Genomic DNA, 55,253 nt, shown 5'->3' with positions numbered 1-55,253 from the left:
CAGCAGCATTGCCCACTGGGAGTTGAAAAACAGTGCGTTGAATACGAAGGAGTTTTTGATATGTCCAAAGAATTACTCGGAGTTTCTGCTCTAGGGTTGATGGTAATCGGTGAGTTTTGTGCGATCTACAGTGAGGTAGTTACCGCCAGGCTGGCTCAGGCAGGCGATGGTTCGTGGCAAGGGTTCATCATGCCGGTGGTGGTGATGTGCTTTGCCGGCCTTTGTCTGTTGGGGGCTTACTGGCTGGGGTATCTGGCGGTCGGTGACATTTGGGTGGTCACGGTGGTGTCCATCACATCGTTATTGCTGCTGGAGCCTGTGGTGATTTGGGCACTGTTCCATGAAGTCCCCGGGCGGGGTGCGTTGATCGGCTTTTGCCTGGGCGCCTTGGGCATGCTCGCCACGGTCTTGCTGTAGCTGCACGTTCTGGCCCGGCATTGGGATGTCGGGCCAGTTTGCCGGTTTATCACGGGCAATACCTTCCACTACCGCGCCTGCGGTTGGGTGTTAAGGCAGTGATACTCAGCTCAGCAAAACAGCTGCGCCACCGAAAGCAGGCAAATCACCTGAACAACCATTTGTGCTCGAATTGGATGTTTCATTGCCGTCTCCCTCAATTACAGCTGCTGATGGGTATGCCGTCGGTGATGGAGACAACCGCGTCAGCCCCTCAAAGGTTGAACTGCCACCCTGGATCGCCGACAACACACGCAACTGTTACAAACAGTATAGACCCTGGAAAATATTCGTGGCGGCTGCGCCTTTTCACCGCCCCGGCGGCTTCTGCTTACAACTATCTCCCCACCGCCATTGCACTTTTCTGGATTTCTCCGCTCTATCCTTGTCCCAGCCCCGCCGATCCCCGCGTGGGCAGATGAGCCAGATCGGGTGCCGATGGATCGCACGTTTCCTTGTTTCAACCTTCGACGGATGCGCCAGCCCTTGTTGCTGGCGGCCGTGTTAATGCTCTGTGCCAGCGGTTGCAGCCAGCAGCAGGGGCGCGATATCGCCAAGCAGTTCAGCAATGGCAAGCCCGATGAGTTCTTCCAGACCAGTGTGGATCGCATGGCGACGCTGGGCATGCGTGGCAACCTGCAAAGCCTGTATTTGCTGATGAATAAACTCTACCTGCGCAATCCCAGCCAATGGCGCCAGTCGGGTTATCCGGATGCGGTTACGGCGGCGCGGGAGATTCGCCAGGCCATCGAGCAACGGCGCGCGCTACCCGCCCTTGGGGAGCGTCGTGATTTGGTGGCGCTGAGCTATTCCTTGAGCCCGGAATTCAAGGGCGATCGGGTTGGCGCGTTTATCTATGCGATCGGCAGCATGATCGTCACCGCCCACGGCGGGCGCACCGAGTTCTACATCACCGACTCGATCAACCCGCAGTTCGTCAGCAATGCCGCGCGCAATATCGAGAAGGCCACCTGGCTGTTAAGCAAACGCCAGGATGCGAATGGCGTGCTGCTGCTGTTTTCCAATGAGATATCGGAGGAGGGCAGCAACCTGAGTTTTGCGGTGGAGTTCGGCAAGATTGTCGCGCGCCTCGACCTGCTGACCCAGATGCTCGACGAGCGCTACCGCCGCATTGGCCTGAACTATGCGCAGAGCTTGTTGCTGATGAATTTCCTGCCAGTGCAGTGACCCATGTACGGGCACGCAACACCGTCAGTCATCCCCTGAACGCTTGTTTATCCCTGATGATGGGTGCGGTGTTTCCCTTTCCTCTGTAGGAAGTGGCCTATCTTGCCTCCCCGTGCTTGAAACACCCTGCGGTCATCAATAGCCTCGGATTTTTCCGAAAGAGAGAGGCCTCCAGCATGGGTAAGCAAAAAACGGTTTGGCCTACTGATCGCGAAATACGTTTGCGCTTTATCCTCTTTGCCGTGATCGATGCGGCGAGTGCCCAGGGCGTTTCCGCCGACGTGTTGCTGCCGGCACACAAGCTGCTGCGCGAATCACCGACCGAGGCGCAGTTGCTCGAGGTACTGGGTGAGATACTGGACGCTGATGAAATGTATGGTTTTCGGCTCCCGCCTGGGTCGGAAGCGGAAGAGTTGATGCACACGTTAAGGAAACCTGAGCACTAGTTGCGCCCTGTTAGATCGTTTATTTCCATAAGATTGGTCGAGATTCCAGGATCGAATATCCATAGTGTCGTTTTACATCGTTCAACAATCAGGATGAATGCCATAACGACGAAATCCTCATCATCACATCCGGCGCAGCTGTTTTCTTCAGCTAAGCTCTCCCCCGAACATCCATTCCTGCTGCTCTGCTGCCGTCTTGCGCCGCCCTCCGGCGTCTCTAGAATCGGCCCCAGAACTTACTCATTTCCTGTCGATTACGGAGTTTCGAAGATGATGAATGCCATGCAGATGCCGATGAACACCTCCATGCCCATGATGCCGATGATGGGCATGCCGATGATGATGGCCACCATGAAGTGCGAAATGGCTGCGGACGCCATGATGTGCACCATGAAGCCAGCTGCCGGTATGGACATGGCTCAGTTCAAGACCAACGCCGAAATGATGGCGATGATGATGAACTGCGGCATGCCGATGATGATGCAGTGCGCCAACATGTCGATGATGTGCATGTCGGCCGACGCCATGGCCATGATGACCGGCATGAACATGATGCCGATGATGGGCATGCCAATGCCGATGATGAAGTGCGTGATGGAATGCACCCTGATGGGCGACAGCATGATGTGCAAAATGATGCCGATGCCAGGCATGAGCATGGCCATGATGGAAAACTGCTGCATGCTCATGAACAAAATGATGAACGACTGCGCCATGCCGATGATGATGAGCTGCAACGGCATGCCGATGATGTGCTGCACCTGCTGATAGGTCCCGCACTCAAAAAAACGCCCCGATTATTCGGGGCGTTTTGCGTTTCAATCCAGGCGTTCGGGGTAGGTAATTACCAGGAACGCCACGGCCTCGCTGTCTGCCGGGTTGCGGTAGCGGTGGGGCTGGTCGGCATAGAACAGGATCGAGTCGCCGGTTGAAAGCAAATAGCGCGCGTCGTTGACGCTGACTTCCAGCACGCCTTGGGCCACCACCAGGTTTTCCTGGATGCCGGGACCATGGCCTTCGGAAACTTCCTCGCCCAATGCGCGCAGGCGGATCTCGTAGAACTCGGACTGGCGCGCGGTATCGTAGGGAAACAATGCCCGGCTGATAAACGCGCCATCGGCACTCACCAGGCGCTTGCTCTGTTGCGCCGGCAGCACTTCCACCCCTTCGAAGGCGCGGTCCTCCAGGAACGCCGCTACGGACACCTTCAAGCCCTTGGCAATCTTGCACAGCACCTTGATTGACGGCACGCTGCGCCCGGATTCGATCTGCGCCAGCATTGCCCGGCTCACGCCACAGGCACGTGCCAACCCATCCAGGGACAAGTGGCGTTTGCTGCGCAGGCGTTGCAGGTTGTGGGCGACGCACAGGCTGATCACGTCGTCGTCAGTGCTGGGTTTGGGCAGGGGTTCAGGCGGTTCGGGAAGCACGTGCAGGAAATTCATCGGCCTTACGCCCGGCGAGTATCGCTGGACGCAGCAGCCTGGGCAGTAAACACCGCCAGCCCGGCACGCGCGGCGTACATCGCCCACATCAACTCGGCCGCTGCACGCGCCTGGCGGCGTTTACGGAGGAGCGTGAAGTCGATGATCGTGGCGGATGTCTGCATGGGGGCGGTCTCATGGTACGTGGTTGACTCAGTGGCTCCACAGTAATGCTTGGGGGTTATTTCTTTAAATACTGAGTTTGCATGTGTTAATTCGATTTCGGACTTAGAAAAGAATCAACGTCCGACGCTGTTGTGGGAAAGGTCTGGTCCGTTAATAAGGAGTGACCTGGCGGGCGTGCCTGTCTTCCCACCACGTGCCCCCCGAATTCCAAGGACCCGCCCCATGCTGCTGCGCCAACCTCCGTTCCTTCTTGCCGCCCTGACGTTAAGCTCGCTGGTGCACGCCGAAGACCTGCAATTGGCCCCGGTCGAAGTCACCAGCAGCGAAGCCAGCGCCGGTGAAGTGGCCCAGGCGCAGCTCAGGAGCGTGCCCGGCGGCACCCATTACATCGACATGGACAACGTGCAGCAGGGCAGGGTGAGCACCAACGAAGACGTGTTCAAGTACCAGGCCGGGGTGTATGCCAAGGCGGCGAATAATGAAGGGGTAAAACTCTCGATTCGCGGCTCGGGCCTGAACCGCAGCCCCGGTGCCCATGCCTCCGGCCTGTACGAAATGTTCGACGGCCTGCCACTCACCGGCCCCGGCGGTACGCCCTATGAACTCAAAGACCCGTTGTGGCAAAGCCGGGTGGAAGTGCTGCGCGGCGCCAATGGTTTCGATCAGGGCGCGTTGGCCCTGGGTGGCGCAGTCAACTACGTGACACGCACCGGTTACGACGCTCCCAAGCTGCAATTGCGTTACGAAGCGGGCAGCAAAGGCTATGCCCAGCGCGAGATCAGTTCGGGCCAGGTGGTGGGGGATGCCGACTACTACATCAGCCTTACCGACTCCGAGTCCGACGGTTACCAGCGCCAGAGCGACGGCACTGGCAAGGGCATGGCGGCCAACTTCGGCTACCGCTTCAACCCGGACCTGGAAACCCGTTTCTATTTCCGCTACCGCGAAACCACCAACGACACCCCCGGCAAGCTCACCCGTGCCCAGATCAGCCATGACCCACGCGCGGCCAACAGCCTCAACGCCGCCCGCGACTCCAAGCGCCTGCAGCCAGGTTCCACCTGGATCGCCAACAAGACCACCCTGCAGCTGGATGACAATGCCCGGGTCGAAGTCGGCCTGGCCTACCACGATTACCCGATGGACCTGCGCGAAGGCACCAACCGCCTGAAAGTCGCCTACACCGACATCAGTAGCACCCTCAACTACATCCGCCAGGACACGCTGTTCGGCCACGACAGCAAGACCACGCTCGGCCTGCGCACCACCCAGGCGATGCCCAACAACGGCGCTTCGGAGTATGTACGCACGCCTTCCGGTAACACTGCCGGCTACACGCCTGGCACCAAGACCCGTGACTACAGCTACCTGGGCTCCGACACCGTGCTGCATATCGGCAACGACCTGGAACTGGTGCCTGACCTGTGGCTGACCACCGGCCTGGCGGCGATCTATACCCGTCGCGAAACCCAGGTCACTTATCCCGAAGGCCAGGCACCGCTCAGCCAACACGACTGGGACTACGCGCCGCGCGTCGGCCTGCGTTACGACTTCACCCCGCAATTGCAGGTGTACGGCAACCTGAGCCGCTCGGTGGAGCCGCCGCACGCCTGGTCGATGATCTGGGGCTCCAACAAATACTTCCCCACAGGCAGTGGACCGGCCACCGGTTTGCAGCGCGAAGGCGTGAGCCTGAAAAACCAGACCGCCACCACCCTGGAGATCGGTGGCCGTGGCGAAGCCTGGCTCGGCCAGTGGGACCTGGCGCTGTACCGCTCCGAAGTGCGCCACGAACTGCTCACCGTGGAAACCCAGGCACAGACCTCCACCAGCAATGCCATCGTCGCCGAGTCCAACGCCAGCCCCACCGTGCACCAAGGCGTTGAGCTGAGCCTGCTCAGCCCGTTGTGGGACGGTGGCCGCAAAGGCCAGGTTGCCCTGCGCCAGGCCTACACCTTCAGTGACTTCCACTACCGTGACGATGACCGCTTCGGCGACAACACCTTGCCCGGCATTCCCAAGCACTATTACCAGGCCCAAGTGCGCTACAGCCACCCGACAGGCTTCTACACCAGCCTCAATACCGAGTATTCCTCCAGGGTGGCGGTGGACTACGCCAATTCCTACTACGCCGCGTCCTACACCATTCTCGGCGCTACCTTCGGCTACGACGCACCCAAGCAAGACTGGCAAGCCTGGGTCGACCTGCGCAACCTGACCAACCGGCGCTACGCCAATACCGTCACGCCGGGTTACGACGACAAGGGGCTGGACGTCGCGCGCTCCACGCCGGCGGATGGCCGTGGCATCTACACCGGCGTGTCCTGGAGCTGGCGCTAAAGGAACGTAATTTTTAAAACACCTCCGTTCCACTGTAGGAGCCCGGCTTGCCGGCGACAGCGATCTTAAGGGCGCCATCGCCGGCAAGCCGGGCTCCTACAGTGGGCAGCATCCGACATAGGAGCGACACTTGCTCCTACACCGTTTTACTGGCATTGTTTGCGCAATTGGTAACATTTCCCATTTGAGATCTTTTTGCGCATGCATGACATTCCGGCCGCGCTGGGCGACTCCGTCCGGCAGCAGACCCTCACGGCGATGTACAGCGAGCACCAGGGCTGGTTGCACGGCTGGCTGCGCAAGAAACTCGGATGCTCCCAGCATGCCGCCGACCTGGCCCATGACGCGTTCATCCGCGTGCTGATGCTGGCCGAGCCGCAGTCGATCAAGGAACCTCGTGCTTTCCTGGCCACCACGGCAGGGCGGCTGTTGATCGACGGCGCCCGTCGTCGCCGTATCGAAAAAGCCTACATGGAAGCCCTGGCGATCCAGTGCGAAGACGCCGGCATGCCCGACCCCGCCGCGATTCACGTGGCGCTGCAAGCGCTCGAACGCATTGCCGAGATGCTCGCCGGCCTGCCGGCCAAGGCCCGCGAAGCGTTCCTGCTGAGTCGCCTCGATGGCCTGACCTACAGCGAGATCGCCACGCGCCTGGACGTGTCGTCCAGCACCGTCAAAAACTACATCTCCAGCGCCTTGGTGCATTGCTACCACAGCCTGCACCCGGCCGACCCGCTGGCATGAGTTCCGAACAGATCATCCAGCAGGCGGCGCAGTGGCTCACGCGCCTGCACGACGAAGCCGTCACCGACGCCGATCGCCAGGCTTTCAACGCCTGGCGCCAGGCCGACCCGCGCCATGAAGTGGCTATCGAGCGCATGAGTGCGCTGTGGGGTAGCCTCGATGCGTTGCCCGCCAAGCCCGCGCGCATTGCCCTGAACCGTGCCTTCACCCCGCGACGTCCACGTGGCACGCAGGTGGTGGGCTTGCTCGGTGTGGTCCTGTGCGGTTGGCTGGGCCTGCAACACCTGCCCCTCTGGATGGCTGACCAGCGCACCGGCATTGGTGAGCGCCGGCAGATCGCCCTCGAAGACGGCAGCCAGTTGCAGCTCAACAGCAACTCGGCGGTGGACGTGAAGTTCGACGGCCATCAACGGGTGATCGAACTGCTGCAGGGCGAGCTCTGGGTAGACGTGGCCAAGGATACGCAACGGCCTTTCGTGGTGCGTACCGACCAGGGCACCGCCACTGCGCTGGGCACGCGTTACCTGGTCAAGCGCGCGGTAGACGGCACCACGGTGGTGACGGTGATCGAGTCCACGGTAGCGGTCAAAGGCGAGACCCTCGATGGGGTCAAGGTCAAGGCCGGCCAGCGCTCGGTCCTCGACCATGGCCGCGCGCAGCCGCCGCAAGCGGTCAACGATGGCGACCCCGACGCCTGGACCCGTGGCCTGCTCAAGGTCAACGACCAACCCCTGAGCGAGGTCCTGCAAACCCTCGCCAGCTATCGCCACGGCATGCTGCGCTTCGATCCACAGGCCCTGCAGAACCTGCGGGTGTCCGGCGTGTTCAAGCTCGACGACACGGCAGCGGCGCTGTCGTCATTGGCGGATAACCTGCCGATCCAGGTGGAGTACTTCACCGACCTGCTGGTGGTGGTCAAGCCGCGCTAGGGCTGGCGCAGGCGCTTGTACAGGGTATTGCGGCTCACCCCCAGTTCGCGCGCCAGGTGGGAAATATTCCCACCGACGGCCTTCAGGCGCTGGTTGAGGTCGATGCTCTCATCCAGGTACTCACTGATGGGCTGCGGTGGTTCCACTTTCAAGTCGACAAAAAAATCATCCGGCAGGTGCTCCGGGCGGATCGGCTGTTCTTCGGCCATCGCCAGCGCCACCTGCAACACGCTGCTCACCTGGCGCAGGTTCCCCGGCCACGGGTGCTGCTCGAACAGCGCCAGCACGTCAGCGCTCAGGCCTGCCCACTGGGTTGGCTCGCGGTGTTGCTGCCACAGTTGCTGGAACAGCGCCTGCTTGTCGGTGCGCTCGCGTAGGGGCGGCAGTTCCAGGGTCAGGCCGCCGATGCGGTAATACAAATCTTCACGAAAACGTCCGGCCTGCACCAGTTCGCGCAGTGCGCGGTTGGTGGCCGAGATGATGCGCAAGTCCACCGGGAACAACTCGCTGCTGCCCACTGGTTGTACGCAACGTTCCTGCAGCACACGGAGCAAGCGGGCCTGGGTGGGCAGTGGCATGTCACCGATCTCGTCGAGAAACAGCGTGCCCTTGTCGGCCTTGCGGATCAGGCCAATGCTGCCTTTTTGATTGGCGCCGGTGAAGGCGCCTTTTTCATAGCCGAACAGTTCCGACTCCACCAGATCGGCCGGAATCGCCGCGCAGTTCACCGCGATAAACGCCTTCTGGCTGCGCGAACTGGCCTGGTGCAAGGCTTTGACGAACACTTCCTTGCCCACGCCGGTTTCGCCGTGGATCAGCAGCGGAATATCTTTTTCCAGCAACCGCTCGGCCTGGCGCACGGCTTTCTCTACGCGCATATCGCCAAAATGCAACGTCTTGAGGCCAATGGAGGCAGGCTTTGGCGGCGTCGGTTCAGTAAACACACGCGCCTGCACCGGCATTTGCCTGGGTCGCTTCAACAAGCACTGGAAGCGGTTACGCCCTGCGGCTTGCAGGGAAAAGGGCAGGCCTTCCGGTTGGTTCAACAGCTCCAGCAGCGACACTTTGAACAGGCTGTCGATCATCACCCGCGACAGGCTGATGCCCAGCAGGTTGTCGGCACGTCGGTTGGCCGACAGCACCTGGCCGCTTTCATCAAAGATCAGCAGGCCGGCCCATTGGCTATCCAGGTTACTGAGACCGGTATTGAAGGTCAGTTGGAAGTGTTCGCCGCGAAACAGGTTGAGGATCAGCCGGTTCTCCACGGTCTGGCTCATCATCTTGACCATGCCCAGGGTGTGGGAGGGCGGCAGGTAGCTGTCGCTGGACACGTCCAGCACCGCGATGATCTCGCGCTGGGCATCGAAGATCGGCGCCGCCGAGCCAGTCATGAAGCGGTTGGCCTTGAGGAAGTGTTCATCGTGTTCGATATGCACCGCCTGGGCGCAGGCCAGCGCGGTGCCGATGGCATTGGTGCCGCTGGAGCGCTCCATCCAGCTGGCGCCGGGGTTGAAGCCCCGGGCCAGCTTGGGTTCGATAAAACGCTGGGTGCCCCAACTGGTCAGCACCTGGCCCTGGTTGTCGGCCAGCATGATCAGGCAGTTGGAATTACTGAGGATGTTTTCGTAGTAGGGCAGCACTTCCTGGTGCGTGGTCTGTACCAGCGAGTGCTGGCTCTCCAGCAATTGGCTGATGCCCTCGGCGGGAAGCTGGTCGAAGCTGGGCGTACTCTGGTGGTCCAGGCCGAAGGCGCGGCAACGGCGCCAGGATTCCTGGATAAGGGTGTCGTGAGCCAGTGGTTCGGCCATGGTGCGACCTTCGTTTTTATTGTTATTGGGCTTGCACAATCTACCTGACGAAACCGGATCAAAATGTGGGAGCGGGCTTGCTCGCGAAAGCAGTGTGTCAGTCAATACATAGGTCGACTGGTCCAACGCATTCGCGAGCAAGCCCGCTCCCACATTTGCCCTGTATCGGTCATGAGAGTGTTGTTCAGGACTGTTCATTGTCAAGGGCCTGAGTGTTCAGTTGTTCAGCTTGTGATGTTCATTTCTGTTCACACCTGAACACCCCGTTTAGCCCATTTCCTTGCACATCAAGCACTTGCCGTTTTGGCACGAAACTCGCTCTGACAGCTGGCCAGATTCATTCCAATAATAAAAAGGTCGTGTCATGTCATTGACCCTGGAACATGTCTCCCGCGTTGTCGAAGGCCAGACCTGGATCGACGACGCCAACCTGCGCTTCGAAGCCGGTTCCTTCAACGTCTTGCTCGGCCGTACGTTGTCCGGCAAGACCAGCCTGATGCGCCTGATGGCCGGGCTGGACAAGCCCGACAGCGGTCGCATCCTGATGAACGGCGTGGATGTCACGCAAAAGCCGGTGCGCCTGCGCAACGTGTCGATGGTCTATCAGCAGTTCATCAACTACCCGACCATGACCGTGTTCGAGAACATCGCCTCGCCGTTGCGCCAGGCCGGTGTGTCCAACGAGCTGATCCAGAGCAAGGTGCTGGAAACCGCCCGGATGCTGCGCATCGAGAAATTCCTCCAGCGTCACCCGCTGGAACTCTCCGGTGGCCAGCAGCAACGCACGGCGATGGCCCGCGCGCTGGTCAAGGACGCCGAGCTGATCCTGTTCGACGAGCCGCTGGTGAACCTGGACTACAAACTGCGCGAAGAGCTGCGTCAGGAAATGCGCGAGCTGTTTGCCGCGCGCCACACCATCGCCATCTACGCCACCACCGAACCCAACGAAGCCCTGGCCTTGGGCGGCACCACCACCATCCTGCACGAAGGCCGGGTGATCCAGAGCGGCAAGGCCGCCGAGGTCTATCACCAGCCGCAGACCGTGCTGGCCGCCGAGCTGTTTTCCGAGCCGCCGATCAACCTGATGCCGGGGCGTATCAGCGGCAATGAAGTGAGCTTCGCCAATTTCGTGCACTTCCCGCTCAACGTCGACCTGCGCCCCATCGGCGAAGGCGAGTTCCGTTTCGGCGTACGTCCCAGCCATATCAGCCTGGTGCCGAGCAACGACGACGACCTGGAGCTGGCGGTGACCGTGGAGGTCGCCGAGATCAGCGGTTCGGAAACCTTCTTGCACGTGCGCAGTGAACACTTCCTGTTGGTGCTGCACCTGCCGGGGGTGCACGAATACGACGTCGACGCGCCGATCCGCGTGTACATCCCCACCCATAAACTGTTTGTGTTCGATGGCCAGGGCCGTTTGGTCCAGGCCCCCGGGCGCCGTGTCGCGAGGGTTGCCTGATGGCCGAGATCCATTTGCAGAGCCTGGCGCATAGCTACAGCCCTACGCCGAGCGGCCCCGAGGACTACGCCATTCGGGAAATGAACCACGTGTGGGAGCAGGGCGGGGCCTACGCCTTGCTCGGGCCGTCGGGCTGCGGCAAGTCGACCTTGCTCAATATCATCTCCGGCCTGCTCAGCCCGTCCGAAGGCCAGGTGCTGTTTGACAGCAAAGTGGTCAACGACCTCACCCCGGAAAAACGCAACATCGCCCAGGTGTTCCAGTTCCCGGTGGTGTACGACACCATGACGGTGTTCGACAACCTGGCGTTCCCGCTGCGCAACCAGGGCATGGCCGAGGCGAAGATCCACAGCAAAGTGCAGGAAATTGCCGAGGTCCTTGACCTGCAAAACCTGCTGACCAAAAAGGCCCGCAACCTTACCGCCGACGAAAAACAGAAAGTCTCCATGGGCCGTGGCCTGGTGCGCGACGACGTGTCGGCGATCCTCTTCGATGAGCCGCTGACGGTGATCGACCCGCACCTCAAGTGGAAACTGCGGCGCAAGCTCAAGCAGATCCATGAGCAGTTCAACATCACCATGGTCTATGTCACCCACGACCAGCTGGAGGCCTCGACCTTCGCCGACAAGATTGCGGTGATGTACGGCGGGCAAATCGTACAGTTCGGCACGCCGCGCGACCTGTTCGAACGGCCGAGCCACACCTTTGTCGGCTATTTCATCGGCAGCCCTGGGATGAACCTGATCGAGGTGCAGGCCGAGGCGGGCGGGGTGCGGTTTGCCGACACCCACCTGCCCTTGCCAGAGGCCTTGCAGCAACGCATTGCCAACACCGAGTACAAAAAGTTGCAGGTTGGTATCCGTCCGGAATTCATCCATGTGTGGGACGAGTACAACCCTGACGCCCTGCAGGCCGATGTCACTCATCTCGAAGACCTCGGCACCTACAAGATCATTACCCTCAACCTCGACGGCGCGCTGCTCAAGGTGCGCCTGGCCGAAGACAAACCGGTGCCCGAGGGCAAGGCCTCCATCAGCTTTCCCGCGCAATGGCTGATGGTGTATGCCGACGACTACCTGCTGGAGGTGCAGCCATGAACAAGGTGCAGAACAACAAGGCCTGGTGGCTGGTATTGCCGGTGTTCCTGCTGGTGGCGTTCAGTGCGGTGATCCCGATGATGACCGTGGTCAACTACTCGGTGCAGGACATCTTCGACCAGTCCAGCCGCTACTTCGTCGGCGCCGACTGGTACAAGCAGGTGCTGCTCGACCCGCGCCTGCATGATTCGCTGCTGCGTCAGTTCATCTACTCGGCCTGCGTGTTGCTGATCGAGATCCCGCTGGGCATCGCGATCGCCCTGACCATGCCGACCAAGGGCCGCTGGTCGTCGCTGGTGCTGATCATCCTCGCCATCCCGCTGCTGATCCCGTGGAACGTGGTGGGCACCATCTGGCAGATTTTTGGCCGCGCCGACATCGGCCTGCTGGGCTACAGCCTCAATGCGTTGGGCATCAGCTACAACTACGCGGCCAACACCATGGACGCCTGGGTCACAGTGCTGGTGATGGACGTGTGGCATTGGACGTCGCTGGTGGCGCTGCTGTGCTACTCAGGCCTAAGGGCGATTCCGGATGTGTACTACCAGGCCGCGCGGATCGATCGTGCTTCGGCCTGGGCGGTGTTCCGGCATATCCAGTTGCCGAAGATGAAGAGCGTGCTGCTGATCGCGGTGATGCTGCGGTTCATGGACAGCTTCATGATCTACACCGAACCTTTCGTCCTGACGGGCGGCGGGCCGGGTAACGCCACCACGTTCTTGAGTCAGACCCTGACCCAGATGGCCGTAGGCCAATTCGACCTGGGCCCGGCGGCGGCGTTTTCGCTGGTGTACTTCCTGATCATCTTGTTGGTGTCCTGGCTGTTCTACACCGCCATGACCCACTCCGACGCCAACCGCTGAGGCCGCCAACATGAACAAGAGAAAGCTGATACCGCTACTGATCTACATCCTGTTCCTGCTGGTGCCGATCTACTGGCTGCTGAACATGTCCTTCAAGAGCAACACCGAAATCCTCGGCGGGCTGACGCTGTTTCCGCAGGACTTCACCCTGGCCAACTACAAGGTGATCTTCACCGACCCGAGCTGGTACACCGGCTACCTCAACTCGCTGTACTACGTGAGCCTGAACACAGTGATCTCCCTGAGCGTGGCGCTGCCGGCGGCCTATGCGTTCTCGCGCTACCGTTTCCTGGGTGACAAGCACCTGTTCTTCTGGCTGCTGACCAACCGCATGGCGCCACCGGCGGTGTTTCTGCTGCCGTTCTTCCAGCTGTATTCGTCCATCGGCCTGTTCGACACGCACATCGCCGTGGCCCTGGCGCACTGCCTGTTCAACGTGCCGTTGGCGGTGTGGATCCTCGAAGGCTTCATGTCCGGGGTGCCCAAGGAAATCGACGAAACCGCCTACATCGACGGCTACTCGTTTCCCAAGTTCTTCGTGAAGATTTTTATCCCGTTGATCGGCTCCGGCATCGGTGTGACGGCGTTTTTCTGCTTCATGTTTTCCTGGGTCGAGTTGTTGCTCGCGCGCACCCTGACCTCGGTCAACGCCAAGCCCATTGCAGCGGTGATGACGCGCACAGTGTCGGCGTCGGGTATCGATTGGGGTGTGCTGGCGGCGGCGGGGGTGTTGACTATCCTTCCCGGCATGCTGGTGATCTGGTTTGTTCGCAACCACGTGGCCAAGGGCTTTGCCCTCGGCCGGGTCTGAGGAGTCGATGATGGAATGGATGGCCTGGACCACCCCCACCGCGCTGTTCTTTGGTGCCATAGCCCTGATCCTCGCGGGCATGACCACCTGGGAACTGCGCTCGCCGAGCATCCCCCGGCGTGGTTTTTTACCGATCAGCACCACCCGTGGTGATCGCTTGTTTATCGGTCTTCTCGGCAGCGCCTACCTGCATTTGCTGGTCATCGGCGTTACCGACTGGAGCATCTGGGTGGCGTCCGCGCTCTCCCTGGTATGGCTGTTGAGTGTGATGCGTTGGGGCTGATGCCCTTGTGAATAAACAACCTGGAGGTCTCTATGTTGAATAAGAACAATAAGCTGCGACATAGCATTTCATTGGCCGCCGTACTGGCCCTGAGCGGTTTGAGCGCCTCGGCCTGGGCCGATGCGTACGAAGATGCCGCGAAAAAATGGATCGGCAGCGAGTTCAAACCGTCCACCCTCACGGTCGAACAGCAGCTTGCCGAACTCAAGTGGTTCATCAAGGCTGCCGAACCCTTTCGTGGGATGAAGATCAACGTGGTGTCGGAAACCCTCACCACCCACGAATACGAGTCCAAGGTGCTGGCCAAGGCCTTCAGTGAAATCACCGGGATCAAGCTCACCCATGACTTGCTGCAAGAAGGCGACGTGGTGGAGAAGCTGCAAACCCAGATGCAGTCCGACAAGAATATCTACGATGGCTGGGTCAACGACTCGGACCTGATCGGTACGCACTTTCGCTACGGCAAGACCGAATCCATCACGGACTTGATGGCCAATGAAGGCAAGGATTTCACCTCGCCGACCCTGGATATCAAGGACTTCATCGGCATTTCCTTCACCACCGCGCCTGACGGCAAGATCTACCAACTGCCTGACCAACAGTTCGCCAACCTCTACTGGTTCCGCGCCGACTGGTTCGAGCGCCCAGAGCTGAAAGCCAAGTTCAAGGAAAAATACGGCTACGAACTCGGCGTGCCGGTGAACTGGTCGGCCTATGAAGACATCGCCAAGTTCTTCAGCGAAGACGTCAAGGAAATCGACGGCAAGCGCGTGTACGGGCACATGGACTACGGCAAGAAAGACCCGTCCCTGGGCTGGCGCTTCACCGATGCCTGGTTCTCCATGGCCGGTGGTGGCGACAAGGGCCTGCCGAACGGCTTGCCGGTGGACGAGTGGGGCATTCGCGTCGAGGACTGCCACCCGGTCGGCTCCAGCGTCACCCGTGGCGGCGACACCAACGGCCCGGCCGCCGTGTACGCCACCCAGAAATACGTGGACTGGATGAAAGCCTACGCGCCACCGGAAGCGGCGGGCATGACCTTCTCCGAATCCGGCCCGGTGCCGTCCCAAGGCAACATCGCCCAGCAGATCTTCTGGTACACCGCGTTTACGGCCGACATGGTCAAGCCGGGCCTGCCCGTGGTGAATGCCGACGGCACGCCGAAATGGCGCATGGCGCCGTCGCCTGTCGGACCTTACTGGGAAAAGGGCATGAAGAAGGGCTATCAGGACGTAGGCTCCTGGACCTTCCTCAAGTCCACGCCCGAGAAACAGAAACTCGCGGCCTGGCTCTACGCGCAGTTCGTGACCTCGAAAACCGTGTCGCTGAAGAAAACCATCGTCGGCCTGACGCCGATTCGTGAGTCCGACATCAACTCCCAGGCCATGACCGACATGGCACCGAAGCTGGGTGGCCTGGTGGAGTTCTACCGCAGCCCGGCCCGCACCGAGTGGTCGCCGACCGGCACCAACGTGCCGGACTACCCACGCCTGGCGCAACTGTGGTGGAGCAACATCGCCGCCGCCGCCAGCGGCGAGAAAACCCCGCAACAGGCGCTCGACAACCTGGCCAAGGAACAGGACGCGATCATGACACGCCTGGAGCGCTCCAAAGTGCAACCGGTGTGCGGTCCGAAAATGAACCCCGAGCGTGATGCGCAATACTGGTTCGACCAGCCGGGCGCACCTAAACCGAAACTGGCCAACGAGAAGCCCAAAGGCGAAACCGTGAACTACAACGACCTGCTCAAGCAGTGGGAGGCTGCACGCAAGTAAACACCCCTGTCATTACTGATTGTGGTGAGCGGGCTTGCCCCGCTCACCACTTGTGTTCTTTCAGCCCATCCGCACCGGCGAAAAACCAAACGCGGCAACCGCCGATCCGCACATTCCCAACCCTGATTGAATTTTCCGCACACCCCGATGCTCTTCACTTTAGAAGCGTGTGGTTCTGAGCGCTCTTGCGGGGCCTCCTTGTCGGGAGGCCTGGTTGTATCGGACTTTGCGGAAACTGCCATCATGACGCTTCTCACAGCGCTGTCGGGCCAGCCGGCCTCTCTCACTCATTCGGTTTGCGGCCAGTACCACGGGCTTTACCAGCAGCTCTATGGTGAAGGCCAGGGCGCGCACGAGGCTGCGCGGGATTTCCTGCAGGCGCAGTTGGCGCAGGTGCAAGACGCGCCCAGCGAGCTGCCGCCGGTGCCCGAGCAACTGCCCGGCTGGATCGAACAGCGTTGCACCGAGGTGGCCCAGGCCTATGCCGATTACCTGGAGCAGCGCCAGCAAGGCCAGCCACGTCGCTACTTCCAGAACAAGGCCCATGCGCTGTACTTCTTGCAGCGCGTGGCCCCGACCAAACAGGTCGACGGCGCCTGGCTCAATGGCCTGTTGCGCCATTGGCAAGACCCGCGCTTCGACGGCCTGCTCACCACCTACCTCGAAGAGCTGGGCGACGGTGAGGCGGCCCAGAACCATGTGGTGATCTACCGCAAGTTGCTCAGCGAACACGATGCCGACAGCAACGCGGGCCTGGAAGACGCACACTACCTGCAAGGTGCGCTGCAGATGGCCCTGGGGCTGTGCGCTGAAGACTTCTTGCCGGAGATCATCGGCTATAACCTCGGCTATGAGCAGCTACCCCTGCACCTGTTGATCACGGCCTTTGAGTTGAGCGAACTGGGCATCGACCCCTATTACTTCACCCTGCACGTGACCATCGACAACGCCAGCAGCGGCCATGCGTGCAAGGCGGCGCAGTCGGTGCTGAACCTGTTGCCGCTGGGCGAGGGCAGGGCGGACTTCTATCGCCGGGTGGCCGAGGGTTATCGCCTCAACGACCTGGGGCCGGGGACAACGGCCGTCATCAACGGCTTTAACCTGCAGGACGAAGTGGTTGCCATGCTTGAGCGCAAGCGCACCTTCGGCCAGCACATGCATTCGGACTATTGCCGCTTCGAAGGCAAGACCGTCAACCAATGGCTGGGCCAGCCGGGGCAGATCGGCGCCTTTCTCCAGGCCCTGGAAGACAAGGGTTGGATCAAGCGCGATCAGGACCCGGCCGAAAGCCGCTTCTGGCAATTGATCGAAGGCGCGGGCGCGGCGATGTTCGGCGTGTTCAGCGGCTATGAAAAGCAGGTGCTGCACGACTGGATCGCTGGCGATTGGACCAGCGACCAACGCGTGCCGCCCGTACGGCCCGGACGCGGCAGCCGGTTCTCCCGCGAGCAGCATCGCCCGGCGGATCCCGACACCCAGGCGCTGGTGGAATCGCTGTGGAAGCTGTCCGATGAGGAGCAGCTCAACGCTCTGATCCCGTGGCTGTCGGCGCGACGCCATTGCACGCCCGCCGGGTTGTACGCGACCCGCCGCTTTATTCAACTGCGCGCGCGTTTGCGCTAAGGAATACCCCATGTCTGCACAACAACTTGCCGACCGCGCCCTGTTGAACCTGGGCCGGGGGTTGAAGGAGAGCGGCTACCGTTTCATCACCCCAACGCCCTTGACCCATGAGCGTGTCTATCAACGCCTGGCCGCGCCGCTGGCGACGGACCTGCGCGACGTGTTCGGCTGGTCGATGCCGTTTGACCACACGCTGTTGCCCGAAGCCTTCCGTGAGGAATTGCAGCAAGCCGATGTCATCGAAAAGCACGATTCGTTATGGCGCAGTGCGGTGCGATGGTCGAGCCTGGACGATCTGCTGTTTGCACATTCCGCGTACCCCACCACCCAGTCCGATGCAGTGTTTTTCGGGCCGGACAGCTACCGCTTTGCCCAGGTAATCGAAGCCCATCTGCAACAGCGCTTCGAACCGGTCAAGCGCGCCGTGGACATCGGCTGCGGCGCCGGCGTCGGTGCGTTGGTGATCGCCCGCGCGCGCCACGATGCACAGGTGCTCGCGGTGGATATCAACCCGCGCGCCCTGCGCATGACCGCAGTGAACGCCGAGCTGGCCGGGCTGGCCAATATCAGTGCCTACCACAGCGACGTGCTGGCGAGCGTGGAGGGTGAGTTCGACCTGATTGTCGCCAACCCGCCGTACATGAATGATGACCGCCAGCGTGCCTATCGCCATGGTGGCGGGGCATTGGGTGAGCAGTTGTCGGTGCGTATCGCCGGCGAGTCCCTGGGGCGCCTGGCCCTCGGCGGCAGCCTGGTGCTGTACACCGGTGTGGCGATTGTCGCTGGCGAGGACCCGTTCCTGGCGGCGGTCAAGCCATTGCTTGGCAGCGATGCCTTTGGCTGGACCTACCGCGAACTGGACCCCGACGTATTTGGCGAAGAGTTGGCCAAGCCCGGCTACGAACGTGTGGAGCGGATTGCCGTGGTTGCGCTCACCGTCACCCGTTTGCGCTGACGGCCATGCTCACCTTTGGTATCGAAGAAGAATATTTCATTACCGATCTGCATACCCGCAGCCTGGTCAGCCAACCCTCGGCGGCGGTGCTGGCGGCCTGTCGGCAGGCGATCGGCCAAGGCTTTGCGTATGAGATGTTCCAGGGCCAGATCGAGGTGGCTTCCCCCGTGTTCAAGGCCAGCAACGAAGCCACTGATTACCTGGCCACCGTGCGCCACAACCTGGGCCGATCCCTGGCTGATTTCGGCCTGGGGGTGGTGTGTGCCGGCAGCCATCCCCTGGCGGCGTGGCGTGAGCAACGGTCAACGGAGCGTGCGCATTTCCAGCAGTTGTTCGACGACATCCAATACGTGGCGCGCCGCAGTGTGCTCTGCGGGTTGCATGTGCATGTCGAGGTGCCTGCCAGTGTCGACCGCATCGCGGTGATGAACCAAGTCTCACCGTGGCTGCCGTTATTGCTGCTGCTCAGTTGCTCGTCGCCCTTCTGGGACGGCGCGCCCACGGGTTTCATGAGCTATCGCCAAGCGGCCTGTGATGAGTGGCCGCGCATGGGCGTGCCAGAACACTTCACGGATTGGGCGGCGTACTTGCGCTACCTGGCCTTGTTGCAGCGCGTCGGTGCGATCAAGGCCGATGGCAATGGGTGGTGGGGTATTCGCCCGGCGGCGCGTTATCCGACCCTGGAACTGCGCATGACCGACGCCTGCCCCCGACTGGCGGACGCCTTGGCCCTGGCGACGTTGTTTCGGGTGATGGTCACCCACGCCTGCGCCTTGGAGAACCCCGGTGCCGAGTTCACCGCCGAGGCGCGCTGGCTGCTCAAGGAGAACCGCTGGCAGGCCAAGCGCTACGGCGCGGCGGGCACCTTTGCGCTGGATGACCAGGGCACAATGGGCACTGCTGAACAGTGGTTGCGGCAGGCGGAACACACCTTCGCGACCACCGCCGAGACCATGGGCGAGGCAGCGTTATTCGGCGATTTGCGCCGGTTGCTGGCGTGCGGCAACAGTGCCGTCGATCAGCTGCACTGCCACGCCACCGCTCAGGCGTCGGGCGCCGATGAGCAAGCCTGTCTGCGGCAAGTCGTCGACCGCCTGCTGGCCCAGAGTTGCGGTGGAGACTGATGCCAGCGCCTACATGAGGTGTGATCAGGCGGCGGTTTGGGGTTGCAGGTGCAGCTCGCCGTCCACGTCCTTCACCAGGCCGCTGGCCAGAAACAGAGGCGCCAGGCGCTTGTGCAACTGCGGCTCGACAAACTCTTTCACGGTATCCAGCGTCAACAGGCCACTGCTTGGCAGCTCGGCCTTGGTGTACGACAGCCAGGCTTTCTTCAACGCTTGCAACACATCGCTGCCTGCCGTGGAGGCGAAGCGGCGTTGGCTGGGTTTACCGTCGAAGCTGAAGGTGTGCTGAAACTCATAGCCTGCCTCATCACCTTGGCTGGCCGTGCAGCGAATGCAGCTGCACGGGCCGTCGCCGAACGCGCTGCGCAAATAAGCGTTGAGGTCCACCACGGGCTTGAGTGACAGGCGCTTATCGACCTCGAACAGGTCCCCGGTCATTTTTTCGTCAGTGTTCAACGGCCATTTCCTCGCAGTGTTCGGTAGCTTTTCAAAGCGCGGCACAATAACAGCCGGGCGCCCATTTGTGGGTTATTTGCATAACAATAGAACCCGATATTCTTTTCCCGTCTTAAAAATCGTGGCTACCCTCGCTCACCTTCTCAAAAGCGCGGCAGACCCCATGACCTCCAAGCGTTCCTCCCTGACTCTCCTGGCTGCTTCCCTGGCTGCCGCAAGTGCCTTGCTCAGCCCCGGTGCCCAGGCCGAGGGCAAGATCAGCATCGCCCAGCAATTCGGCATCGGCTACCTGATCCTAGACGTGGTGCGCGACCAGAATCTGATCGAAAAGCACGGCAAGGAACAGGGCCTGGATATCAAGGTGGAGTGGAACAGCATTTCCGGCGCCACCGCCATGAATGAATCGCTGCTGGCCGGCGCCCTCGACGTGGTCTCCGCAGGTGTGCCGCCGATGCTGACCCTGTGGGACCGCACCAAGGGCAAGCAGAACGTCAAGGCCATTGCCTCCCTCGGTTCGATGCCCAACTACCTGCTGACCAACAACCCCAACGTCAAGACCCTCAAGGACTTCACCGAGAAAGACCGCATCGCCGTGCCCGCCGCCGGTGTGGGTTTCCAGTCGCGCACCCTGCAGATCGAGACCGCCAAGCAGTTCGGTGATGCCAACTACAAGAAATTTGACGATATCTCCATCAGCCTGGCCCACCCCGATGCCACCGCGGCACTGATTGCCGGGGGCTCGGAAATCAACGCGCATTTCTCCAGCCCGCCATTCCAGTACCAGGAATTGCTCAATCCGAACGTGCACAAGGTGCTCAGTTCCTACGACATCCTCGGAGGCCAGGCCACGTTCAACGTGCTGTACACGACGCAGAAATTCCACGACGAGAACCCCAAGACCTACCAAGCGTTTTACGACGCCCTGGCCGAAGCCGAGAAGATCATCAAGGCCGACAAACCCGCCGCCGCCAAGGCGTATATCCGCGTAGAACAGTCGAAGCTGCCGTTGGACCTGGTGGAGAAAATCGTCCAGGACCCGGAGATCGACTTCACCATCGTGCCGCAGCGTACCTACATCTACGCCGAGAAATTGCAGGCACTGGGCGTGCTGAAAAACAAGGCCGCGAGCTGGAAAGACTACTTCTTCGAAGAAGCCCACGGCGGCAACGGCAGCTGACCCCACCCCGCACTTGTAGGCGCCGGCTTGCCGGCTCCTACATAATGGGGCAGGTTTCAGCGGAAGAATTCGCCGGGCGTGGCGTCGAACTGTTGGCGAAACGCGTTGATAAACGCCGAGGTCGATTCATACCCACAGCCCAGCGCCACATCGGTCACCCGTTCGCCTTGCTCCAGGGCGGGCAGGGCGGTCAGCAGGCGCAAGCGCTGGCGCCATGCCCGGAACGTCAGCCCGGTGTCACTCAAGAACAACCGACTGAGGGTCTTCTCACTCACCCCCAGCTTCTGGCTCCATTGCCCCAAGGTGGTTTGCTGCTCCGGGTGCAGGTTCAGGCTGCGGTAGATCTGCCGCAAGCGCGGGTCCAACGGCAATGGCAGCATCAGGTCCACCTGTGGCGCTGCGGCCAGTTGGTCCAGCACCACTTGGGCCAAGCGCCCATCCGGCCCGTCCTCGGCATATTCCACCGGCAGTTCGCTGAAGCTGCGGATCAGCTCGCGCAGCAAACTGCTCACTTCCAACACATGACAGCGCTCGGCCGCCCAGGTGGTGACGCTGCAATCCAGGTAGAGGCTGCGCATTTCCGTGTGGGGCGAACTGAACACCCGGTGCGGCATACCCGCCGGGATCCACACCGCGCGCTGGGGCGGCGCCACGAAGCGGCCGACGCTGGTCTGGATCTCCAACACCCCGGAGATCGCGTAGGACAATTGCACCCACGGGTGGCTGTGCCGACGGGTCAATGCGCGGTTGGGCAAGGATTCGGTGCGCCCATACACCGGCCGTGGCAGGCTGGAAAGCCCGGGCACGCTGCGGCGCACGGTGTTGGCATGTCCTTTAGGCGGCATTTACTGGCTCATTGGCGTTAGTCGGTAACAAGCCGTTACGTTAGAGTCGCGACGACGCTCTTGGCAACCCCCGGAAGATCCTGCTTATGACTCGCCCCCGTTTTCTGCCCGACAACTTCACCCTGACGCTGATCGCCACGGTGATCCTCGCTTCCCTGCTGCCCGCCAGCGGCCAGACTGCCGTGGCCTTCGGTTGGGTCACCAACCTGGCGATTGCGCTGCTGTTCTTCCTGCACGGCGCCAAGCTGTCGCGCCAGGCCATCGTCGCCGGCGCCGGCCACTGGCGCCTGCACCTGCTGGTGTTCAGCCTGACCTTTGTGCTGTTCCCGCTGCTGGGCCTGGCGCTCAAGCCGGTGCTGTCGCCGTTGATCGGCAAAGACCTGTACATGGGCATGCTGTACCTCTGCGCCTTGCCGGCCACGGTGCAATCGGCGATTGCCTTCACCTCCCTGGCGCGGGGCAATATCCCCGCAGCGATTTGCAGCGCGGCGGCGTCCAGCCTGTTTGGTATTTTCCTCACGCCGCTGCTGGTGACCCTGCTGCTCAACGTGCACGGCGAGGGCGGCTCGACCGTCGACGCAATCCTGAAAATCAGCGTGCAGTTGCTGCTGCCCTTCATCGCCGGGCAGATCGCCCGTCGCTGGATCGGCGAGTGGGTGGGGCGCAATAAATCCTGGCTGAAATTCGTCGATCAGGGCTCGATCCTGCTGGTGGTCTACGGCGCGTTCAGCGAAGCGGTCAACGAAGGCATCTGGCACCAGATCCCATTGTGGGAACTCGGCGGCCTGGTGGTGGCCTGCTGCGTGTTGCTCGCCCTGGTGCTGGTGGCGTCCAGCGTGCTGGGCAAGGCCTTTGGCTTTAACCAGGAAGACCGCATCACCATCCTGTTCTGCGGCTCGAAAAAGAGCCTGGCCACCGGGGTGCCGATGGCCCAGGTGCTGTTCGCCGGGGCGACCATGGGCGTGCTGATCCTGCCATTGATGCTGTTTCACCAGATCCAGTTGATGGTCTGCGCGGCGTTGGCCCAGCGTTACGCCAAGCGGCCGGAAAGCATTCCCGAGATGATGGGGCAGGTGGACCCGTAATTTTTCTTACGAACGGCGACGAATAACCTCAAGTTAACGTCTGACCAGACGACTTACTTCTTAACAGCCCAAGAAGGAGTGTCGTCATGAACGTTAAACGTTTGTCACTGGTTACCGGCTTTCTTGCGTTATGGACGGGGGCTTGCCTGGCAGCCTCCTCAGGCGTCATCCAGTTTCACGGCAGCATCGTCGAGCCGGGTTGCAACGCGGGCGCGTCGGGCGGTTCGACGCTGGAGTTGAAGGGTTGCCCGCAGGCGCTGCGCGGCAGCCAGCTTGACGTGCAGCCTGTGCGCAGCGTCCAGGCACTGGGCACGTCGACGGCCCACGTCAAGTGGGTGGCCGACAGCAGCAACGGGCGCTATTACGACCAACGGTATGTGCTGGTGGATGCCCTCGACAAACCGATTCAATCGGGGGCCTACGTGGTGACTGTCACCGCGCCGTGACAACACTGAGGTTGTTTTGAGCGGGATGAGCGTCAACAGCCGGGCCAGAAACCTATAGAATGCTCGGCGGCGGCGCTCGTCCTGAGTGGCCGCTTGATCACCGTTCCCGCTTGATCAACGTCAGAGTACCGCGCCGTTCAATGAGTATTTCAGCCGCAACCCCCCAAGCCAATTGGCAACCGGTCATCGCCCTCGCGTTGGCCGCCTTTGTGTTCAATACCACCGAATTCGTGCCCGTCGGGCTGCTCAGCGCCATCGGCGCCAGCTTCGACATGCCTGTTGCCAACGTCGGGCTGATGCTCACCATCTACGCCTGGATCGTGTCCCTGACTTCGCTGCCGGTGATGCTGCTGACCCGCAACGTCGAACGGCGCAAGCTGCTGATCGTGCTGTTCTGCATGTTTATCGTCAGCCACATCCTCTCCAGTGTCGCCACCAGCTTCGGCCTGTTGATGGTCAGCCGTATCGGCATTGCCTTATCCCATGCGCTGTTCTGGTCGATCACCGCGTCCCTCGCCGTGCGCCTGGCGCCGGCAGGCAAACAAGTGCAAGCCCTCGGCCTGCTGGCCACCGGCACCTCCCTGGCGATGGTGCTCGGCATTCCCCTGGGCCGCCTGCTGGGCGAAGCCATGGGCTGGCGCACCACGTTCCTGGTCATCGGCGCCTTCGCTGCCGCGCTGGTGTTCTGGCTGGCGCGCACCTTGCCGCTGTTGCCGAGCCAGAACTCCGGCTCGCTGCGCAGCCTACCGCTGCTGTTCAAGCGCCCGGCGCTGGTAGCGTTGTACGTGCTCACGGCCATGACCGTGACCGCACAATTCACCGCCTACAGCTACATCGAACCGTTCGTCGAAGGCGTGGCCGGCATGAGCGGCAGTGCGGTGACCCTGATCCTGCTGGTGTTCGGCGGTGCAGGCATCATCGGCTCGTTGCTGTTCAGCCTGGTGCACCGGTTCAACCCGCACCTGTTCGTGGTCGGCGCAGTGTTCCTGCTGGCGGCGTGCCTGGCGTTGCTACTGCCATTGAGCGGCGCCGAATCCTACCTGGTGGTGCTGAGCATTTTCTGGGGCATGGCGATCATGGGCTTCGGCCTGGCCATGCAGTCCAAGGTGCTGGTGCTGGCACCGGATGCCACGGACGTGGCCATGGCGATGTTCTCCGGCATCTACAACATCGGCATCGGCGGCGGCGCCCTTATGGGCAGTTGGGTTGGCAGCCGCTTCGGCTTCGCCTGGATAGGCGCGGCGGGTGGTTTGCTGGCGGCGCTGGCAGTGATTGGGTACTGCCTGGCGATTCGCAAATATGGCCAGGGCGTGGCGCGCGACTGAGCAGCGTTGGATCTGCTTTGTGTTCCAGGCATCAACTGTTCAACGGCCAGACAAGTCTTACAGGCCATTCTGATACCCATTGCTACCGTCGCCCAGGACCGCCCACGCCCTGTGGTGACGGCACTTGAACAGCAATGGAGTCGATTGTGCAAAAGCGTTTGACCGCCGAGTTTATCGGTACGTTCTGGCTGACCTTCGGCGGCTGTGGCAGCGCCATTCTGGCGGCGGCATTTCCCGGCCTGGGCATTGGTTTCGTGGGGGTCGCGCTGGCGTTTGGTCTCACGGTGTTGACCATGGCCTATGCAGTGGGGGGCATTTCCGGCGGCCACTTCAACCCGGCGGTGACCATTGGCTTATGGGCGGGGCGCCGCGTGCCTGGCACTGATGTGCTGCCGTATATCGTCGCGCAGGTTGCCGGCGCGATTGCCGCCGCGGCTGCATTGTACTTGATCGCCAATGGGCAGCCCGATTTCGCCGTGGGTGGCTTTGCCGCCAATGGCTATGGCCCGCTCAGCCCCGGTCTCTTCGACATCAAGGCCGCATTGCTGGCCGAACTGATCGCCACGTTTTTCTTTGTCTTCATCATCATGCGCGTGACCGCGCCGGGCGCTGTCCCGGGGTTTGCGCCGATCGCGATTGGCCTGGCGCTGACCCTTATTCACCTGGTGCTGATACCGGTAACCAATACGTCGGTGAACCCTGCCCGCAGTACCGGGCCGGCGCTGTTTGCCGGCGCTGAGTACATTGCGCAGCTGTGGGTGTTCTGGCTGGCGCCAATCGTGGGCGGGGTGATGGGGGCGATAGCCGCACGCTCTATGGATGAGTGCAGCAAAAAAACGCCCGCCTAAACAGCTTTGGCGGGCGCTCGGGAGTGACCGGGGCAGCAAGGAGTGGGCTGGCCGGCGCAGGGGGGGCGGGTGTCAGGCCACCGGCCAGGCTGGCGGTGTGCACCACGTAACCCGGCAGGCCGCGTTCTGCCATGGCCTTGGTGGCGGCCCAGAACACGGTCTGGGCGCCGGTCAGGTCGAGCAGGCCCATCTGGGGGTAGGCCAGGAACACCTGGGTGCGCGGCTGGCTGAGCGGCAGGGCAGGGCTCATAGTGCTGCGAGGACCGCCTCGAGTTTTTCCTGGTCGCGGGCAAACTGGCGAATGCCTTCAGCCAGTTTCTCGGTGGCCATCGCGTCCTCGTTGGAGCCCCAGCGAAACTGCGCTTCGTTGAGAGTCTGGCGCGACTCGCCGACCGCCCCAGGGTGTAATTGACGTTCCAGCACGCCCTGGTCTTCATCGAGCTTTTGCAGCAACTCGGGGCTGATGGTCAGGCGATCGCAGCCTGCCAGTTGTTCGATCTGGCTGAGGGTACGGAAGCTGGCGCCCATGACCACGGTTTTGATGGCATTGGCCTTGTAGTAGTTGTAGATCCGCGTCACGGACTGCACGCCCGGGTCATCGCCACCGGTGTAGTCCAGGCCGGTGTGCTTGCGGTACCAGTCATAGATGCGGCCCACGAACGGCGAAATCAGGAACACCCCGGCGTCGGCGCAGGCGGCGGCCTGGACGAACGAGAACAACAGGGTCAGGTTGGTCTGGATCCCGGCCTTTTCCAAGCGCTCGGCGGTGCGGATGCCTTCCCAGGTGGAGGCCAGTTTGATCAGCACGCGGTCGCGACCCACGCCGGCCTGGTCGTACAGCGCGATCAACTGGTTGGCCTTGGCCCACAGCGCCTCTTCGTCGAAGGACAGGCGCGCATCGACCTCGGTGGAGATGCGCCCCGGAATCACGTTAAGAATGCCGCAACCCACCGACACCGCAAAGCGATCACAGGCCAGGTCGACATCGCCCTTGGACAGGCTCACCGCACCGCGCAGCAACTCGGCATACTCCGGGATGGCCGCGGCCTTGAGCAGCAGCGAAGGGTTGGTGGTGGCATCCACCGGGCGCAGGCGGCTGATGGCTTCCAGGTCGCCGGTGTCGCAGACCACGGTGGTGAATTGCTTGAGTTGTTCGAGCTTGGACGTCATGAGCGGCGGTCTCCAAAAAAGGTTATTGGTTGAGGGCCTGTGCGGTGTCCAGGTCGGTGATCAGGATGTCCAGGTAGCCGCCCTTGAGCGCGCCACGAATGGCCTGGACCTTGTTCAACCCACCGGCCAGGCCGAGCACACGGTGGATGGCGCGCAGCTTGGGCAGCGCCACCGACACGACGAATTCTTCGTCTTCCTCCAGCACCGGCTTGCCTTGGGCATCGAAGTAGCGCAGGCAGATATCGCCCACCGCGCCGCGTTCGGCAAGCAGGCGCAGCATGTCTTCGGTGTAGTAGTTGCCGCTGTTGCGCAGCAGTTGCGAGGGCTCCAGGTCGCCGATGCCGACAATCGCCAGGGTGATGCTGTCAAAGCGCTGCAGCACTTCCTTGACCTCTTCCATCTGCACGATGCGCTGCTTGCTCTCCACCGATTGCTCGATGCTTTGCGAGGGCAGCAAAAACGCCGGGCAGTTGAGCAGGGTCGCCAGGCGCTGGGTGAGCAAGGTGGCTTCAAATGCTCCCTTGTGGCCGACGCCACCCAACAGTTGTACCACTTCCTGGGCAGCCTGTTTGCCGGGTTGCGCGTGCAAGTGGCCAACCATGGCGCGAATGGTGCTGCTCCACGACGAAATACCGATATGGTCCTGGGGCGACAGGCTGGTTTCCAGGTAGTGGGCGGCAGCCGAACCGATGGCCTGCTTGATGCTCTCGTCATTGCCGGGCTCGGTGGCTTCCACCACGATGACCCGGCGCACGCCGTAGCGGCGTTGCAATTGGGTTTCCAGCTCCAGGTGCAGGCCTTGCAGGCGCATCACGGTGATCTTTACCACGCCGTCCTGCAGCGCCCGGCGCAGGGCGCGGCTGATAAAGGATTGGGACAGGTCCAGTTGCGCGGAAATCTCGGACTGCTTGAGCCCTTCTTCGTAATAGAGGCTCGCGATCTTGGTGATCAGGCGCTGTTCTTCGATCTGGCTCATGAAGGCCTCAGGGCTCTTTATAGTAAAAGGCATGACTCAATGGCCGTGAGGATACCAAACCCTTACGACATGATCAGGCCGCCGTCGATATTGATCGCCTGGCCGGTCAGGTAGGCCGCATCGTCCGACGCGAGAAACGCCACCAGGCCCGCGACATCCGAGGGTTTGCCGGCGCGGCGCAGGGGGATGTTCTTGACCCATTCGGCCATCAATTCACCCTTGCCGTAGCGTTTCTCGTCGGTGCTGAGGATCTCGCCCCACACCCGGTCGTTGTAGTCCCACATCTCGCTTTCGATAATGCCGGGGCAGAACGCGTTCACCGTGATGTTATGCCGCGCCAATTCCAGCGCCAGGCTTTGGGTGATGCCGATCACGCCCATTTTGCTCGCGGCGTAGTGGGGCGTGTAGATGAACCCCTGGCGGCCCTGGCCGGAAGAGGTGTTGATCAGCCGGCCGCTGCCTTGCTTGACCATGTACTTGGCCGCTTCCCGGCAGCCGAGCCACACGCCGGTGGTGTTGACCTGCAGCACCTTGTCGAAATCGGCGCGAGGCATTTTGTCGTAGTGGTCGATGGTGATGATGCCGGCGTTCTGCACCGACACGTCGATGCTGCCGAACCGTGCGTGGCCTTCGCGGTAGAGCTTTTCGATATCGTCTTCACGGGTGACGTCGATGGCCAGGGCCAGGGTGTCGACGTGGTATTCCTGGGCCAGTTGGTTGGCGGTGAAGGTCACGCGTTCCAGGTCATTGGAAGCCAGTACCAGGTGGGCGCCTTCCTGGGCGAAGCGCTCGGCAATGCCGGCGCCGATACCCCGGCAGGCGCCGGTAATCACGACAGTTTTACCGCTGAATCGTTGCGACATGACAAGGGCTCCCAGGGTTACCAGCAGACAAAGCCGCCATCGACCAGCAGGTCGACACCGGTGCAGAAGGACGAGGCCTGGCTGACCAGGAAAATCGCCGGGCCGACCATTTCTTCCACGCTGGCCATGCGGCCCATGGGCGTGGTCTGTTCAAAGATCTTCACCTGGTCGGCGACTTCCGGGCGCGAGTTCATCGGCGTGGCGGTGTAGCCCGGGCTGATGCAATTGACCCGCAAGCCCTTGTCGGCCCATTCCATCGCCAGGCTTTTACTTAGGTGAATCACGCCGGCCTTGGAGGTGTTGTAGTGCGCTTGGAGCAAGCCTCGGTTGACGATGCTGCCGGACATCGAGGCGATATTGACGATGGCGCCCTTGCCGCGGGGCAACATCACGGCGGCCTGGGCCTGGCAGCTGAGGAAGATGCCGGTGAGGTTGATGTCCAGGGTGGTTTGCCAGCGTTGCAGTTCGAGGTCTTCGGCGGCCTGGGCATTGGCGATGCCGGCGCAGTTGACGGCGACGCTCAATGCGCCGAGTTCGGCTTCGGTGCGCGCTACCGCTGCATCCAGCGCGGCGCGTTCGGTGACCGTGCCGCTCAGGGCCAAGGCCTTGCGGCCGAGGGCCTGGATACGTTCGACGGTGCTGGCGATGCCGGGGCTGCCCGGTAGATCGAAACAGGCCACATCCGCGCCGGCCTCGGCCAGCCCGACGGCAATCGCCTGGCCAATGCCGCTGCCTGCGCCGGTGACAAAGGCGACTTGGCCCTGAAGACTAAAAAGTTGCATGAACGACTCCCAATAGTGAACACACCACAGATCAAAACTGTGGGAGCGGGCTTGCTCGCGAAAGCAGTGGGTCAGCTAATGAATGTGTTGACTGATACACCGCTTTCGCGAGCAAGCCCGCTCCCACATGGGTTCTTCGTTGTTTATGAGGGCAGGGCACTTACGCAGTGGCCATTTCCATCACCGACACCGGGGTAGCCTCGCCCCGCGCCAGGATCCCCATCTGCCGGCCCCGGCTCATCACCATCACCCGATGGGACAACCCCAGCACCTCATCGAGGTCCGAGCTCACCACAATCACGGCCATGCCCTTGGCCGCCAGGTCCGCGATCACTTCATAGATCGCCGCCCGTGCGCCCACGTCGATGCCGCGTGTCGGCTCGTCAAGGATGAACACCTTGGGATTGCGCGCCAGCCACTTGGCAATGATCACCTTCTGCTGGTTACCACCAGACAAACTCGAAATTCGCGACTGCGGCGCACCCTTCACCCCCAACCGCGCCACCGCCGTGCGGGCGAATTCGCGCAGCGGGGCAGGGAACACCCAGCCACGTTTATCCAACAGGTCGGTGTTGCCGTAGATCAGGTTGTCTTCGATGCGGTGCTCCACCACCACGCCTTGCTGCTTGCGGTCCTCGGGCACCAGCACCACACCGGCCTGGATCGCCTCGTGGGGCGAGCGCAGGTGGCGCACCTCACCGTCCAGCACCATGTGGCCTTGGATATCACGCGCCGCGCCGGCAATGGTGCGCACCAGTTCGGTCCGCCCGGCGCCGACCACACCGGCAATGCCAAACACTTCGCCGGCGCGCACGTCGAAGTCGATGCCGTGCAAGGCGAACTCACGGCAAGTAAGGTCCTTGACCTGCAACATCACGCGCTCCTGTGGCGCTTGCAGGGCTGGGAAAATCCGCTCCAGGCTGCGCCCGACCATCTGCTCCACCAACTCGCGCACCGGCACCTGGGCGGTGGCGTGCAAAGCGATCTGGCGACCGTCGCGCAGCACCAGCACGCGGTCGGCGATGCGCGCGATTTCTTCCAGGCGATGGCTGATATAGATAAACGACACGCCCTCGGCCTTGAGCCGTTCCACCTGTTTGAACAACAACTCGGTTTCTTCCCCGCCCAATGCGGCGGTGGGTTCATCGAGAATCAACAGGCTGGCCTTGAGGGTCAGCGCCTTGGCGATTTCAACCAATTGCTGGGCCGCCACGCTCAGGCCTTCGACCTTGCGCGACGCCGGCACCTTGAGCCCCAGGCGCTCCAGCTGGATCTGCGCCTGGGCCTCCATGTATTCGCGGTCCACCCGCCCATGACGCATGGGCAGGCGGCCGACGAAGATATTCTCGGCGATCGACAATTGCGGCAGCAGGCGGATTTCCTGGTGGATCAGGCCGATCCCGGCGCTCAGTGCCGCACCGGGCGAGGCCGGTGCGTAAGGCGCGCCGAGCCAGGTCATGCTGCCCCCGGCTTCAGGCTGTACCAGCCCGGCGATGATCGACGACAAGGTTGACTTGCCCGCACCGTTCTCGCCGAGCAGGGCCAGTACTTCGCCGGGGCGAATGTCCACGTTGACCTGCGACAGTACCTGCACCGGCCCGTAGGCCTTGCTGATATTGCGCAGGCACAGCACCGCGTCGGCGTGGGCGGTGTCCAGGGCTGCTGCTTGCATGACGACCTCCAAGGCTTACGGGTGCTGTTGCAGGAACGGCGCGACGTTTTCTTTGGTGGTCAGCACGGTGGGCAACAGTTGCTCCTTGGGCACGGCCTTGCCGGCTTTCAGGTCGATGGCCGACGCCACGGCCAGGCGGCCCATCTTCTGGGTCTGCTGGGTCATGGTCGCGTTCAGCACGCCACTTTCCACGGCCTTGAGCCCGGCGACGTCCCCGTCAAAACCGACCACCACGACCTTGTGATCAAGGTTGCCGACTTTCACCGCCTGGGCGGCACCCAAGGCCATGGCATCGGCACGGCCGAAGAACACGGTGATATTCGGGTCACGCTGGAGCAGGTCCTGGGCTACGGCGAAGCCTTTATCCTGGGCCCATTCGGCGGGTTGCTGGGCGACGACTTTAAGGTCCGGGAAGGCTTTCAAGCCCTCTTCGAAACCCTTGGCACGATCATTTTCGGGGGTGGTGCCAAGCTGGCCTTGCAGGATCGCGATGCGGCCCTTGCCGTCGGTGAGCTTGCCGACGTACTCGGCCAGGGTCTTGGCCCCGGCCACGCTGTCACTGGCGATAAAGGTATCGCCTGGCGCGTCGGGGGCGTTGCGGTCGACGGCGATCACCGGGATACCGGCGGCTTTCGCAGCCTTGACCGGCACACCGGCGGCGGTGGCACCGGCCGGGATGTAGATCAGCACATCGATCTGGCGGGTGATCAGGTCTTCAATCTGGCTGACCTGGGTGGAGGAGTTGCCCTGGGCATCCACGGTAATCACGTTGATGCCCTTGGCCTTGCCCTCGGCTTCCACCGATTGCTTGATCTGGTTGAAGAAGTCGGCCTGCAGGTTGGCCACGGCCAGGCCGATGGTCAGGTCCTTGGCCCAGGTGGTGCCGGCAGCGGTGAGGGTGGCGGCCGCGAGGGCGGTGGCCAACAGCAGTTTCTTGGGGCTGAACATGTCGGTGACTCCTGGTTTTATTGTTGGAGGGTGTCAACTGTCGAACAGGTTTTAACGGGCAGTGCTGGAGCGGCGTCGCAGGGTGTCGATGGTCACGGCGAGGGCGATGACCACGCCGATCACCACTTGTTGAATGAAGGGCGACACACCGAGCAGGTTCAGACCATTGCGCAATACACCAATGATCAGTACACCGACCAGGGTGCCGCCGATGCTGCCGACGCCGCCGCTGAGGCTGGCGCCGCCAATCACCACGGCGGCGATGGCGTCCAGTTCCAGGCTCAGGCCGGCGCTGGGTTGGGAAGAGTCCAGGCGTGCTGCCAGGGTCACGGCGGCGATACCGGCCAGCGCACCGCTGATGGCGTACACCCACAGGGTGATCGCACGCACCTTGATGCCGGACAGGCGCGCCACCTCCGGGCTGCCGCCCATGGCATACAGGTTACGGCCGCCGGCGCGAAAGCGCAGGAACACCCAGGCCACCACCAGCATCACCAGGAACAGCCCGACGGTTGCCGAGAGAAACCCGAAGTGACGCACCGTGGCCAGGCTGGTGAACCAGTCCGGGTAGCCGACGATCTGCCGGCCTTCGGTGAGGATGTTCGCCAGGCCGCGGGCCACCGACATCATGGTCAGCGTGGCAATGAACGGCGGCAGCTTGGCATAGGTGATCAACCCGCCGGACACCAGCCCGGCAAGCATCCCGCTGGCAATCGAGATCGGGATCGCAAACCCCAGCGGCACCGCTTGGTCCTGGTAAAGCCAGCCGAGCATCATCATCGAGAACGCCAGCACCGACCCCACCGACAGGTCGATGCCACCGATCACGATCACTGCGGTCATGCCAATCGCGAGGATGCCCAACACCGTGACCTGATCAAGAATGTTCAGGCCATTGCGCAGCGAGAAGAAGAATTCGGAACTGAAGGAGAAAACCAGCACCAGCAGCACCAGGCCGATCAGCGGGCCGCCGATATTGCTGGGAAGCAGTTTCACCAACCGCGGGCGGTGGGGCGGCTTGAGTTCGGCCGGGTGCTGGACAATAGCTTTGGCGTCCACAGTGTTCTCCTGATTTATTTTTTTTGGAGTGCTTTCAAGCGCCTTGAATATTTATGCGTGCTTGACTGTTAATTCAGATTCCAGTGACACCGTGGCAAAGTCAAGCGCTTAATTTTTCCAGTATTCCTCTAGGTCGCTGCTTTCACCTGGCGCAAAGCCACGGGATAGATAAGCGCGGGTGGGATTTTGGCCGTTTGTCCGAGGGGTATTTCGCGGTTTTATTTCATTTTTCCACCGGTCACTCACTTGACCTGCTGAGCGATCGGCGTCTAAATAGAAATATATTGTCACTGCTGAATAAATATTCAAACACAGCTTTGCACACGTTCACCCCGCGTGGTCAGCCTCAAAGGAGCCGCTGCATGAATGCCTTCCAGTACGACGCCCATCAGATCAAAGAACAGGCCCGCCTGATCCGGCGCCACGTGATCCGCCTGAATGCCGACTCACCGGCTGGCGGCCACACCGGTGCCGACCTCTCGGAAACCGATATTCTCGCCACCCTGTATTTCCGCATTCTCAATACCGGGCCGGAACGCACCGAAGACCCTGAGCGCGATATCTATATCCAGAGCAAGGGCCACGGTGTCGGCGGGTTGTATTGCTGCCTGGCGCAGGCGGGCTACATTCCCGTGGACTGGCTGCCCACTTACCAACATTTCAACTCTCACCTGCCGGGCCATCCGGTGCGGCAGAAAACCCCCGGCATCGAACTTAATACCGGCGCCCTCGGCCACGGCTTGCCGGTGGCGGTGGGGCTGGCGTTGGCGGCGAAGATGTCCGGCAGCAAGAAACGCATCTACGTGCTGACTGGTGACGGTGAACTGGCCGAAGGCTCCAATTGGGAAGCGGCGATGGCTGCGGCCAAATACGGCCTGGATAACCTGTTCGTGATCGTCGACAAGAACAAGCTGCAACTGGCGGGCTTGACGGCCGACATCATGCCCCTCGACCCGCTGGACCAGAAATGGGCGGCCTTCGGCTTTGGTGTCAGCGAGTGCGACGGCAACGACGCGGGCCAGTTGATCGAGGCCCTGGAAAGCATGCAAACCAAGACCGGTGCGCCCCAGGTGCTGATCGCGCACACCATCAAAGGCAAGGGCGTGTCGTTTATCGAAGCCCGTCCCGAATGGCACCACCGCGTGCCCAAGGGTGATGAAATCAACGCGGCACTGGAGGAGTTGAGTCATGGCGAGTGAACATCTGGCGAGCGTCATGGTGGACGCCTTTATTGCCGCCGTCGATGCCGGGCTGGACGTGGTGCCGGTGGTCAGTGACTCCACCTCCACGGCCAAGATCGGCCCGTTTGTGCAGCGCTTTCCCGAGCGGCTGATCAACGTCGGCATTGCCGAGCAATCGCTGGTCAGCGTCGCGGCGGGCCTGGCCCTGGGCGGCAAGATCGCCGCGACCTGCAACGCCGCGCCCTTCCTGATTTCGCGCGCCAATGAGCAGATCAAAGTCGACGTTTGCTACAACCAGGCCAACGTCAAGATGTTCGGCCTGAATGCCGGCGCCAGTTACGGCCCGTTGGCCAGCACGCACCATAGCCTCGACGATATTTCGGTGATGCGCGGCTTTGGCAACGTGCAGATCTTTGCCCCGGCCGACGCCATTGAATGCCGGCAGATCGTCGACTACGCGCTGCGCTACCAGGGCCCGGTGTACATCCGTCTCGATGGCAAGGCGTTGCCGGACGTGCACGCTGCCAACTATCAATTCGTACCGGGGCAGGTGGATATCCTGCGCCAGGGCGCGGACGTGAGCATCGTCGCCCTGGGCTCGGTGGTGCATGAAGCGGTGGACGCAGCACGGCGGCTGGCCGAGCAGGGGATTCAGGCGCAGGTGATCAACCTGTCGTCGATCCGGCCGTTGCAGCGTGACGTGTTGCTCAGCGCCCTGAGTGGCACGCGGGCGGTCATCACCGTCGAGGAACACAATATCAACGGTGGCGTCGGCAGCCTGGTCGCCGAAGTACTGGCCGAAGCCGGGTTGGGCATTGCCCTGGTGCGCCTGGGCATCGGTGATGGCGAATATGCCGCCGCCGGCGCTCGCGAACCGACCCGCGCCTTGCATAACATCGACGCGGCTGGGATTGTGGCGGCTGCCACTCGGTTGCGGTGAATGCGATGACAAACAACACTCCGCTGATCCTGGCGATAGACGAAGGCACCAGCAACGCCAAGGCGGTGCTGGTCAACGAACGCGGGCAGGTGATTGCCCGGGGCTCGCGGCCGCTGAGTATCACCCATCCGCAGCCGGGGTTTTCCGAGCAAGACCCGTTGCTGATCTGGCACAGCACCCTGGCCGCCATTGAAGAATGCCTGGGCCAGGTGGACCGGCCGATCACCGCGCTGGCCATCAGCAACCAGCGCGAATCGGTGGTGGCCTGGGACCGGCATACCGGCGAAGCGCTGTCGCCGTGCATCAGTTGGCAATGCCGGCGCTCGACCGCGTTGTGTGCCCAGTTGCATGAGCAGGGACACGAGGCGCTGATCCTGGAAAAAACCGGGTTGGCCTTGGACCCGATGTTCTCGGCAGGCAAGTTCCGCTGGATTCTCGACCACCTTGAGGATGGCCACGCGCGCGCCGCTGCCGGTGATATCTGCCTGGGCACGATGGACAGTTGGCTGCTGTGGAAACTCAGCGGCGGGCAGGTGTTTGCCACCGACTATTCCAACGCGGCGCGCACTCAATTGTTCAACCTGCACACCTGTGCCTGGGACCCGGCGCTGCTGGCACTGTTCAGGATTCCATTGGCCGCATTGGCGCCCATCCAGCCGAGCGCGGGTTTTTTTGCGCAAACCGTCGCGGCGGGTGGTTTGCCCGCCGGCATCCCGGTGATGTCGATGATCGGCGACTCCCACGCTGCGCTGTACGGCCAGGGCGGGTTTGCGCCGGGGCTGGTGAAAGCGACGCTGGGCACCGGCTCGTCCTTGATGACCCCCATGGGCGGCCCGATTGCTTCGACTCACGGCTTGTCCACCACCCTGGCCTGGCATGACGGCGGCCAACCCACCTTTGGCATGGAAGGCAATATCGTCCACACCGGCGCCGCCGTGCAGTGGGCCTCGCGCCTGGTGGCGGGGGAATCCCTGGATGCGCTCACCGAGCAGGCTGCGCAACTGCCGGACAATGGCGGTGTGTATTTTGTGCCGGCACTGTCCGGGCTGGGTGCTCCGCACTGGCAGGCTGATGCGCGCGGTTTGATCTGCGGGCTGACCGAAGCCACCTCTGGCGCGCATATCCTGCGGGCATCGCTGGAGTCGATTGGTTATCAGATTCGGGATGTCTTTGAGGCTATGCAGCAGGACATCGGTAGCCCGTTGAAGGAGTTGTGGGTGGACGGCGGTGCGACGCGTAACCGTTGGTTGATGCAGTTTTTGGCCGATCTGTTGCAACGTCCGGTGGTGCGCAGTCTGTCGCCGGAAGTGTCGGCGCTGGGCGCGGCGCACTTGGCGGGGAGGGCGATGGGTGTGTGGGGGAGTGATGACGCGCTGGGCGCGCTGGAGCGGCAGCGGGAGCGGTTTGAGCCGCAGGATGATCCTGCTATGGCGGGGCGTTATGCTGCGTGGAAAAAGGCGCTGGAGCGCACACTGTTGTGACCGGCGGCCTGACAGCCGACCGCTCTCCAACTGTAACCCCGCGATCCAAATGTGGGAGCTGGCTTGCCTGCGAAGACGGCCTGACAGCCAACCACTCTCTAACTGCCACCCCACGCTCCAAATGTGGGAGCTGGCTTGCCTGCGAAAGCGGCCTGACATCCGACCGCTCTCTAACTGCCACCCCACGGTCTAAATGTGGGAGCTGGCTTGCCTGCGAAGACGGCCTGGCAGCCAACCACTCTCCAACTGTTGCCCCGCGATCCAAATGTGGGAGCTGGCTTGCCTGCGAAGACGGCCTGACAGCCAACCACTCTCCAACTGTTGCACCACGATCCAAATGTGGGAGCTGGCTTGCCTGCGAAGACGGTCTGACAGCCGACCACTCTCTAACTGCAGCCCCACGATCTAAATGTGGGAGCTGGCTTGCCTGCGAAGACGGCCTAACAGCCGACCGCTCTCTAACTGCCACCCCACGATCCAAATGTGGGAGCTGGCTTGCCTGCGAAAGCGGCCTGACAGCCGACCGCTCTCTAACTGCCACCCCACGATCTAAATGTGGGAGCTGGCTTGCCTGCGAAGGCGGCCTGACAGCCGACCTGGATGTTGGATCTGATCGGGTACATATCCGTTATTTAGGTAAAGGCTGCTATGGGTTCCGCCCTTACGGCGGCTCACTTTTGAAAAGCGCAAAAGTAAGCAAAACGCTCTTGCCCCAACACTCGGCACCTCGCCTAGGCTCGGTGTGCCCGTAATCCGACAGGTATTTGGGGGGCCGCCGCCACGCGCCATCCATGGCGCGGGGCGGCTAAACCGGCATCCCTGCCGGTTTACCCCCCAAATCCCTGTCGAATTCCGGCCAGCGTGTTTGACGGGGCGCCTAAGATCAAAAGCGAGATCAAGATCAAGATCAAGGGCGACTCGCTTCGCATCGTGGATGCCGGGGGGGCACCTTTTTTGTCTGCGAATGATGCCTCCTGTAGGAGCCTCAAGGCTTCCAGGTCTGTACATCCTTGGCATCCACGGCCTTGGGCAATAACCCCGCCTTGAAGAACGCATCGGCGATTTTCTGTTGTTCGCCCAACTGATCAATCGTCACAGGCTGCACTTGATAGCTGCGGTGCGCATTGGCTGCCTCAACCGTCGCGACATCCAGGTTGCCCCACAGCGGGCCAAGTATTGTGGCCGCGTCTTGTGGGTGGGTTTTCACCCATTGGCCGGTTTTTTCCAGTTGCGTGTACACCACGTTCAACACTTGCGGATGGGCCTTGGCGTACGGCGTACCGGTCAGGTAGTAGCGCTTGTAGCTGGCCAGCCCTGCGCCGTCCGCCAGGGTGCGTGTTGGCAGTTGGCGCTGCACGCTGGTGAGGAAGGGTTCCCAGGTGACCCAGGCGTCGACCTTGTTGTTTTCGAAGGCTGCGCGGCCGTCGGCGGGTGACAGGTAGGCCGGCTCTATATCCGAAAATGCCAGGCCTGCCTTGGCCAGTGCGGCGATTAGCAGGTAGTGCGTGCCGGCTGCCTTGGTCACGGCGATTTTCTTGCCCTTGAGGTCCGCCAACTGTTGGATCGGAGAGTCCTTGCGCACCACGATCGCTTGGGCCGAAGGCGAGGGCGCTTCTTGGGCGAAGTAGGTGAGCTTGGCCTGGGCCGCCTGGGCGAAGATCGGCACGGTGTCGGCCACGTCGGCGCTGATGTCGACGTTGCCCACGTTCAGCGCTTCGAGCAGCGGCAGGCCGCTGGGGAACTCGTGCCAGCTCACGTCGATGTTGTCGGCCTTGAGGGCTTTTTCCAGGGTGCCCTGGGTTTTCAGCAGGGTGATCAGGGTCGAGGACTTCTGGTAACCGATGCGCACGGTTTCCTGGGCATCGGCGCTCACGGCGACGGAAAAGGCCAGCAACCCTAATACAGCAGCGAGGGGACGACGTATGGACATGGCGCGCTCGATCTCTGACGAAATAGGACCGAGCTTAAGGTTCTAAAAACTATTCGTTAAATACTCTTTCGATCTGAGCTTAGGACGCTTTTCCCGCCCGCCTATGAATTGGGCATAACCATAGAATTATAAGATTCTTTCATCATTGCTCATCATTAATATAATCGAATCAACTTTACTGCCAGGCCTTACGCGGTTTTTTGGCATATGCAGCTCCCTTCATTTCTTCCACGCCAAGGCCTCCCATGACGTTCAAAAAACTAATCGCCGCCGCCAGCCTGCTGTTCGCCGCGGCGGCGGCCCATGCCGAGCAAACCCTGGACATCAGCTACCAGCGCTCATCCACGCTGTGGATCCTGCTCAAGCAAAATGGCCAATTGGAGCAGCGCCTCAAGCCCCTGGGGTTCACGGTGAACTGGCACGAGTTCAGCACTGGCCTGCTCAGCTCGCTGAACGCCGGCAGCGTCGACCTGCACGCAGATGTGGCCGACGCCTTCGCGCTATTCACCCAGGCCGCCGATGCACCGCTGACCTACTACGCCCAGGAAAACTCATCGCCGGGTGCCCAGGCGATCATCGTCCAGGACCAGTCGCCGATCCACAGCATCGCCGACCTCAAGGGTAAGACTGTCGCGGTGTCCAAGGGCTCGGGCAGCAACTACCTGCTGATCTCCGCGCTGAAAAAAGCCGGGCTGACCCTGGCCGATATCACCCCGCGTTACCTGGAAGCTCCGGACGGCGGGGCTGCCTTCGCCAATGGCAGCGTCGACGCCTGGGTGATCTGGGACCCGTTCCTCGCCACTCAACAATTGGATCACCACGTGCGTGTGATCGCCGACGGCAAGGACGGCCTGGCCGATTACAACCGTTTCTACTTGGCGACAACGACGTTCGCCAAGGCCCACCCGGACGTGTTGCAGGTGACCTTCGACACCTTGCGCGAGACCGGCCAATGGGTGAAGGCCCATCCCAAGGAAGCCGCCGACATCCTCGGCCCGCTGTGGGGCAACATCGCCCCGGCCACAGTGGAGCGCGCCAATAGCCGCCGCAGCTACGACATCATCCCGGTCAGGCTGGAAAACCTCGCCGAGCAACAGCGCATCGCCGACACCTACTACGCCGCCAAGCTGATTCCCAAGCCGTTGAAGGTCAGTGCCATCACCGTGTGGACACCCAAGCCATGAGCCGCCAAATCCATTTATCCGCGTTCCTGTTGAGTGGGCCGGTGGTGCACAGCCATGCGGTATGGCGCCACCCGGAAACCGTTGGCAATTACCTCGACCCTGAGTACTACGCACGGGTGGCCAAGGTGGTGGAGGAGGGGTTGTTCGACTTCCTGTTCTTCGCCGACCGCCTGGCCGTGGGCGACCAGATGGGCGGCTCCCGCGAGTTCGCCTTGCGCTACGGCGCCCAGGACGCCACGCGCCTGGACCCGTTGCCGATCCTCTCTTACCTGGTGGGCAAGACCAGTAAGTTGGGCCTGGGCGCGACGCGCTCCACCACCTATTACGAACCGGCGCACATCGCGCGTGAGTTTGCCACCCTCGACCACCTGTCCAAGGGCCGCGCGGCGTGGAATATTGTCACCTCGATGAACGACAGCGAAGGGCGCCTGTTCGGCAAGGACAAGCACCTGGAGCATGACCTGCGCTATGACCGCGCCGATGAGTTTGTCGAAGTCGCGCTGAAACTGTGGAACAGCTGGGGCAAGGACGCACTGAAGCTTGACCGCGAGAGCGGCGTGCTGGCGGACCCGGAACTGATCCGTTCGGTGCAGCACCAGGGCGAGTGGTTCAGGGTGGAAGGCCCGCTGAATATCCCCCGCACACCCCAAGGCCGACCGGTGCTGATCCAGGCCGGCTCTTCCGGACGTGGCCGGCGCTTTGGTGCGCGTTGGGCCGAGGCGATTTTCACCATTCATCCGCACTTGGCGGCGATGCGCGCGTTCCGCGATGACGTGCGCGCCCAGGTGGTGCAGCAAGGCCGTGACGCCGACAGCTGCAAGGTGCTCACGGCGGTGATGCCGTTCATTGGCGGCAGCGAAGCCGAGGCCCGCGCCAAGCGCGATCGGCACAACGCGCTGGCCCGTCCGGAGCTGGGGCTGGTGACACTGGCCTCGCAGTTGAATGTGGACCTGTCGCCATTCCCGCTTTCGGCGACCTTGGCCGAGATCGCGCAGTCACCACTGATCCACCCGGCGGCGGCGGAAAAGCTCTTGATGCAAGGCCCGGAAACCACCCTGGAACAACTCGGGCGCATCTTCGCCAGCAGCGTGCGCGTGCCGCAATTGGTGGGTACCGGCGCGCAGGTTGCCGACCAGTTGGCCGAGCTGTTCGAGCAGGGCGGCTGCGACGGGTTTGTGATTTCTCCGGGGTATCTGCCGGGCTCGTTCACCGAGTTTGTCGAGAGCGTGATTCCGCATTTGCAGCGCAAGGGCTTGTTCCGCACTGCCTACGAAGGATCGACGCTGCGCGAGCACCTGGCGCTGGCTGGGTTGCAGGCTTGAGTGGCTGTTCATCTGATGTGATGAGCGGGCAGTTGTGGTGAGCGGGCTTGCCCCGCGCTGGGGCGCGAAGCGACCCCATCACGGCCGCTGTGTTCTCGCAGGTAAAACGAGTTGGCCGGATTAGCGCTGCTTCGCAGCCCAGCGCGGGGCAAGCCCGCTCACCACAGAAGGGCTGCTCACCGGCTTTATTACTGAGTTGATAAAAGGGATATTTTGCATGGCTGACTTCGATCATTTGACCCGCCGCCGCCTGCTCGGCCTGGCCGGCATCACCCTGGCCAGCCTGTCGCTGCCACGCCTAGGCTTCGGCGCCGACGAACACGCCGGCCACAGCACTTCACCGGAACCCGCCGGCACCGGTGAGTTCATTCGCCTGGATGCGCCACGCAAGTTGAAACTGGCGGTCAACCTCAATGCCGTGTGCCTGGCCCCGGTCGTGATCGCCCACGGCCAGGGCTTTTTTACCAAGCACAATCTGGACGTGGAGTTGGTCAATTTCGGCAACTCCACTGAAGTGCTGCTCGAAGCCATTGCCACCGGCAAGGCCGATGCAGGCGTAGGCATGGCGCTGCGTTGGCTCAAGGCGCTGGAGCAGGGCTTTGACGTGAAGCTCACCGCCGGTACCCATGGCGGCTGCCTGCGCTTGCTCAGTGCCGCGAACGGCGGCGTGACCAAGCTCGAAGACCTCAAGGGCAAGGCCATCGGCGTGACCGACATGGCCAGCCCGGACCGCAATTTCTTCTCGATCCTGCTGAAAAAACACGGTGTGGATCCGGTGCGCGATGTGGAGTGGCGCCTGTACCCTGCGGACTTGCTCGGCACCGCGCTGGAGCGCGGCGAAGTGCAGGCCGTGAGCGGCAGTGACCCGTTCATGTACCGCCTGATCAAGTCCGGCGTGGCGCGTGAGCTGTCCACCAACCTGGTGGAGGAATACGCCAACCTCAGCTGCTGCGTGGTGGGTGTCACCGGCAAGTTGGTGCGGGAAGACAAGCGTGTGGTCGCGGCGCTGACCCAGGCGATTCTGGAAGCCCACGACTATTCCGTGCAGCATCCGGAGGAAGTTGCCAAGGGCTTCCAGGCCCATGCGTTGAACACGTCGGTGGAGGAAGTGCAGGCGATCCTCCACGACCATACCCACGGGCATCACGCGGTGGGCGCGGCGCTGACCCAGGAAATCCTCACCTACGTGACCGACCTGAAAACCGTCGAAGTGATCAGCAAGAGCACCGATCCGCTGGAGTTCGCCAAGGAGATCACCGCCGATGTCTTCAGCTGACGCAACCACCCTCAACCCGCCGCTGACCCTGAAGGTCGGGTGGCAGGGCGCAGCCGTGGTGACGGCCTGGCTGGCCGTCGCGCTGTTGATCAGTTACTGGCCCAACGCGACGCGCAACTGGCCGATGACCCAAGGCCTGGCCACGCTGTGCGTGGCTGTTGCCGCACTGTTCATCGGGCTGAGCCTGCTGGGACGCAAGGTGCCGAAGCTGAGCCTGCGCCTGCGCAATGCCGGCCCCTGGCTGATTGCCTTGCCGCTGCTGCTGGGCGTCTGGGAGTTGCTCACCGCCAAGCTGGCGTTGTTGCCGGTGCCGTTTTTTGCGCCGCCCCAGGCCTTGCTGGCGGTGTACATCGAAGACTACGCACGGCTGGCCGACAGCCTGTTGCATTCGGCATTGCTGCTGGGCTCGGGCGTGGCCCTGGGCGCGATTACCGGGTTTATTGCTGGTGTGGCCATCGGTTGGTCCACGCGCATCGGTTATTGGCTGCACCCGGTGCTGCGAATCCTGGGGCCGGTGCCGTCGACGGCGTTATTGCCGCTGTGTTTTTTCCTGTTCCCCAGTAGCTGGAGCGCCAGCGTGTTCCTGATCGCCCTGGCCACTTGGTTTCCGGTCACGGTGCTCACCTGGTCCGGTGTGGCGAGCGTGGACAAAGCCTATTACGACGTGGCCCGCACCCTTGGCGCCAAGCAAGGCTTCCTGATTTTCAAGGTGGCGATTCCGGCGGCGTTGCCTCACGTATTTGTCGGCGTGTTCATGGGCCTGGGCGCGTCGTTTTCGACCCTGGTGGTGGCTGAAATGATGGGGGTCAAATCCGGCATCGGCTGGTACCTGCAGTGGGCCCAGGGTTGGGCCGCCTACGCGAATATGTACGCCGCCTTGCTGATCATGGCACTCGCCTGCTCGGGGTTGATCACCGGGTTGTTCCTGGTGCGTGATCGGTTGCTGGCCTGGCAGAAAGGATCGATGAAATGGTAGCCCTGGCACACGTGGAATCGGCGTCGGAAGGTCTGGCGCTGCGCATAGACAACCTCAGCCATGGTTTTGCCTTGGACGGTCAGCACCTGCCGGTGCTGGAGCGGGTGTCCCTGGACGTGGCGCCCGGAGAGTTCGTGGCGCTGCTCGGGCCTTCGGGCTGCGGCAAATCCACCTTGCTGCGCCTGGTGGCCGGTTTGGAACCGGCGGATTCGGGACGATTGCTGGCCGACGGTGAAGCCATCACCGGGCCGGACCCGAGCCGCGTCGTGGTGTTCCAGGACCCGACCCTGTACCCGTGGCGCCGGGTGTGGGACAACGTCGCTGTCGGCCTGGAAGCCCAGGGCCTGCTCAAGACCCATTCGGCCAAGGTCGACGAAGCCCTGGAGAAGGTCGGCCTCAGCCAGTTCGCCCGCGCGTATCCGCGGCAGCTCTCCGGCGGCATGGCGCAACGCGTGGCCCTGGCTCGCGCACTGGTCAACCAGCCGCGCCTGCTGATCCTCGACGAGCCCTTGGGCAAACTCGACTCCCTGACCCGCATCACCATGCAAAAAGAGTTGATCGACCTGTGGCAGCGCCAGGGCTACACGGCCTTGCTGGTCACCCACGATGTGGAAGAAGCCTTGCTGCTGGCCAACCGCGTGATCGTGTTCAGCGACCGCCCGGCAAAAATCCTGGCGCAATTAAGCATCGATCGGCCGTATCCTCGGCACCGGGACGATCCTTACTTGGTGGACCTGCGGCGGCAGATACTGGGCCTGCTCGGGCTGGGAGAAAACTGGTAGCCATGACCTTCACTTCGTTGCACTGGGGCGCCTATCGTCCGCAGGTCGTCGATGGCAAGTTGCAGGCGATGACGCCGGTGGACTGGGACAAAGACCCGTCGCCCATCGGTGCGTCAATCCCCGACGCCATCACCTCGCCGACGCGCATCCTGCGGCCTGCCGTGCGCCGCAGTTATTTGGCCGAGCCCGGCTCGCACCCCGAACTGCGGGGCCAGGAGCCGTTTGTCGAGGTCTCCTGGGCCGTGGCCCTGGACCTGGTCGCCCGTGAGCTGAACAAGGTCAAGGCCGAACACGGCAACCAGGCGATCTACGGTGGCAGCTACGGCTGGGGCAGCGCCGGGCGTTTCCACCATGCACAAAGCCAGTTGCACCGTTTTCTCAACCAGTTCGGCGGCTATGTCGCCAGCACCGACAGCTACAGCCTCGGTGCCGGGCGGGTGTTGATGCCGCATATCGTCGGCAATATGGACTGGCTGCTGGCGGCGCACACTTCCTGGAAAAACCTCGCCGAACACTGCGAGCTGTTCGTGGCGTTCGGCGGGCTGCCAGCCAAGAACGCCCAGACCAGCCCCGGTGGCGCCAGTGATCACTTGCTGACCGAGGCGTTGGCGGCGATGTCGGCGGCTGGCGTGCAGTTCGTCAACGTGAGCCCGTTGCGCGGTGACCTGAGCGGCCCGGCCCTCAACCAATGGCTGCCGATCCGCCCCGGCAGCGACACCGCATTGATGCTGGCGCTGGCCCATGTGCTGGTGACGGAAGGCCTGCACAACGAGGCGTTCATTCAGCAATACACCGTGGGTTACGACCGCTTTCGCGGCTATCTGCTCGGCGACACTGATGGTCAACCGAAAGACCCCGCGTGGGCAGAGGCACTGACGGATATCCCCGCGCAGCAGATCATCGACCTCGCCCGGCGCATGGGCCGCCAGCGGACGATGATCAACATCGCCTATTCCCTGCAGCGCTCGGTGCACGGCGAGCAGCCTTTCTGGATGACCGTGACCCTGGCGGCGCTGCTCGGCCAGATCGGCTTGCCCGGCGGCGGCTTTGGCCTGGGCTACGGCTGCATGAACAACACGGGCAGCGGCCGCAAAGGCTTCTCCGGGCCAAGGTTTTCCCAGGGGCTCAACCCGGTGAAGGCGTTCATTCCGGTGGCACGCATCACTGACATGCTGCTTAACCCCGGCGCCGAATTCGACTACAACGGCAAGCGCCAGGCGTATCCGGATATTCACCTGGTGTACTGGGCTGGCGGCAATATTTTCCACCATCACCAGGACCTCAATCGCTTGCTGGAGGCCTGGAAAAAACCGCGCACCCTGATCGTCCACGAACAGTACTGGACCGCCCAGGCCAAGTATTCCGATATCGTACTGCCGGCCACGACCGCCCTGGAGCGCAACGATATCGGCAGTTCGGCGTCGGACCGGTTCATGCTGGCGATGCAGCAAGCCATCGCACCGGTCGGCGAGGCGCGGGATGACTACTCGATCTTTGCTGACATCGCCGCGCGCCTGGGGTTTGGCGGCACCTTCACCGAAGGCCGTGACGCCGGGCAGTGGCTGCGTTTTATCTACGACGAGTCCCGTGGACGCGCTGAAGAACAGGGCATCGAGCTGCCGGACTACGATCGGTTCTGGCGTGACGGCGTGTTCGAAGTGGCCTATCCCGACACCGATACAGTACTGCTCAAGGCCTTTCGTGACGATCCGCTCGCTCATCCTTTGCCCACGCCCTCGGGACGTATCGAGCTGTTTTCCGAACGCATTGCGAGCTTTGGTTATGCCGACTGCCCTGGCCATCCGGTGTGGTTGGACAAACCTGTGCCGGACTACCCGCTGCACCTGCTGTCGAACCAGCCGAAGACACGCCTGCACAGCCAGTACGACCACGGTAGCTACAGCCGCGCGTCGAAGATCCAGCAGCGCGAGCCGCTGACCATCAACGCGGACGATGCGCGGGCGCGGGGCATTGGCGACGGTGATGTGGTCAAGGTGTTCAATGGACGGGGGGCGTTCCTGGCTGGGGTGATTGTCTCCCATGACATCCGTCCGGGTGTCGTGCAGATCGCCACCGGCGCCTGGTTCGACCCGCAGACTCCAGGGCAGCGCAACAGCCTGGACAAGCACGGCAACCCCAACATGATCACTGCCGATGTCGGCGCCTCCAGCCTGTCCCAGGGCTGTTCGGCGCAGACGGCCACGGTGGAGGTGGTGAAGTGGGACCAGCCGTTGCCGCAAGTCACCGCGTTTGTGCCGCCACTACTCGTGCCGGGGCTCCTTTAGCGGAATAGCGCCTGGGGGCGGGCTGAACACCCCGGCGCGGTCCGCCAGGTAGCGCGCCGGCGGCTGCCCCACGGCCTTGCGGAACATGGTGATAAAGCCGCTGGCGTTCTCATAACCCAGGTCCAGCGCGACCGTTTGCACGCTCTGGCCCTTGGCGAGGCGCTGCAACGACAGGATCACATGCAATTGCCTGCGCCAGCGGCCGAAGCTCAGGCCCAGTTCCTCCAGCAGCAGGCGCGTCATGCTGCGTTCACTCATGCCGATGCGCACCGCCCATTGGCCGAGGGTCGCCTTGTCCGACGGCTCGGCCAACAGGCTGTTGGCCAGGCGGCGCAAGCGCGGGTCCTGGGGCATGGGCAGGTGCAAGGCTTCAACGGGGGCGGCGGCGAGCTCATCCAGCAGGGTATTGATCAAACGCCCCTGGGCGCCGTGTTCGTCATACAGCTGCGGGAAACTCACGGCCTTGCTGATCAGCTCATGCAGCAGGCCCGACACCGCCAAAGTGCAGCATTGCGGGGGCAGGGCGCACGCCGCGTCGGGGTCGATCAACAGGCAATACACCTCCGCTTCGCCAGACCCGCGCGCCGCATGGGACGTGCCGCCGGGAATCCACAGTGCGCACTGCGGTGGCACGATCCAGATACCCGCTTCGATCTCGCAAAGGATCACCCCGCGCAGGGTGTACATCAACTGACCCTTGCGGTGGGCGTGCTGGGCATGTTCCCAGGTGTCCGACGTACTGGTGGCGCCCACCGCCACCACGGCGCGGGGGAACACATCGGCGCCCTTGGGCATCAGCGGGTCGCGCATGTCCAGACGGTGATGCTTCATGACGGGTCTCGCAGGTTGGCCGGATTGCGAAACAGTCTGGCTATTCTGTGCAATGCCGTCCAGTGGTCGGGCCTTTATAGTGAGATCAATTCTCAACAAGGAGCTCCGCCATGCGACTCGACAGCACAACATTCCCGGTGGTGAAAATCGTGTTTGACGCACCCAACGAGGGTGGGCAGGAGGATGCCTTCGGGGTCTTCGAAAGCCTGCTTGCGCGCCAGCAACCCTTCCTGCTGCTGCACGAAAAATCCGTGGACGAAAACAATCACGAACACTCCCATGAGGAACGCAAGCAAGCATCGATCTGGATGAAGAAAAACAAGCAGGCGCTGCGCACCTACGTCAAAGGCATGATCCAGGTAGAGCCCAGTGCCGCGCAGCGCCTGGCGCTCAAGCCATTTGCGGTAATGTTCGGCAAGGCCTGGGGGTACCCGCTGCTGGTGGTGGAGTCCAAGGACCAGGCCTGGGCACTGGCGCGGGACGTGCTGGATGAACGGGTGTCGGATGTGGCGTACTTCTAAACGCTAGCCTGCCCCGCTAACCACGATGCGAAGCGAGCCGCTCTTGATGTTGCTCCTGCTCCTGCTCCTGCTCCTGCTCCTGCTCCTGCTCCTGTTCCTGCTCCTGATCTTGATCATGATCTTGATCTTGATCTTGATCTTGATCTTGCTTTTGATCTCAGGCGCCCCATCAAACACGCTGGCCGGAATTCGACAGGGATTTGGGGGGTAAACCGGCAGGGATGCCGGTTTAGCCGCCCCGCGCCATGGATGGCGCGTGGCGGCGGCCCCCCAAATCCCTGTCGGATTACGGGCACACCGAGCCTAGGCGAGGTGCCGAGTGTTGGGGCAAGAGCCCTTTGGTTACTTTGGGGCTTTTCCAAAGTGACCCGCCGTAAGGGCGGAACCCATAGCAGCCGTTACCTAAATAACGGATATGTACCCGATCAGATCCAACATCTAGGTCAGCTATCAGGCCGCTTTCGCAGGCAAGCCAGCTCCCACATTTGGATCGCGGGGCTTCAGTTAGAGAGTGGTCGGCAGTTAGGCCGTCTTCGCAGGCAAGCCAGCTCCTACAGTTAGATCGCGGGGTGACAGTTAGATTGTGGTCGGCTGTCAGGCCGCCTTCGCAGGCAAGCCCGCTCCCACATTTTTGGATCGCGGGGGCGACAGTTGGAGAGTGGTCGGCTGTCAGGCCGCTTTCGCAGGCAAGCCAGCTCCCACATTTTTGGATCGCGGGGGGGACAGTTGGAGAGTGGTCGGCTGTCAGGCCGCTTTCGCAGGCAAGCCAGCTCCCACATTTTTGAGTCGCGGGGTGACAGGTAGATAGCGGCCGGTTGTCCGGCCGCCATCGCTGGCAAGCCAGCTCCTACAGGATAGCGAGTCAGTCCACACAGATCGCCCGGCCCAACTGACCTTTCTCCACCGTCGCCGAGCAGCCGAAGTGCCCGTTGTCCACCTGACACGCGCCCGTCACCGGGCCGTTGCCGGACTGGGTGGTGACGCTGGTCTGGCACTCGCCTTCGCACTGGCTCGAATCAGTACAGGCCTTGCCCGCGTCCTTGTACGGCGTAATGCATTTCCAGCTCTGCAATTTGCCGACTTGCTTCATGGTGCCGCCACCGGCCAGGCATTCGGACGCCGTGGCATCCTGGGCGGGCGGGGTAGGGTGGGAGGCGGTGGAGCAGGCCGATACCAGCAGCAGGGCGGCCAGGCCGATCATCAATTTCATGCAAAAGTCCTCGTGGAGTAAGCGCAACGGTGCAGTGTACGGGCAATTGGACTACTTTGATTGACGAGCGATCCCTACCCGGTACTTGCCATGCGCACGTTATGGAAACGGTATATGGCGTTGTTGGAAAACGATCTGAGCACGCAGATTTTCGACAACGTGAAAAACCTGCTGGTGTGTGCACTGCTGTTTGCGGCGGGGACCAACACATTGCTTGGGCAGCGTGACTTGTTTATCGGCGTGTTCGCCTCCAGCGTGGCCGGCTGGGGCCTGATCATCCTGTCCACGCTGCTCATGCTCTTGAACGTCAGTGACGGCATCCGCCGGCTCGCCAGGCTGCGTTATCACTTGGCGCTGCAGTTATTGTTGATCGTGTTTTACCTGGTGGTTGCCGAGCGGGTGGTAGAGATTGTGTGGGGCTTCCGCGCGCATTGAAGTATCCTCCGCGGCCCGCTTACCACCGATTCAAAGACAGATGACAGGACAAGACATGCAGGCGATGCTCTCGTCGATCCTCGACGAAGTGCGCCCCCTGATCGGCCTCGGCAAAGTCGCCGACTACATCCCCGCGCTGGCTGACGTGCCCGCCAACCAACTCGGGATCGCCGTGTACGGCAACGACGGCTCGGCCTATTGCGCCGGTGATGCCGACACGTTGTTCTCGGTGCAGAGCATCTCCAAGGTGTTCAGCCTGGTGCAGGCCATCGACCACGGTGGCGAAACCATCTGGGAACGCCTGGGCCACGAGCCTTCGGGGCAACCGTTCAACTCCATGGTGCAACTGGAATTCGAACGCGGCCGTCCACGCAATCCATTTATCAATGCCGGCGCGCTGGTGATCTGCGATATCAACCAATCGCGTTTCGCCGTGCCGATTTTGTCGATGCGCGACTTCGTCCGGCGCCTGTCGGGTAACCCGCAGATCCTGGTCAACAGCGTCGTCGCCGAGTCCGAAGCCCAGCACGGCGCGCGCAACGCGGCCATGGCCTACCTGATGAAATCCTTCGGCAACTTCCACAATGACGTGGACGCGGTGCTGCACAGCTACTTCAACTACTGCGCGCTGCAGATGAGCTGCCTGGACTTGGCCAGGGCCTTCAGCTTCCTGGCCAACGAAGGCGTGAGCGCCCACAGCGGCGAACAGGTGTTGACCGCGCGGCAGACCAAGCAAGTCAACTCCATCATGGCCACCAGTGGGCTGTATGACGAGGCGGGCAATTTTGCCTACCGCGTGGGGTTGCCGGGCAAAAGCGGGGTCGGCGGCGGGATCGTCGCGGTGGTACCGGGGCAGTTCACGGTGTGCGTGTGGTCGCCGGAACTGAATGCAGCGGGGAACTCACTGGCGGGGATGAAGGCGTTGGAGTTGTTGAGTGAGCGGATTGGGTGGTCGGTGTTTTGATGGCAATTGCCACAATCCCCACCCCCCCAAAAATCACCAGGCTTTGCGCGGTTTTACGAACAGATCGAGCATCAGAAACAAGGACCCGGCCATTGCCCAGGCGCTCGCCGCCAGAATCAGGGGCGATGAGGGGGATGAATATTGAATACTCGGTCTTCCAGAAAAAAGCAGACCCAGTGTGGGAGCTGGCTTGCCTGCGAAAGCGGTCCATTAGCCAGCACATCCCGTGGCTGACACACCGCCATCGCGGGCAAGCCCGCTCCCACATGAGGGGCGGGTTCAGCTCACATTGAGCCGATCCAACAAGCTGTACCACGCCACACCCGCCCCAATATAGAACCGCTGCAACCCGTGCATCGGCAAGCGCTGCAGCGGCGTCACCGGGTAGGCGAACTCCGCCTGGCTGTCACACAACTTGCCCGCCAGTTGCTGCCCCAGGCTGGTACACAGTGCGATCCCCCGGCCATTGCAGCCCAGCGCCAAGGTCAGCCCCGGCGCGGGCTGGTGCACATGGGGCATGAAGTCGCGAGTGATTGCGATACGCCCGGCCCAGCGATACTCGAATTCCAACCGTCCCAATTGCGGAAACAGCAATGCCAGCGAGCGTTCCAAGTGGGCGAAATCCGTGGGTGAAGTGGGGTCGTTGAACAGCCCGCGCCCGCCCATCAGCAAACGGCCATGGCTGTCTTTGCGAAAGTACAGCAGCAGCCTTTGTGCGGTGGAGACGGTCTCCTGGCCCGGCAAGATGCTGTCCGCCGCGCGCCCACTCAAGGGTTTGGTGGCGACGATAAAACTGTTCGCCGCGAGGATGCTCTGCGCCATGCCCGGCCACAGGTTGCCGCTGTAGCCATTGGTTGCGAGGACCACTTGATCGGCGCTCACCTGTGCGCCGCCGGCCGTCTGCAACTGCCAGCCCGAACCGTGGCGTTGCAAGCCCGTCACTGCGCTTTGCCCATGAACCCGCACACCCGCTGCCAGCGCCGCGCCCACCAATCCACGGGCATAGGCCAACGGCTGAATGGCACCGGCGCGGCCATCCAGCCAACCGCCGGCAAAGGCGTCACTGCCCATGCGTGAAGCCACCGCCGCCGCCTCCAGGCGTTGCACCGGCACACCGCGCCGGGCCCACTGATCTGCCCGTGCGTGCAGCCCGGCGACGCCTTTTTCGCTGTAGGACACCTGCATCCAGCCTTTGCGTACCGGCGCGCAATCAATGCCGTGTTTTTCGATCAGCCTGAACACCAGGTCTGCCGAATTCGACACGGTCGAAATCAGCGGCTCGGCGCGCTCCGGTCCGTACATCTGAACCAGCTGTTCAGGGTCGTATTTGAGCGTGGGGTTGACCTGCCCACCGTTGCGCCCGGACGCGCCCCAGCCCGGCTCGTTGGCTTCCAGCACGCACACGCTCACGCCGCGTTCGGCCAGGTGCAGCGCCGTCGATAGGCCGGTATAGCCGGCACCGACAATCGCCACGTCCACCTTCACCGATTCGCTCAACGCAGGCGTCGGTACCACCGAAGGCGCAGTCGCCGACCACAATGACTTCATGACAGGCTCCGCGTGTCGCCAGTGGGGTGCAGCACCCGTCGCAAAAAGTCCTGGGTACGCGGATGTTGCGGGTTGCCCAGCACGTGCTCGGCCGCGCCGCTTTCGACGATGTAGCCGCCGTGCAGGAAGCACACGCGGTCGGCCACTTCGCGGGCAAAGCCCATCTCGTGGGTGACGACGATCATGGTCATGCCTTCATCCGCCAGGGTGCGCATCACCGCCAGTACATCACCGACCAGTTCCGGGTCGAGGGCCGAGGTGGGTTCGTCGAACAGCATGGCTTCGGGTTTCATCGCCAGGGCGCGGGCAATGGCCACGCGTTGTTGCTGGCCGCCGGAGAGTTGCTCCGGGTACGCATCGGCCTTGGCGCTCAGGCCGACTTTTTCCAGCAGCACCAGGGCTTCTTCGCGGGCCTGCTTGGGCGGCTCGCCTTTGACATACACCGGGCCTTCCATCACGTTTTCCAGCACCGTGCGATGGGGGAACAGGTTGAAGCGCTGGAACACCATGCCCATGCGGCTGCGCAGGGCGTGCACGGTCTTGCTGGCGCGCTTCACGGTTTCGCCGAACACGTGGATGTGTCCGCCGTCATAGGCCTCCAGCGCGTTGATGCAGCGCAGCAGGGTGGATTTGCCCGAGCCCGAGGGGCCGATCAGGCACACCACTTCACCCTTGGCCACGTCCAGGTCGACACCGTGCAGCACGCGGTGGCTGCCGTAGTGTTTTTGCAGTTGGCGAATCTCGATCATGCTTTTTTCCTCCGGCCCAGGTGCTGTTCCATGCGACGCAGGCCATACACCAGCGGCAGGCTCATCAGCAGGTAGAGCAGGGCGACCAGGGTGTAGACGGTCATGTTCTGGAAGGTCGACGATGCAATCAGCTGGCCCTGGCGGGTCATCTCGGCGACGGTGATGGTGGAGACCAGCGACGAGTCCTTGAGCATCATCACCAGGGTGTTGCCATACGGCGGCAGGGCGATGCGAAACGCTTGCGGCAGGATCACCCGACGCATCATCAGCGCCGAGCGCATCCCCAAGGCTTCGGCGGCTTCACGCTGGCCCTGTTCGACGGCAATGATGCCGGTGCGGAAGTTCTCGGCCTGGTACGCCGAGTAGGCGATGCCCATGCCGATCACGCCCGCGTAGAACGCGGTGAGGTGCACGCCCATGTCGGGCAGCACGAAGTAGATGTAGAACAGCTGCACAATGATCGGCAGGCCCCGGATCACGTTGATGATGGTGCTCGCGGTCCATGACAGCGCACGGATCGGCGACAGCTTGAGCAACGCCAGCACCAGGCCGATGGCGCTGCTGAGCAGGAATGACAGCACGGTGATCTGGATCGTCACCCAGGCGCCTTGCAGCAGGATCGGCAAAAAGTCCTGGGCGTTTTGCAGGAACTCCGCCGGGTTCATGGGCGCACCTGGGTATCAAGTCCCCACTTCTTGAGGATGCTGTCGAGGGTGCCATCTGCCTTGATGCTGGCGATGGCTGTATTCAAGCGTTCGAGGGTTTGCGCATCGCCCTTGCGCACCACCAGGCACACTTCGCCGACGTTGGTGGGCTTGTAGTCGGGGGCCAGTTTCACGCCTTTGAACAGTTTCTGGCGGATCTGGTAGGCCACCACGGGCTGGTCTCCCACGGCGGCCTTGATGCGGCCCAGGGACAGGTCGCGGACCATCTCGCCGATGGAGTCATAGGTGCGGATCTCCTTGAAGATCCCGAGCTTGTTCAACTGGTCGTAGAAGACGGTGCCGGCCTGCACGCCGACCACTTGGTCCTTGAGGGGCGTGAGGTCGGGGTAGGCCGTGTTGTCGTCGGCATTGATGATCAGGCCTTCACCGTAGGCATACACCGGGGCGCTGAAGTCGACCACCTTGGTGCGCTCTTCGGTCTTGAGCATGCCGGCGGAAATGAAGTCGAGCTTGCCGGACGTGAGGGAGGGGATCAGCGCGGCGAAGTTGGTCTGCTCGATCTGGCTGGTGAAACCGCCGGCCTTGCCCACGGCCTCTGCCACATCAACCATCACGCCCTGGATGCTGTTGCTCTTGATGTCGAGGAAGGTAAACGGCGAACCACTGGCCGTCGCACCGACTTTGTACGAGGACGCACTCTCGGCGTGCACAACGCTGACGCAGAGCGTGGCGCAGAGACCGAAGGCAAGGCGGCGAAACAAGGGCGAAAGACTGTTCATCGGGTTACTCCAGAAGGAAAACGGATCGTCAGTACCGCGAGCGGTTATTGATGAAATCGCAAGCTCTGTGCCATTTCGATTGATAAAAATCGTATAACGGTGTTGAAAGTCGACGTAATGAACAGTTCGTATCGGTATGCGATATTAAGTGGTCTATTTTTGTGGTTTAAGGTAGAAATATCGCTACGCCTAATCGACCTGACCACGAGTCCGCCATGTCCGAAGAACGCAACAGCCTGCACAACCAATCCCTGGAAAAAGGCCTGTCGGTGCTCAAGGCATTCAGCGCCCAGCGCCGCAGCATGAGCCTTGCAGAGGTGGCCGAGGCCGCCGGCATGACCAAAAGCTCGGCCCAGCGCATGGTGTTTACCCTCGAAAGCCTGGGTTACCTTCGGAAACACTCCCGCACACGGCATTACCAACTCACACCCCGGGTGCTGGAGTTGGGCTTCAGTTACCTGGATGCGCATTCGTTGATCGAAGTGGCCAACCCGTTTCTATCGGAGTTGACCCGACTGACCGGCGAGACGTCGTGCCTTACCGAGCCTGCTGGCTACGACATGACCTACATCGCGCGTTTTGTCAGCTCGGGTTTCGTGCCCGTGCACATGCCGATCGGCTCGCGGGTGCCGATGTATTGCACGGCGTCGGGGCGGGCGTATTTGAGCGCGTTGCCGCAGGAGGAAGCGCTGGTGTTGATCGAGAACAGCCAGCGCATTGCGCACACCAGCCAGACCTTGACTGAAGTCGACAAGATCCTGGAGTCGCTGCAACAGGTGCGCGAACAGGGCTACGCAGTGAACGGCCAGGAACTGTTCCTGGGCGACATGACCATCGGTGCGCCAGTGCTGGGCGCCAATGGCCGCCCGGTGGCAGCGGTGCATGTGGTGGCACCGACCAGTCGGTGGAGCAGAGCGGATGCCGAGCGGCAGCTGGCGCCGGCGTTGTTGCAGTGTTCGCGGGCGTTGAGCAATTCGGCGCGGAACCTGGAATAACCCGCTATTTCAAATTCACTAGAGATCCCCTGTGGG

Annotated in this window: 53 protein-coding genes and 1 pseudogene; 34 read left to right on the top strand and 20 right to left on the bottom strand. The window is 62.2% G+C overall.

The genetic code is table 11. The features are described from left to right. The first annotated feature begins 99 nt into the window (after positions 1 to 99). From KUA23_RS17800 to KUA23_RS17785, 4 genes are all read left to right on the top strand, one after another. Positions 100 to 417, top strand: coding sequence for a hypothetical protein (locus tag KUA23_RS17800; RefSeq protein WP_177409503.1), 318 nt, complete (start codon positions 100 to 102; stop codon positions 415 to 417). A 513-nt stretch (positions 418 to 930) separates the two neighbouring features. After that, positions 931 to 1,644 carry a hypothetical protein gene (locus tag KUA23_RS17795; RefSeq protein ID WP_252994294.1) on the top strand — a complete coding sequence of 238 codons (714 nt, stop codon included), beginning with the start codon at positions 931 to 933 and terminating at the stop codon, positions 1,642 to 1,644. A gap of 176 nt (positions 1,645 to 1,820) precedes the next feature. Next, the gene (locus KUA23_RS17790; protein ID WP_252992539.1) at positions 1,821 to 2,090 is read left to right on the top strand and encodes a hypothetical protein; all 270 of its coding nucleotides are present in this window, start codon (positions 1,821 to 1,823) and stop codon (positions 2,088 to 2,090) included. A 270-nt stretch (positions 2,091 to 2,360) separates the two neighbouring features. Next, on the top strand, positions 2,361 to 2,858 hold the full coding sequence (locus tag KUA23_RS17785) for a hypothetical protein (protein WP_078048926.1): 498 nt from the start codon (positions 2,361 to 2,363) through the stop codon (positions 2,856 to 2,858). A 50-nt stretch (positions 2,859 to 2,908) separates the two neighbouring features. Here KUA23_RS17785 and KUA23_RS17780 read toward each other — a convergent pair whose 3' ends face one another. Together KUA23_RS17780 and KUA23_RS17775 are read right to left on the bottom strand one after the other, a co-directional pair. Continuing rightward, positions 2,909 to 3,535 carry a helix-turn-helix domain-containing protein gene (locus tag KUA23_RS17780; protein WP_078048925.1) on the bottom strand — a complete coding sequence of 209 codons (627 nt, stop codon included), beginning with the start codon at positions 3,533 to 3,535 and terminating at the stop codon, positions 2,909 to 2,911. A gap of 5 nt (positions 3,536 to 3,540) precedes the next feature. Next, positions 3,541 to 3,699: a hypothetical protein gene (locus tag KUA23_RS17775; RefSeq protein ID WP_252992538.1), complete on the bottom strand. Its 159-nt coding sequence runs from the start codon at positions 3,697 to 3,699 to the stop codon at positions 3,541 to 3,543. Between the two features lie 223 nt (positions 3,700 to 3,922). Here KUA23_RS17775 and KUA23_RS17770 point away from each other — a divergent pair, with 223 nt between their 5' ends. The 3 genes from KUA23_RS17770 to KUA23_RS17760 all read left to right on the top strand — a co-directional run bounded on the left by KUA23_RS17770 (position 3,923) and on the right by KUA23_RS17760 (position 7,713). After that, on the top strand, positions 3,923 to 6,040 hold the full coding sequence (locus KUA23_RS17770; protein ID WP_252992537.1) for a TonB-dependent receptor family protein: 2,118 nt from the start codon (positions 3,923 to 3,925) through the stop codon (positions 6,038 to 6,040). 201 nt (positions 6,041 to 6,241) lie between these two features. Next, positions 6,242 to 6,784: a sigma-70 family RNA polymerase sigma factor gene (locus tag KUA23_RS17765; RefSeq protein ID WP_252992536.1), complete on the top strand. Its 543-nt coding sequence runs from the start codon at positions 6,242 to 6,244 to the stop codon at positions 6,782 to 6,784. After that, complete coding sequence (locus KUA23_RS17760; RefSeq protein WP_252992535.1) at positions 6,781 to 7,713, top strand: FecR family protein; 933 nt, start codon at positions 6,781 to 6,783, stop codon at positions 7,711 to 7,713. Before KUA23_RS17765 ends, KUA23_RS17760 begins: the two co-directional genes overlap by 4 nt. On the opposite strand, the gene KUA23_RS17755 is transcribed toward KUA23_RS17760, so the two are convergent. Further along, entirely contained in the window at positions 7,710 to 9,521 is a 1,812-nt protein-coding gene (locus KUA23_RS17755; RefSeq protein WP_252992534.1) for a sigma-54-dependent Fis family transcriptional regulator, read from the bottom strand. The two genes, KUA23_RS17760 and KUA23_RS17755, sit on opposite strands and share 4 nt — an antisense overlap. A gap of 364 nt (positions 9,522 to 9,885) precedes the next feature. On the opposite strand from KUA23_RS17755, the gene KUA23_RS17750 reads away from it, so the two are divergent. From KUA23_RS17750 to KUA23_RS17710, 9 genes are all read left to right on the top strand, one after another. Then, positions 9,886 to 10,980 carry an ABC transporter ATP-binding protein gene (locus KUA23_RS17750; RefSeq protein WP_071493336.1) on the top strand — a complete coding sequence of 365 codons (1,095 nt, stop codon included), beginning with the start codon at positions 9,886 to 9,888 and terminating at the stop codon, positions 10,978 to 10,980. After that, entirely contained in the window at positions 10,980 to 12,077 is a 1,098-nt protein-coding gene (locus tag KUA23_RS17745; protein WP_252992533.1) for an ABC transporter ATP-binding protein, read from the top strand. Before KUA23_RS17750 ends, KUA23_RS17745 begins: the two co-directional genes overlap by 1 nt. Then, on the top strand, positions 12,074 to 12,940 hold the full coding sequence (locus tag KUA23_RS17740; RefSeq protein WP_025858174.1) for a carbohydrate ABC transporter permease: 867 nt from the start codon (positions 12,074 to 12,076) through the stop codon (positions 12,938 to 12,940). Before KUA23_RS17745 ends, KUA23_RS17740 begins: the two co-directional genes overlap by 4 nt. A gap of 10 nt (positions 12,941 to 12,950) precedes the next feature. Then, positions 12,951 to 13,751 carry a carbohydrate ABC transporter permease gene (locus tag KUA23_RS17735; protein WP_071491788.1) on the top strand — a complete coding sequence of 267 codons (801 nt, stop codon included), beginning with the start codon at positions 12,951 to 12,953 and terminating at the stop codon, positions 13,749 to 13,751. A 10-nt stretch (positions 13,752 to 13,761) separates the two neighbouring features. Then, positions 13,762 to 14,034, top strand: coding sequence for a DUF2160 domain-containing protein (locus tag KUA23_RS17730; RefSeq protein WP_010209675.1), 273 nt, complete (start codon positions 13,762 to 13,764; stop codon positions 14,032 to 14,034). 32 nt (positions 14,035 to 14,066) lie between these two features. Beyond that, positions 14,067 to 15,809: an ABC transporter substrate-binding protein gene (locus tag KUA23_RS17725; protein ID WP_252992532.1), complete on the top strand. Its 1,743-nt coding sequence runs from the start codon at positions 14,067 to 14,069 to the stop codon at positions 15,807 to 15,809. Positions 15,810 to 16,052: 243 nt separating this feature from the next. Further along, positions 16,053 to 17,432, top strand: coding sequence for an iron-containing redox enzyme family protein (locus KUA23_RS17720; RefSeq protein WP_214496778.1), 1,380 nt, complete (start codon positions 16,053 to 16,055; stop codon positions 17,430 to 17,432). A gap of 10 nt (positions 17,433 to 17,442) precedes the next feature. Then, positions 17,443 to 18,387 (top strand): N5-glutamine methyltransferase family protein, encoded by a 945-nt coding sequence (locus tag KUA23_RS17715; RefSeq protein WP_078048917.1) that lies wholly within the window; start codon positions 17,443 to 17,445, stop codon positions 18,385 to 18,387. Positions 18,388 to 18,392: 5 nt separating this feature from the next. Next, entirely contained in the window at positions 18,393 to 19,511 is a 1,119-nt protein-coding gene (locus tag KUA23_RS17710) for a carboxylate-amine ligase (protein ID WP_099491794.1), read from the top strand. 24 nt (positions 19,512 to 19,535) lie between these two features. On the opposite strand, the gene KUA23_RS17705 is transcribed toward KUA23_RS17710, so the two are convergent. Beyond that, entirely contained in the window at positions 19,536 to 19,967 is a 432-nt protein-coding gene (locus KUA23_RS17705; RefSeq protein WP_252992531.1) for a hypothetical protein, read from the bottom strand. 163 nt (positions 19,968 to 20,130) lie between these two features. Here KUA23_RS17705 and KUA23_RS17700 point away from each other — a divergent pair, with 163 nt between their 5' ends. Further along, the gene (locus KUA23_RS17700) at positions 20,131 to 21,144 is read left to right on the top strand and encodes an ABC transporter substrate-binding protein (protein ID WP_078048914.1); all 1,014 of its coding nucleotides are present in this window, start codon (positions 20,131 to 20,133) and stop codon (positions 21,142 to 21,144) included. 56 nt (positions 21,145 to 21,200) lie between these two features. Here KUA23_RS17700 and KUA23_RS17695 read toward each other — a convergent pair whose 3' ends face one another. After that, positions 21,201 to 21,989, bottom strand: a complete 789-nt coding sequence (locus KUA23_RS17695) for an AraC family transcriptional regulator (RefSeq protein ID WP_078048913.1) — start codon at positions 21,987 to 21,989, stop codon at positions 21,201 to 21,203. 86 nt (positions 21,990 to 22,075) lie between these two features. Between KUA23_RS17695 and KUA23_RS17690 the strand changes: the two genes are divergently transcribed. The 4 genes from KUA23_RS17690 (at position 22,076) to aqpZ (ending at position 25,693) form a co-directional block, all read left to right on the top strand. Further along, entirely contained in the window at positions 22,076 to 23,074 is a 999-nt protein-coding gene (locus tag KUA23_RS17690; protein WP_099491792.1) for a bile acid:sodium symporter family protein, read from the top strand. 86 nt (positions 23,075 to 23,160) lie between these two features. Continuing rightward, positions 23,161 to 23,520 carry a hypothetical protein gene (locus KUA23_RS17685; protein ID WP_099491791.1) on the top strand — a complete coding sequence of 120 codons (360 nt, stop codon included), beginning with the start codon at positions 23,161 to 23,163 and terminating at the stop codon, positions 23,518 to 23,520. 140 nt (positions 23,521 to 23,660) lie between these two features. Then, a complete protein-coding gene (locus tag KUA23_RS17680; RefSeq protein ID WP_100490431.1) occupies positions 23,661 to 24,845 on the top strand; it encodes a sugar transporter in 1,185 nt (394 codons plus the stop codon). Between the two features lie 134 nt (positions 24,846 to 24,979). Then, positions 24,980 to 25,693, top strand: coding sequence for an aquaporin Z (aqpZ, locus tag KUA23_RS17675; protein WP_214496783.1), 714 nt, complete (start codon positions 24,980 to 24,982; stop codon positions 25,691 to 25,693). 67 nt (positions 25,694 to 25,760) lie between these two features. On the opposite strand, the pseudogene KUA23_RS17670 reads toward aqpZ, so the two are convergent. The 8 genes and pseudogenes from KUA23_RS17670 to KUA23_RS17635 form a co-directional block, all read right to left on the bottom strand. Continuing rightward, positions 25,761 to 25,943, bottom strand: a pseudogene (locus KUA23_RS17670) (AraC family transcriptional regulator); the annotation flags it as partial. Beyond that, positions 25,940 to 26,863 (bottom strand): transaldolase, encoded by a 924-nt coding sequence (gene tal / locus KUA23_RS17665; protein ID WP_099491790.1) that lies wholly within the window; start codon positions 26,861 to 26,863, stop codon positions 25,940 to 25,942. The pseudogene KUA23_RS17670 and the gene tal, both read right to left, overlap by 4 nt. Positions 26,864 to 26,885: 22 nt before the next feature. Then, the gene (locus tag KUA23_RS17660; RefSeq protein WP_078048907.1) at positions 26,886 to 27,839 is read right to left on the bottom strand and encodes a sugar-binding transcriptional regulator; all 954 of its coding nucleotides are present in this window, start codon (positions 27,837 to 27,839) and stop codon (positions 26,886 to 26,888) included. A gap of 62 nt (positions 27,840 to 27,901) precedes the next feature. Then, on the bottom strand, positions 27,902 to 28,702 hold the full coding sequence (locus KUA23_RS17655; RefSeq protein WP_078048906.1) for an SDR family oxidoreductase: 801 nt from the start codon (positions 28,700 to 28,702) through the stop codon (positions 27,902 to 27,904). Positions 28,703 to 28,719: 17 nt separating this feature from the next. Next, entirely contained in the window at positions 28,720 to 29,484 is a 765-nt protein-coding gene (locus KUA23_RS17650; protein WP_078048905.1) for an SDR family oxidoreductase, read from the bottom strand. A 160-nt stretch (positions 29,485 to 29,644) separates the two neighbouring features. Beyond that, the gene (locus KUA23_RS17645) at positions 29,645 to 31,156 is read right to left on the bottom strand and encodes a sugar ABC transporter ATP-binding protein (protein WP_099491789.1); all 1,512 of its coding nucleotides are present in this window, start codon (positions 31,154 to 31,156) and stop codon (positions 29,645 to 29,647) included. A 15-nt stretch (positions 31,157 to 31,171) separates the two neighbouring features. Continuing rightward, positions 31,172 to 32,104 (bottom strand): sugar ABC transporter substrate-binding protein, encoded by a 933-nt coding sequence (locus KUA23_RS17640; RefSeq protein ID WP_252992530.1) that lies wholly within the window; start codon positions 32,102 to 32,104, stop codon positions 31,172 to 31,174. Positions 32,105 to 32,155: 51 nt separating this feature from the next. Continuing rightward, positions 32,156 to 33,163 carry an ABC transporter permease gene (locus KUA23_RS17635; protein ID WP_012724867.1) on the bottom strand — a complete coding sequence of 336 codons (1,008 nt, stop codon included), beginning with the start codon at positions 33,161 to 33,163 and terminating at the stop codon, positions 32,156 to 32,158. A gap of 362 nt (positions 33,164 to 33,525) precedes the next feature. Between KUA23_RS17635 and KUA23_RS17630 the strand changes: the two genes are divergently transcribed. From KUA23_RS17630 to KUA23_RS17620, 3 genes are read left to right on the top strand one after another with little or no spacing between them, the layout of a single operon-like run. Next, a complete protein-coding gene (locus tag KUA23_RS17630; protein WP_078048903.1) occupies positions 33,526 to 34,362 on the top strand; it encodes a transketolase in 837 nt (278 codons plus the stop codon). Beyond that, positions 34,352 to 35,284, top strand: a complete 933-nt coding sequence (locus tag KUA23_RS17625) for a transketolase family protein (protein WP_252992529.1) — start codon at positions 34,352 to 34,354, stop codon at positions 35,282 to 35,284. The genes KUA23_RS17630 and KUA23_RS17625 overlap by 11 nt, the downstream gene beginning before the upstream one ends. 5 nt (positions 35,285 to 35,289) lie before the next feature. Next, complete coding sequence (locus KUA23_RS17620) at positions 35,290 to 36,765, top strand: FGGY family carbohydrate kinase (RefSeq protein ID WP_252992528.1); 1,476 nt, start codon at positions 35,290 to 35,292, stop codon at positions 36,763 to 36,765. Between the two features lie 985 nt (positions 36,766 to 37,750). Here KUA23_RS17620 and KUA23_RS17615 read toward each other — a convergent pair. After that, on the bottom strand, positions 37,751 to 38,695 hold the full coding sequence (locus KUA23_RS17615) for an aliphatic sulfonate ABC transporter substrate-binding protein (protein ID WP_252992527.1): 945 nt from the start codon (positions 38,693 to 38,695) through the stop codon (positions 37,751 to 37,753). Positions 38,696 to 38,940: 245 nt separating this feature from the next. Here KUA23_RS17615 and KUA23_RS17610 point away from each other — a divergent pair, with 245 nt between their 5' ends. The 6 genes from KUA23_RS17610 (at position 38,941) to KUA23_RS17585 (ending at position 46,520) form a co-directional block, all read left to right on the top strand. Continuing rightward, entirely contained in the window at positions 38,941 to 39,879 is a 939-nt protein-coding gene (locus KUA23_RS17610; protein ID WP_078048899.1) for an aliphatic sulfonate ABC transporter substrate-binding protein, read from the top strand. After that, positions 39,876 to 41,201, top strand: a complete 1,326-nt coding sequence (locus tag KUA23_RS17605) for an LLM class flavin-dependent oxidoreductase (RefSeq protein WP_252992526.1) — start codon at positions 39,876 to 39,878, stop codon at positions 41,199 to 41,201. The genes KUA23_RS17610 and KUA23_RS17605 overlap by 4 nt, the downstream gene beginning before the upstream one ends. A gap of 217 nt (positions 41,202 to 41,418) precedes the next feature. Continuing rightward, the gene (locus KUA23_RS17600; RefSeq protein WP_252992525.1) at positions 41,419 to 42,477 is read left to right on the top strand and encodes an ABC transporter substrate-binding protein; all 1,059 of its coding nucleotides are present in this window, start codon (positions 41,419 to 41,421) and stop codon (positions 42,475 to 42,477) included. After that, entirely contained in the window at positions 42,464 to 43,453 is a 990-nt protein-coding gene (locus tag KUA23_RS17595) for an ABC transporter permease (RefSeq protein WP_099491784.1), read from the top strand. The genes KUA23_RS17600 and KUA23_RS17595 overlap by 14 nt, the downstream gene beginning before the upstream one ends. Beyond that, positions 43,447 to 44,235, top strand: coding sequence for an ABC transporter ATP-binding protein (locus KUA23_RS17590; protein WP_078048895.1), 789 nt, complete (start codon positions 43,447 to 43,449; stop codon positions 44,233 to 44,235). The genes KUA23_RS17595 and KUA23_RS17590 overlap by 7 nt, the downstream gene beginning before the upstream one ends. A gap of 2 nt (positions 44,236 to 44,237) precedes the next feature. Continuing rightward, entirely contained in the window at positions 44,238 to 46,520 is a 2,283-nt protein-coding gene (locus tag KUA23_RS17585) for a molybdopterin guanine dinucleotide-containing S/N-oxide reductase (protein ID WP_252992524.1), read from the top strand. Here the strand turns inward: KUA23_RS17585 and KUA23_RS17580 are convergent. After that, entirely contained in the window at positions 46,497 to 47,351 is an 855-nt protein-coding gene (locus tag KUA23_RS17580; RefSeq protein WP_252992523.1) for an AraC family transcriptional regulator, read from the bottom strand. The genes KUA23_RS17585 and KUA23_RS17580 overlap by 24 nt on opposite strands. Positions 47,352 to 47,461: 110 nt before the next feature. Here KUA23_RS17580 and KUA23_RS17575 point away from each other — a divergent pair, with 110 nt between their 5' ends. After that, the gene (locus KUA23_RS17575; protein WP_252992522.1) at positions 47,462 to 47,872 is read left to right on the top strand and encodes a hypothetical protein; all 411 of its coding nucleotides are present in this window, start codon (positions 47,462 to 47,464) and stop codon (positions 47,870 to 47,872) included. Between the two features lie 862 nt (positions 47,873 to 48,734). Here the strand turns inward: KUA23_RS17575 and KUA23_RS17570 are convergent. Continuing rightward, positions 48,735 to 49,082, bottom strand: a complete 348-nt coding sequence (locus tag KUA23_RS17570) for a hypothetical protein (RefSeq protein ID WP_078048891.1) — start codon at positions 49,080 to 49,082, stop codon at positions 48,735 to 48,737. Between the two features lie 90 nt (positions 49,083 to 49,172). Between KUA23_RS17570 and KUA23_RS17565 the strand changes: the two genes are divergently transcribed. Beyond that, positions 49,173 to 49,517 carry a hypothetical protein gene (locus KUA23_RS17565; protein WP_252992521.1) on the top strand — a complete coding sequence of 115 codons (345 nt, stop codon included), beginning with the start codon at positions 49,173 to 49,175 and terminating at the stop codon, positions 49,515 to 49,517. Positions 49,518 to 49,572: 55 nt separating this feature from the next. Then, complete coding sequence (gene glsB / locus KUA23_RS17560; protein ID WP_025856146.1) at positions 49,573 to 50,481, top strand: glutaminase B; 909 nt, start codon at positions 49,573 to 49,575, stop codon at positions 50,479 to 50,481. A gap of 279 nt (positions 50,482 to 50,760) precedes the next feature. Here glsB and KUA23_RS17555 read toward each other — a convergent pair whose 3' ends face one another. The 4 genes from KUA23_RS17555 to KUA23_RS17540 are packed head-to-tail and all read right to left on the bottom strand — an operon-like array spanning position 50,761 to position 54,222. After that, positions 50,761 to 52,029, bottom strand: coding sequence for an NAD(P)/FAD-dependent oxidoreductase (locus KUA23_RS17555; protein ID WP_252992520.1), 1,269 nt, complete (start codon positions 52,027 to 52,029; stop codon positions 50,761 to 50,763). Beyond that, the gene (locus tag KUA23_RS17550) at positions 52,026 to 52,778 is read right to left on the bottom strand and encodes an amino acid ABC transporter ATP-binding protein (protein WP_252992519.1); all 753 of its coding nucleotides are present in this window, start codon (positions 52,776 to 52,778) and stop codon (positions 52,026 to 52,028) included. Before KUA23_RS17550 ends, KUA23_RS17555 begins: the two co-directional genes overlap by 4 nt. After that, complete coding sequence (locus tag KUA23_RS17545) at positions 52,775 to 53,443, bottom strand: amino acid ABC transporter permease (protein ID WP_034106261.1); 669 nt, start codon at positions 53,441 to 53,443, stop codon at positions 52,775 to 52,777. The genes KUA23_RS17550 and KUA23_RS17545 overlap by 4 nt, the downstream gene beginning before the upstream one ends. Continuing rightward, positions 53,440 to 54,222, bottom strand: coding sequence for an ABC transporter substrate-binding protein (locus KUA23_RS17540; protein WP_078048887.1), 783 nt, complete (start codon positions 54,220 to 54,222; stop codon positions 53,440 to 53,442). Before KUA23_RS17540 ends, KUA23_RS17545 begins: the two co-directional genes overlap by 4 nt. 215 nt (positions 54,223 to 54,437) lie before the next feature. On the opposite strand from KUA23_RS17540, the gene KUA23_RS17535 reads away from it, so the two are divergent. After that, entirely contained in the window at positions 54,438 to 55,217 is a 780-nt protein-coding gene (locus KUA23_RS17535; RefSeq protein ID WP_078048886.1) for an IclR family transcriptional regulator, read from the top strand. Positions 55,218 to 55,253 lie beyond the last annotated feature (36 nt).

The sequence above is a fragment of the Pseudomonas pergaminensis genome, from assembly GCF_024112395.2.
Taxonomy (GTDB): Bacteria; Pseudomonadota; Gammaproteobacteria; order Pseudomonadales; family Pseudomonadaceae; genus Aquipseudomonas; species Aquipseudomonas pergaminensis.
The sequence above is the reverse complement of the archived record's forward strand: the minus strand, read 5'-3'. Positions and strand labels throughout refer to the sequence as shown.

What these genes read in the sequence shown, in the direction of transcription:
- KUA23_RS17750 (WP_071493336.1), top strand. Translation starts at nt 9,886, where the DNA reads ATGTCATTGACCCTGGAACATGTCTCCCGCGTTGTCGAAGGCCAGACC.
- glsB (WP_025856146.1), top strand. Translation starts at nt 49,573, where the DNA reads ATGCAGGCGATGCTCTCGTCGATCCTCGACGAAGTGCGCCCCCTGATC.
- KUA23_RS17710 (WP_099491794.1), top strand. Translation starts at nt 18,393, where the DNA reads ATGCTCACCTTTGGTATCGAAGAAGAATATTTCATTACCGATCTGCAT.
- KUA23_RS17570 (WP_078048891.1), bottom strand. Translation starts at nt 49,082, where the DNA reads ATGAAATTGATGATCGGCCTGGCCGCCCTGCTGCTGGTATCGGCCTGC.
- KUA23_RS17540 (WP_078048887.1), bottom strand. Translation starts at nt 54,222, where the DNA reads ATGAACAGTCTTTCGCCCTTGTTTCGCCGCCTTGCCTTCGGTCTCTGC.
- KUA23_RS17775 (WP_252992538.1), bottom strand. Translation starts at nt 3,699, where the DNA reads ATGCAGACATCCGCCACGATCATCGACTTCACGCTCCTCCGTAAACGC.
- KUA23_RS17765 (WP_252992536.1), top strand. Translation starts at nt 6,242, where the DNA reads ATGCATGACATTCCGGCCGCGCTGGGCGACTCCGTCCGGCAGCAGACC.
- KUA23_RS17740 (WP_025858174.1), top strand. Translation starts at nt 12,074, where the DNA reads ATGAACAAGGTGCAGAACAACAAGGCCTGGTGGCTGGTATTGCCGGTG.
- KUA23_RS17685 (WP_099491791.1), top strand. Translation starts at nt 23,161, where the DNA reads ATGAACGTTAAACGTTTGTCACTGGTTACCGGCTTTCTTGCGTTATGG.
- KUA23_RS17535 (WP_078048886.1), top strand. Translation starts at nt 54,438, where the DNA reads ATGTCCGAAGAACGCAACAGCCTGCACAACCAATCCCTGGAAAAAGGC.
- KUA23_RS17770 (WP_252992537.1), top strand. Translation starts at nt 3,923, where the DNA reads ATGCTGCTGCGCCAACCTCCGTTCCTTCTTGCCGCCCTGACGTTAAGC.
- KUA23_RS17730 (WP_010209675.1), top strand. Translation starts at nt 13,762, where the DNA reads ATGGAATGGATGGCCTGGACCACCCCCACCGCGCTGTTCTTTGGTGCC.
- KUA23_RS17660 (WP_078048907.1), bottom strand. Translation starts at nt 27,839, where the DNA reads ATGAGCCAGATCGAAGAACAGCGCCTGATCACCAAGATCGCGAGCCTC.
- KUA23_RS17555 (WP_252992520.1), bottom strand. Translation starts at nt 52,029, where the DNA reads ATGAAGTCATTGTGGTCGGCGACTGCGCCTTCGGTGGTACCGACGCCT.
- KUA23_RS17680 (WP_100490431.1), top strand. Translation starts at nt 23,661, where the DNA reads ATGAGTATTTCAGCCGCAACCCCCCAAGCCAATTGGCAACCGGTCATC.
- KUA23_RS17715 (WP_078048917.1), top strand. Translation starts at nt 17,443, where the DNA reads ATGTCTGCACAACAACTTGCCGACCGCGCCCTGTTGAACCTGGGCCGG.
- KUA23_RS17785 (WP_078048926.1), top strand. Translation starts at nt 2,361, where the DNA reads ATGATGAATGCCATGCAGATGCCGATGAACACCTCCATGCCCATGATG.
- tal (WP_099491790.1), bottom strand. Translation starts at nt 26,863, where the DNA reads ATGACGTCCAAGCTCGAACAACTCAAGCAATTCACCACCGTGGTCTGC.
- KUA23_RS17565 (WP_252992521.1), top strand. Translation starts at nt 49,173, where the DNA reads ATGCGCACGTTATGGAAACGGTATATGGCGTTGTTGGAAAACGATCTG.
- KUA23_RS17780 (WP_078048925.1), bottom strand. Translation starts at nt 3,535, where the DNA reads ATGAATTTCCTGCACGTGCTTCCCGAACCGCCTGAACCCCTGCCCAAA.
- aqpZ (WP_214496783.1), top strand. Translation starts at nt 24,980, where the DNA reads ATGGAGTCGATTGTGCAAAAGCGTTTGACCGCCGAGTTTATCGGTACG.
- KUA23_RS17725 (WP_252992532.1), top strand. Translation starts at nt 14,067, where the DNA reads ATGTTGAATAAGAACAATAAGCTGCGACATAGCATTTCATTGGCCGCC.
- KUA23_RS17655 (WP_078048906.1), bottom strand. Translation starts at nt 28,702, where the DNA reads ATGTCGCAACGATTCAGCGGTAAAACTGTCGTGATTACCGGCGCCTGC.
- KUA23_RS17800 (WP_177409503.1), top strand. Translation starts at nt 100, where the DNA reads ATGGTAATCGGTGAGTTTTGTGCGATCTACAGTGAGGTAGTTACCGCC.
- KUA23_RS17600 (WP_252992525.1), top strand. Translation starts at nt 41,419, where the DNA reads ATGGCTGACTTCGATCATTTGACCCGCCGCCGCCTGCTCGGCCTGGCC.
- KUA23_RS17615 (WP_252992527.1), bottom strand. Translation starts at nt 38,695, where the DNA reads ATGTCCATACGTCGTCCCCTCGCTGCTGTATTAGGGTTGCTGGCCTTT.
- KUA23_RS17585 (WP_252992524.1), top strand. Translation starts at nt 44,238, where the DNA reads ATGACCTTCACTTCGTTGCACTGGGGCGCCTATCGTCCGCAGGTCGTC.
- KUA23_RS17735 (WP_071491788.1), top strand. Translation starts at nt 12,951, where the DNA reads ATGAACAAGAGAAAGCTGATACCGCTACTGATCTACATCCTGTTCCTG.
- KUA23_RS17545 (WP_034106261.1), bottom strand. Translation starts at nt 53,443, where the DNA reads ATGAACCCGGCGGAGTTCCTGCAAAACGCCCAGGACTTTTTGCCGATC.
- KUA23_RS17650 (WP_078048905.1), bottom strand. Translation starts at nt 29,484, where the DNA reads ATGCAACTTTTTAGTCTTCAGGGCCAAGTCGCCTTTGTCACCGGCGCA.
- KUA23_RS17595 (WP_099491784.1), top strand. Translation starts at nt 42,464, where the DNA reads ATGTCTTCAGCTGACGCAACCACCCTCAACCCGCCGCTGACCCTGAAG.
- KUA23_RS17580 (WP_252992523.1), bottom strand. Translation starts at nt 47,351, where the DNA reads ATGAAGCATCACCGTCTGGACATGCGCGACCCGCTGATGCCCAAGGGC.
- KUA23_RS17640 (WP_252992530.1), bottom strand. Translation starts at nt 32,104, where the DNA reads ATGTTCAGCCCCAAGAAACTGCTGTTGGCCACCGCCCTCGCGGCCGCC.
- KUA23_RS17760 (WP_252992535.1), top strand. Translation starts at nt 6,781, where the DNA reads ATGAGTTCCGAACAGATCATCCAGCAGGCGGCGCAGTGGCTCACGCGC.
- KUA23_RS17690 (WP_099491792.1), top strand. Translation starts at nt 22,076, where the DNA reads ATGACTCGCCCCCGTTTTCTGCCCGACAACTTCACCCTGACGCTGATC.
- KUA23_RS17590 (WP_078048895.1), top strand. Translation starts at nt 43,447, where the DNA reads ATGGTAGCCCTGGCACACGTGGAATCGGCGTCGGAAGGTCTGGCGCTG.
- KUA23_RS17625 (WP_252992529.1), top strand. Translation starts at nt 34,352, where the DNA reads ATGGCGAGTGAACATCTGGCGAGCGTCATGGTGGACGCCTTTATTGCC.
- KUA23_RS17605 (WP_252992526.1), top strand. Translation starts at nt 39,876, where the DNA reads ATGAGCCGCCAAATCCATTTATCCGCGTTCCTGTTGAGTGGGCCGGTG.
- KUA23_RS17695 (WP_078048913.1), bottom strand. Translation starts at nt 21,989, where the DNA reads ATGCCGCCTAAAGGACATGCCAACACCGTGCGCCGCAGCGTGCCCGGG.
- KUA23_RS17755 (WP_252992534.1), bottom strand. Translation starts at nt 9,521, where the DNA reads ATGGCCGAACCACTGGCTCACGACACCCTTATCCAGGAATCCTGGCGC.
- KUA23_RS17795 (WP_252994294.1), top strand. Translation starts at nt 931, where the DNA reads ATGCGCCAGCCCTTGTTGCTGGCGGCCGTGTTAATGCTCTGTGCCAGC.
- KUA23_RS17645 (WP_099491789.1), bottom strand. Translation starts at nt 31,156, where the DNA reads ATGCAAGCAGCAGCCCTGGACACCGCCCACGCCGACGCGGTGCTGTGC.
- KUA23_RS17790 (WP_252992539.1), top strand. Translation starts at nt 1,821, where the DNA reads ATGGGTAAGCAAAAAACGGTTTGGCCTACTGATCGCGAAATACGTTTG.
- KUA23_RS17720 (WP_214496778.1), top strand. Translation starts at nt 16,053, where the DNA reads ATGACGCTTCTCACAGCGCTGTCGGGCCAGCCGGCCTCTCTCACTCAT.
- KUA23_RS17630 (WP_078048903.1), top strand. Translation starts at nt 33,526, where the DNA reads ATGAATGCCTTCCAGTACGACGCCCATCAGATCAAAGAACAGGCCCGC.
- KUA23_RS17610 (WP_078048899.1), top strand. Translation starts at nt 38,941, where the DNA reads ATGACGTTCAAAAAACTAATCGCCGCCGCCAGCCTGCTGTTCGCCGCG.
- KUA23_RS17700 (WP_078048914.1), top strand. Translation starts at nt 20,131, where the DNA reads ATGACCTCCAAGCGTTCCTCCCTGACTCTCCTGGCTGCTTCCCTGGCT.
- KUA23_RS17620 (WP_252992528.1), top strand. Translation starts at nt 35,290, where the DNA reads ATGACAAACAACACTCCGCTGATCCTGGCGATAGACGAAGGCACCAGC.
- KUA23_RS17550 (WP_252992519.1), bottom strand. Translation starts at nt 52,778, where the DNA reads ATGATCGAGATTCGCCAACTGCAAAAACACTACGGCAGCCACCGCGTG.
- KUA23_RS17745 (WP_252992533.1), top strand. Translation starts at nt 10,980, where the DNA reads ATGGCCGAGATCCATTTGCAGAGCCTGGCGCATAGCTACAGCCCTACG.
- KUA23_RS17575 (WP_252992522.1), top strand. Translation starts at nt 47,462, where the DNA reads ATGCGACTCGACAGCACAACATTCCCGGTGGTGAAAATCGTGTTTGAC.